This is a genomic window from Eisenbergiella sp. OF01-20 (assembly GCF_003478085.1).
Classification (GTDB): domain Bacteria; phylum Bacillota; class Clostridia; order Lachnospirales; family Lachnospiraceae; genus Eisenbergiella.
Window position 1 is genome coordinate 1 of sequence record NZ_QUES01000016.1, and the last position, 57,671, is coordinate 57,671.

48 protein-coding genes (1 of these 48 running past the window's edge) are annotated in these 57,671 nt (G+C 50.2%); 36 read left to right on the forward strand and 12 right to left on the reverse strand.

From position 1 onward, the window contains the following. Positions 1 to 214 precede the first annotated feature (214 nt). From DXA36_RS17935 to DXA36_RS17945, 3 genes are all read left to right on the forward strand, one after another. Positions 215 to 1,816: an MBL fold metallo-hydrolase RNA specificity domain-containing protein gene (locus tag DXA36_RS17935; protein WP_118680952.1), complete on the forward strand. Its 1,602-nt coding sequence runs from the start codon at positions 215 to 217 to the stop codon at positions 1,814 to 1,816. A 51-nt stretch (positions 1,817 to 1,867) separates the two neighbouring features. Next, positions 1,868 to 2,716 (forward strand): thymidylate synthase, encoded by an 849-nt coding sequence (gene thyA / locus DXA36_RS17940; protein WP_118680862.1) that lies wholly within the window; start codon positions 1,868 to 1,870, stop codon positions 2,714 to 2,716. 72 nt (positions 2,717 to 2,788) lie between these two features. Next, positions 2,789 to 3,286 (forward strand): dihydrofolate reductase, encoded by a 498-nt coding sequence (locus DXA36_RS17945; RefSeq protein ID WP_118680953.1) that lies wholly within the window; start codon positions 2,789 to 2,791, stop codon positions 3,284 to 3,286. 135 nt (positions 3,287 to 3,421) lie between these two features. Here DXA36_RS17945 and DXA36_RS17950 read toward each other — a convergent pair whose 3' ends face one another. Continuing rightward, the gene (locus tag DXA36_RS17950) at positions 3,422 to 3,694 is read right to left on the reverse strand and encodes a hypothetical protein (protein WP_118680863.1); all 273 of its coding nucleotides are present in this window, start codon (positions 3,692 to 3,694) and stop codon (positions 3,422 to 3,424) included. A gap of 404 nt (positions 3,695 to 4,098) precedes the next feature. Here DXA36_RS17950 and DXA36_RS17955 point away from each other — a divergent pair, with 404 nt between their 5' ends. From DXA36_RS17955 to htpG, 22 genes are all read left to right on the forward strand, one after another. Next, positions 4,099 to 5,289: a coenzyme F420-0:L-glutamate ligase gene (locus tag DXA36_RS17955; RefSeq protein ID WP_118680864.1), complete on the forward strand. Its 1,191-nt coding sequence runs from the start codon at positions 4,099 to 4,101 to the stop codon at positions 5,287 to 5,289. Positions 5,290 to 5,503: 214 nt separating this feature from the next. Continuing rightward, positions 5,504 to 6,502 carry a hypothetical protein gene (locus DXA36_RS17960; protein ID WP_147366614.1) on the forward strand — a complete coding sequence of 333 codons (999 nt, stop codon included), beginning with the start codon at positions 5,504 to 5,506 and terminating at the stop codon, positions 6,500 to 6,502. Between the two features lie 288 nt (positions 6,503 to 6,790). Further along, positions 6,791 to 9,250 carry a glycosyl hydrolase family 95 catalytic domain-containing protein gene (locus DXA36_RS17965; RefSeq protein WP_118680866.1) on the forward strand — a complete coding sequence of 820 codons (2,460 nt, stop codon included), beginning with the start codon at positions 6,791 to 6,793 and terminating at the stop codon, positions 9,248 to 9,250. 137 nt (positions 9,251 to 9,387) lie between these two features. Continuing rightward, positions 9,388 to 11,703: a helix-turn-helix transcriptional regulator gene (locus DXA36_RS17970; protein ID WP_118680867.1), complete on the forward strand. Its 2,316-nt coding sequence runs from the start codon at positions 9,388 to 9,390 to the stop codon at positions 11,701 to 11,703. 321 nt (positions 11,704 to 12,024) lie between these two features. Further along, positions 12,025 to 13,002, forward strand: coding sequence for an ABC transporter permease (locus tag DXA36_RS17975; RefSeq protein WP_118680868.1), 978 nt, complete (start codon positions 12,025 to 12,027; stop codon positions 13,000 to 13,002). A gap of 13 nt (positions 13,003 to 13,015) precedes the next feature. After that, a complete protein-coding gene (locus DXA36_RS17980) occupies positions 13,016 to 13,921 on the forward strand; it encodes a carbohydrate ABC transporter permease (RefSeq protein ID WP_118680869.1) in 906 nt (301 codons plus the stop codon). Between the two features lie 56 nt (positions 13,922 to 13,977). Then, positions 13,978 to 15,603: an extracellular solute-binding protein gene (locus DXA36_RS17985; RefSeq protein WP_118680870.1), complete on the forward strand. Its 1,626-nt coding sequence runs from the start codon at positions 13,978 to 13,980 to the stop codon at positions 15,601 to 15,603. A 169-nt stretch (positions 15,604 to 15,772) separates the two neighbouring features. Then, positions 15,773 to 18,244, forward strand: coding sequence for a rhamnogalacturonan lyase (locus DXA36_RS17990; RefSeq protein ID WP_118680871.1), 2,472 nt, complete (start codon positions 15,773 to 15,775; stop codon positions 18,242 to 18,244). After that, positions 18,241 to 19,512, forward strand: coding sequence for an FG-GAP-like repeat-containing protein (locus tag DXA36_RS17995; RefSeq protein WP_243114680.1), 1,272 nt, complete (start codon positions 18,241 to 18,243; stop codon positions 19,510 to 19,512). The genes DXA36_RS17990 and DXA36_RS17995 overlap by 4 nt, the downstream gene beginning before the upstream one ends. A 79-nt stretch (positions 19,513 to 19,591) precedes the next feature. Continuing rightward, the gene (locus DXA36_RS18000; RefSeq protein ID WP_118680872.1) at positions 19,592 to 20,806 is read left to right on the forward strand and encodes an oligogalacturonate lyase family protein; all 1,215 of its coding nucleotides are present in this window, start codon (positions 19,592 to 19,594) and stop codon (positions 20,804 to 20,806) included. A gap of 59 nt (positions 20,807 to 20,865) precedes the next feature. Next, entirely contained in the window at positions 20,866 to 21,639 is a 774-nt protein-coding gene (locus tag DXA36_RS18005; RefSeq protein ID WP_118680873.1) for an SDR family oxidoreductase, read from the forward strand. 150 nt (positions 21,640 to 21,789) lie between these two features. Beyond that, on the forward strand, positions 21,790 to 22,731 hold the full coding sequence (locus DXA36_RS18010; RefSeq protein ID WP_118680955.1) for a magnesium transporter CorA family protein: 942 nt from the start codon (positions 21,790 to 21,792) through the stop codon (positions 22,729 to 22,731). Between the two features lie 181 nt (positions 22,732 to 22,912). Then, positions 22,913 to 23,251, forward strand: a complete 339-nt coding sequence (locus DXA36_RS18015; protein ID WP_118680874.1) for a PadR family transcriptional regulator — start codon at positions 22,913 to 22,915, stop codon at positions 23,249 to 23,251. Beyond that, a complete protein-coding gene (locus tag DXA36_RS18020) occupies positions 23,251 to 24,603 on the forward strand; it encodes an FtsW/RodA/SpoVE family cell cycle protein (RefSeq protein WP_118680875.1) in 1,353 nt (450 codons plus the stop codon). Before DXA36_RS18015 ends, DXA36_RS18020 begins: the two co-directional genes overlap by 1 nt. A 71-nt stretch (positions 24,604 to 24,674) precedes the next feature. Next, positions 24,675 to 25,700, forward strand: coding sequence for a branched-chain amino acid aminotransferase (locus DXA36_RS18025; RefSeq protein WP_118680876.1), 1,026 nt, complete (start codon positions 24,675 to 24,677; stop codon positions 25,698 to 25,700). Between the two features lie 202 nt (positions 25,701 to 25,902). Beyond that, complete coding sequence (locus tag DXA36_RS18030; RefSeq protein ID WP_118680877.1) at positions 25,903 to 26,703, forward strand: PHP domain-containing protein; 801 nt, start codon at positions 25,903 to 25,905, stop codon at positions 26,701 to 26,703. Further along, positions 26,700 to 27,836, forward strand: coding sequence for an exonuclease SbcCD subunit D (locus DXA36_RS18035; protein ID WP_118680878.1), 1,137 nt, complete (start codon positions 26,700 to 26,702; stop codon positions 27,834 to 27,836). The genes DXA36_RS18030 and DXA36_RS18035 overlap by 4 nt, the downstream gene beginning before the upstream one ends. Next, complete coding sequence (locus tag DXA36_RS18040) at positions 27,833 to 30,433, forward strand: AAA family ATPase (protein WP_118680879.1); 2,601 nt, start codon at positions 27,833 to 27,835, stop codon at positions 30,431 to 30,433. The genes DXA36_RS18035 and DXA36_RS18040 overlap by 4 nt, the downstream gene beginning before the upstream one ends. A 111-nt stretch (positions 30,434 to 30,544) precedes the next feature. Then, positions 30,545 to 31,954 carry an NAD(P)/FAD-dependent oxidoreductase gene (locus DXA36_RS18045; protein ID WP_118680880.1) on the forward strand — a complete coding sequence of 470 codons (1,410 nt, stop codon included), beginning with the start codon at positions 30,545 to 30,547 and terminating at the stop codon, positions 31,952 to 31,954. Next, positions 31,951 to 33,045, forward strand: coding sequence for a peptidylprolyl isomerase (locus tag DXA36_RS18050; protein ID WP_118680881.1), 1,095 nt, complete (start codon positions 31,951 to 31,953; stop codon positions 33,043 to 33,045). The genes DXA36_RS18045 and DXA36_RS18050 overlap by 4 nt, the downstream gene beginning before the upstream one ends. Before the next feature lie 12 nt (positions 33,046 to 33,057). After that, complete coding sequence (locus tag DXA36_RS18055; protein ID WP_118680882.1) at positions 33,058 to 33,231, forward strand: chorismate--pyruvate lyase; 174 nt, start codon at positions 33,058 to 33,060, stop codon at positions 33,229 to 33,231. Between the two features lie 479 nt (positions 33,232 to 33,710). Beyond that, on the forward strand, positions 33,711 to 35,807 hold the full coding sequence (gene htpG, locus DXA36_RS18060) for a molecular chaperone HtpG (RefSeq protein ID WP_118680883.1): 2,097 nt from the start codon (positions 33,711 to 33,713) through the stop codon (positions 35,805 to 35,807). Positions 35,808 to 35,975: 168 nt separating this feature from the next. On the opposite strand, the gene DXA36_RS18065 is transcribed toward htpG, so the two are convergent. From DXA36_RS18065 to DXA36_RS18080, 4 genes are read right to left on the reverse strand one after another with little or no spacing between them, the layout of a single operon-like run. Beyond that, positions 35,976 to 36,389 (reverse strand): hypothetical protein, encoded by a 414-nt coding sequence (locus tag DXA36_RS18065; protein WP_118680884.1) that lies wholly within the window; start codon positions 36,387 to 36,389, stop codon positions 35,976 to 35,978. 12 nt (positions 36,390 to 36,401) lie between these two features. Beyond that, a complete protein-coding gene (locus DXA36_RS18070; protein ID WP_118680885.1) occupies positions 36,402 to 37,061 on the reverse strand; it encodes an ABC-2 transporter permease in 660 nt (219 codons plus the stop codon). 27 nt (positions 37,062 to 37,088) lie between these two features. After that, positions 37,089 to 38,006 (reverse strand): ABC transporter ATP-binding protein, encoded by a 918-nt coding sequence (locus tag DXA36_RS18075; RefSeq protein ID WP_118680886.1) that lies wholly within the window; start codon positions 38,004 to 38,006, stop codon positions 37,089 to 37,091. Continuing rightward, entirely contained in the window at positions 37,999 to 38,397 is a 399-nt protein-coding gene (locus tag DXA36_RS18080) for a GntR family transcriptional regulator (RefSeq protein WP_118680887.1), read from the reverse strand. The genes DXA36_RS18075 and DXA36_RS18080 overlap by 8 nt, the downstream gene beginning before the upstream one ends. 269 nt (positions 38,398 to 38,666) lie before the next feature. Between DXA36_RS18080 and DXA36_RS18085 the strand changes: the two genes are divergently transcribed. Then, on the forward strand, positions 38,667 to 39,971 hold the full coding sequence (locus DXA36_RS18085) for an O-acetylhomoserine aminocarboxypropyltransferase/cysteine synthase family protein (RefSeq protein ID WP_118680888.1): 1,305 nt from the start codon (positions 38,667 to 38,669) through the stop codon (positions 39,969 to 39,971). Positions 39,972 to 40,069: 98 nt separating this feature from the next. On the opposite strand, the gene DXA36_RS18090 is transcribed toward DXA36_RS18085, so the two are convergent. The 4 genes from DXA36_RS18090 to DXA36_RS18105 form a co-directional block, all read right to left on the reverse strand. Continuing rightward, positions 40,070 to 41,332, reverse strand: a complete 1,263-nt coding sequence (locus DXA36_RS18090) for a peptidoglycan-binding protein (protein ID WP_118680889.1) — start codon at positions 41,330 to 41,332, stop codon at positions 40,070 to 40,072. Positions 41,333 to 41,494: 162 nt separating this feature from the next. Then, positions 41,495 to 42,340 carry an ABC transporter permease gene (locus DXA36_RS18095; RefSeq protein WP_118680890.1) on the reverse strand — a complete coding sequence of 282 codons (846 nt, stop codon included), beginning with the start codon at positions 42,338 to 42,340 and terminating at the stop codon, positions 41,495 to 41,497. Then, positions 42,334 to 43,032, reverse strand: a complete 699-nt coding sequence (locus tag DXA36_RS18100; protein ID WP_118680891.1) for an ABC transporter ATP-binding protein — start codon at positions 43,030 to 43,032, stop codon at positions 42,334 to 42,336. The genes DXA36_RS18095 and DXA36_RS18100 overlap by 7 nt, the downstream gene beginning before the upstream one ends. Further along, positions 43,029 to 43,418, reverse strand: a complete 390-nt coding sequence (locus DXA36_RS18105) for a GntR family transcriptional regulator (protein ID WP_118680892.1) — start codon at positions 43,416 to 43,418, stop codon at positions 43,029 to 43,031. The genes DXA36_RS18100 and DXA36_RS18105 overlap by 4 nt, the downstream gene beginning before the upstream one ends. A 268-nt stretch (positions 43,419 to 43,686) precedes the next feature. Between DXA36_RS18105 and DXA36_RS18110 the strand changes: the two genes are divergently transcribed. From DXA36_RS18110 to DXA36_RS18115, 3 genes are all read left to right on the forward strand, one after another. Continuing rightward, positions 43,687 to 44,238, forward strand: a complete 552-nt coding sequence (locus tag DXA36_RS18110) for a GNAT family N-acetyltransferase (RefSeq protein WP_330425055.1) — start codon at positions 43,687 to 43,689, stop codon at positions 44,236 to 44,238. A 67-nt stretch (positions 44,239 to 44,305) separates the two neighbouring features. Then, positions 44,306 to 44,449: a hypothetical protein gene (locus DXA36_RS33015; RefSeq protein ID WP_182479143.1), complete on the forward strand. Its 144-nt coding sequence runs from the start codon at positions 44,306 to 44,308 to the stop codon at positions 44,447 to 44,449. Between the two features lie 25 nt (positions 44,450 to 44,474). Then, on the forward strand, positions 44,475 to 45,410 hold the full coding sequence (locus tag DXA36_RS18115; RefSeq protein WP_182479144.1) for a phosphotransferase enzyme family protein: 936 nt from the start codon (positions 44,475 to 44,477) through the stop codon (positions 45,408 to 45,410). A gap of 82 nt (positions 45,411 to 45,492) precedes the next feature. Here DXA36_RS18115 and DXA36_RS18120 read toward each other — a convergent pair whose 3' ends face one another. Continuing rightward, positions 45,493 to 46,650, reverse strand: coding sequence for a pyridoxal phosphate-dependent aminotransferase (locus tag DXA36_RS18120; protein WP_118680894.1), 1,158 nt, complete (start codon positions 46,648 to 46,650; stop codon positions 45,493 to 45,495). A 131-nt stretch (positions 46,651 to 46,781) separates the two neighbouring features. Here DXA36_RS18120 and DXA36_RS18125 point away from each other — a divergent pair, with 131 nt between their 5' ends. From DXA36_RS18125 to DXA36_RS18135, 3 genes are read left to right on the forward strand one after another with little or no spacing between them, the layout of a single operon-like run. Further along, positions 46,782 to 50,402 (forward strand): DUF5717 family protein, encoded by a 3,621-nt coding sequence (locus tag DXA36_RS18125; protein ID WP_118680895.1) that lies wholly within the window; start codon positions 46,782 to 46,784, stop codon positions 50,400 to 50,402. Positions 50,403 to 50,457: 55 nt separating this feature from the next. Continuing rightward, the gene (locus DXA36_RS18130; protein WP_118680896.1) at positions 50,458 to 51,801 is read left to right on the forward strand and encodes a DUF5716 family protein; all 1,344 of its coding nucleotides are present in this window, start codon (positions 50,458 to 50,460) and stop codon (positions 51,799 to 51,801) included. Beyond that, positions 51,798 to 52,631: a hypothetical protein gene (locus DXA36_RS18135; RefSeq protein WP_118680897.1), complete on the forward strand. Its 834-nt coding sequence runs from the start codon at positions 51,798 to 51,800 to the stop codon at positions 52,629 to 52,631. The genes DXA36_RS18130 and DXA36_RS18135 overlap by 4 nt, the downstream gene beginning before the upstream one ends. 225 nt (positions 52,632 to 52,856) lie before the next feature. Here DXA36_RS18135 and DXA36_RS34050 read toward each other — a convergent pair whose 3' ends face one another. After that, complete coding sequence (locus DXA36_RS34050; RefSeq protein WP_330425056.1) at positions 52,857 to 53,261, reverse strand: hypothetical protein; 405 nt, start codon at positions 53,259 to 53,261, stop codon at positions 52,857 to 52,859. A gap of 9 nt (positions 53,262 to 53,270) precedes the next feature. Beyond that, entirely contained in the window at positions 53,271 to 53,951 is a 681-nt protein-coding gene (locus DXA36_RS34055) for a hypothetical protein (RefSeq protein WP_330425057.1), read from the reverse strand. Between the two features lie 367 nt (positions 53,952 to 54,318). On the opposite strand from DXA36_RS34055, the gene DXA36_RS18145 reads away from it, so the two are divergent. From DXA36_RS18145 to purC, 4 genes are all read left to right on the forward strand, one after another. Then, entirely contained in the window at positions 54,319 to 55,236 is a 918-nt protein-coding gene (locus tag DXA36_RS18145) for an amino acid ABC transporter substrate-binding protein (protein WP_243114681.1), read from the forward strand. A gap of 176 nt (positions 55,237 to 55,412) precedes the next feature. Next, positions 55,413 to 56,066 (forward strand): amino acid ABC transporter permease, encoded by a 654-nt coding sequence (locus DXA36_RS18150; RefSeq protein WP_118680898.1) that lies wholly within the window; start codon positions 55,413 to 55,415, stop codon positions 56,064 to 56,066. A gap of 9 nt (positions 56,067 to 56,075) precedes the next feature. Beyond that, positions 56,076 to 56,840 (forward strand): amino acid ABC transporter ATP-binding protein, encoded by a 765-nt coding sequence (locus tag DXA36_RS18155; protein ID WP_118680899.1) that lies wholly within the window; start codon positions 56,076 to 56,078, stop codon positions 56,838 to 56,840. A 247-nt stretch (positions 56,841 to 57,087) separates the two neighbouring features. Continuing rightward, on the forward strand, positions 57,088 to 57,671 hold the 5' portion of the coding sequence (purC, locus tag DXA36_RS18160) for a phosphoribosylaminoimidazolesuccinocarboxamide synthase (protein WP_118680900.1). It continues 121 nt past the right edge of the window; only the first 584 of its 705 coding nucleotides appear in the window; its start codon is at positions 57,088 to 57,090; its stop codon lies beyond the right edge, outside the window.

Here is a 57,671-nt window from a genome sequence, read left to right on the forward strand (position 1 = left end):
AGGCCGCACAGGGAAGCAGGGGCAGGTGACGCCGGACTTTTTTATCTACACCCGTTTTTCTGAAATAAAATTGCCGGTGGCTGCATATCATGTTATACTAAAAGATAGCAGGCCGGGCACAAAAGGCCTGACGGGGACGTCTGTTCCTTGTCGGGCTTTTTTTACGCCTGGTTCCAAAAGGTTAATGTGCCGGGGGCACGGAACAGGAGTATGCATGAAATTAACTTTTATCGGAGCGGACCATGAAGTGACGGGCAGCTGCCATTATCTGGAAGCTGCGCAGAAGCACATTCTGGTGGACAGAGGTATGGAGCAGGGAATAAATCCCTTTGATAATGCAGAACTTCCGGTACAGGAGGCGATGCTTGATTATGTGTTTCTGACACATGCCCATGTGGATCATTCCGGCATGCTTCCCCAGCTGTATGCCAGGGGTTTCCGGGGAAAGATCTATGCCACACGGGCGACCGTACAGCTGTGTGATATTATGTTGCGTGACTGCGCGCATATCCAGCAGCAGGAGACGGAATGGAAGAACCGTAAGGCCAAAAGGCATTCCGGGACCCAAAAGCACGAGCCGCCTTATACGATGGAAGATGCCGAGGGGACAATTGGGCTGCTGGTACCTTGTGAGTACGGGGAAATGATAGAGGTTTGTGAGGGGATTCGGATCCGTTTTACGGATATCGGGCATTTGCTGGGATCTTCCAGTATAGAAATATGGGCGAAGGAGAAGGGGTTTCAGAGAAAATTATGCTTTTCCGGGGATATCGGAAACAAGAACCAGCCGTTAATACGGGATCCCCAGCCTACGGCACAGGCCGACTATGTTATTATGGAATCCACCTACGGAGACCGGCTGCACAGCACGGAGAGGCCGGATTATATTGCCGGCCTGGCTGGGGTGATCCAGGAAACCTTTGACAGGGGAGGCAATGTGGTGATTCCTTCCTTTGCCGTGGGAAGAACCCAGGAGATCCTGTATTTCCTGCGTAAGATCAAGGAAGAGGGCCTGGTGGTGAATCATGGCAGGTTCCCGGTTTATGTGGATAGCCCTCTTGCCGTGGAGGCCACGGAAATTTTTGAAAAAAATATTCATGACTGCTTTGACGAGGAGGCGATGGATCTGGTGCGCCGGGGAATCAATCCTATATCCTTCCCCGGGCTGCGTCTGTCCATTACCAGCGACGAATCGAAGGCAATTAATTTTGATGATACGCCGAAGGTAATTATTTCCGCTTCCGGCATGTGTGAGGCGGGGCGTATCAAGCATCATCTGAAGCACAACCTTTGGCGGGAGGAATGTACGATTCTTTTTGTGGGCTACCAGTCAGTGGGTACTCTTGGGCGGAGTATTCTGGAGGGCGCTGCGGAAGTGAAGCTTTTCGGGGAAACCGTGGATGTGCGCGCCCGGATCATGGCCTTCCAGGGACTGAGCGGCCATGCGGATAAGAACGGGCTGATTGAATGGCTGGAAAACTTTCAGGAAAAGCCCCGCAAGGTTTTTATTGTGCATGGAGAGGATACGGTCTGCACCTCTTTTGCGGAATGCCTGAAACAGGAGCATGGGTATGATACTTATGCGCCCTTCAGCGGCACCCGTTTTGACCTTATCAACAATGTCTTAGAATACGAAGCCGCACCCAGGGCGAAGGAAAAGAAAGCCAAAGCGGCTGTGGTGAACAGTGTATATGCCCGTCTGGAGGCAGCAGGACAGCGTCTGCTGGCGGTTATCCGCGGTGCAAAAGGGATGGCAAATAAGGATATGGGCAAGCTGGCGGATCAGATTAACGCGCTTTGCGATAAGTGGCAGTAAGGAACTTCTTGGTGCGGTTCCTGAGAATAAGAACAGGAGAGAAAAAGCAATATGAGTTTGGCTGATGTGACATTTATTCAGATGTGTAAGGATATACTGGAAAACGGAACGAGTACGGAAGGGGAAAAAGTGCGTCCCAAATGGCCGGACGGTACGCCGGCCTATACGATAAAGAAATTCGGCGTGGTGAACCGCTACGATCTTTCCCGGGAATTCCCGTTGCTGACTCTGCGCAGGACGGCACTGAAATCGGCTGCGGATGAGATTCTGTGGATATGGCAGCAAAAATCCAATAATATCCATGATCTGCACAGCCATATCTGGGATGAATGGGCGGACGGGGACGGATCCATCGGAAAGGCCTACGGCTATCAGCTGGGGGTAAAGCATCAGTATAAGGAAGGGATGATGGATCAGGTGGATCGGGTGATCTATGATTTAAAGAACAATCCTTTCAGCAGACGGATTATGACCAATATTTATGTGCATCAGGATCTGCATGAAATGAACCTGTATCCCTGTGCCTACAGCATGACCTTTAATGTGACCCAGAAAAAAGGGGAGGAGAAGCTGACTCTCAACGCCGTTCTCAACCAGCGTTCCCAGGATGTGCTGGCAGCCAATAACTGGAATGTGGTACAGTATTCGGTTCTGCTCCATATGCTGGCCCAGGTATGCGATATGCAGGTGGGGGAACTGGTGCATGTGATTGCGGATGCCCATATTTACGACAGGCATATTCCCATCATCCGGGAGCTGATTGCAAGGCAGCCCTATCCGGCTCCCAAATTCAGCCTGAACCCGGATGTGAAGGATTTTTACCAGTTTACCAGAAATGATGTTATGGTGCAGGATTATGTTACGGGAGAACAGATAAAGGATATTCCCATTGCCATCTGACGGAAAGGGGTGGTAACAGGCCGGACAGGTCTGCCCGGACAGTTGCATGCGGATATGGAGAGGAGCAAAATTATGAATATTATTGTTGCTGTGGATGAAAACTGGGCTATCGGATGCAGAGGGGATCTGCTTGTGCGGATACCTGCGGATCACAAAATGTTCCGGAACGAGACTTTGGGAAAAGTAGTGGTACTGGGCAGGAAAACTATGGATACCTTCCCGGGGGGACTGCCTCTCCAGGGCAGGACAAACATCGTCCTCACACGGAATCCGGATTACAGGGTGAAGGATGCGGTGGCGGTACATTCGGTGGAGGAGCTTCTTGAAGAAGTGAAAAAGTACGATTCCCGGGATGTGTATGTGATCGGAGGGGACAGCGTATACCGGCTGCTGCTTCCTTATTGTGATACGGCCCATGTGACCAGAATTGACAGGGCCTATGAGGCAGACGCATATTTCCCCAACCTGGAGGAAGACGGAGAGTGGGAAATAACGGCCGACAGCGAAGAGCAGACCTATTTCGATACTACCTATCACTTTGTAAAATATGAGAGAAAAAAGACAATGTGACAGAATAGAACAGATACGAAAAAAGAGGACTATATAACAGGTCTGCGCAGGAAATGCACAGACCGTAAGAAGGGATACGGGAACTTCACTTGCATAGGCTTTTTTGCCGGGCAAGGAGTTCCTGTATCCCTTTTTTCACTCATAAATCTCAATGATCACTTTCTCTGCCAGGAACTCCTTCCCGTCAAAGTATCCCTGCGCTTCCAGTCCGGTCCTTTCGCTTAATGTTCCATCCGTACCGCCTTCCTGGCCCGGCAGCGATGCGTCCTCTGCATTGGTTCCGTCTGACTGGCTCGTCGGTAAAGAAGCAGTGCTGCTGTTCTCCGCCGGCTGCTTACTGCCGCATCCTGCTGCCGCTGTCATCATAAGTGCCAGAACGGCTGCCGCCAACATGAATTTCTTATTCATTTCCAACTCCCTCTCTTTTCTGTCATAATCTGTATTCCCGCGGGCAATGAGCCGGATATATTCGCCTGCACGTAGATCCGGCGGCTGCCGTTTGGGTGCTGTGTACCGGAGCGAAAACCAAATACCCGCGGACTTTAGTCTGCTGCAGGTTATTTGGCTTTCCGCCGGGCTTTATCTGCATTATACGCAAGGAGCCTCTAAATCATCTCTAAGCGGCGCGGCGGCTGTTACCGGTGTTATGTTGTCAATTATAAAAAAGGAAAATTAACGCTTCCCTAACAGCCCTCTTTATATTATAATGTTTTTGTGCGCCGGCACAAAGAGAACGGGCCGGTGATGCGGTGAGGCAGTAAAGTGCCCGCCGGACAAGAGAAAAAAGTGGAAACAGCAAAAGAGGGATATGTATGGAAAGAAAAGTAGGAACCATATCAAGAGGAATCCGTTGTCCTATCATCCGCGAAGGGGATAATCTGGCTGACATCGTGGTAACCAGTGTGCTGGAGGCGGCGGAAAGTGAAGGATTTGAACTCAGAGACAGGGATGTGATTTCCGTAACGGAATCTATCGTCGCAAGGGCACAGGGAAATTATGCACCCGTTACAGCAATCGCAAAGGATGTGAAGGATAAGCTGGGCGGAGAAACGATAGGCGTCATTTTCCCTATTCTTTCCAGAAACCGTTTTGCCATCTGCCTGCGCGGCATTGCCATGGGGGCGAAGAAGGTGGTGCTGATGCTGAGCTATCCCAGCGATGAGGTGGGAAATGAACTGGTTTCCCTGGATCAGCTGGATGCGGCGGGAGTGAACCCTTACAGTGATGTGCTGACACTGGAAAAATACAGGGAGCTGTTCGGTGAGAATAAGCATCCTTTTACCGGTGTGGACTATGTGGCTTATTACAGCGGCTTAATCCGGGAATCCGGTGCGGAAGTGGAAGTGATTTTTGCGAATAACCCGAGAGAAATCTTGCATTATACAAGGAATGTGCTCACCTGTGATATCCACAGCAGGGCACGTACCAAGCGGATATTGAAGGAGAGCGGCGCACAGGCGGTATGCGGCCTGGACGATATCCTTAACGAATCCGTGGACGGAAGCGGCTGCAATGAGAAATACGGGCTGCTTGGTTCCAATAAATCCACAGAGGACACCATTAAGCTGTTCCCCAGGGATTGTACGGAGCTGGTGTTGGATATCCAGGCCCAGATTCTGGATAAGACCGGTAAACATGTGGAAGTTATGGTATACGGCGACGGCGCTTTCAAGGATCCGGTAGGAAAGATCTGGGAGCTGGCCGACCCCTGTGTTGCTGTGGCAAATACGGAAGGGCTGGAAGGAACCCCTAACGAAGTGAAGCTGAAATACCTGGCGGACAATGATTTCAAGGAGCTGTCCGGCGAGGCGTTAAAGGAAGCGATTTCCTCCAGAATCAAAGGAAAGAAGGATAATCTGGTGGGAGATATGGCGTCCCAGGGAACGACACCCAGAAGGCTTACGGATTTAATCGGATCGCTGTGCGATTTGACCAGCGGATCCGGTGATAAGGGGACTCCCGTTATTCTGGTGCAGGGATATTTTGATAACTTCACGGATTAATGAAATCTATAATGTGTATTTTCCTTCCTGAGGGATAGGATTCAGAAAGGCGTTGGCTTATTTTTAACAGGCCGGCGCCTTTTTCATGGAATAAAGTGATGGTAATTCTATATCTTACCAAATCCATTTTCTACTTATACATAGTAATAATTTGGAAAAGGGATTATAGTATAAGTAACGAAAAATTTAATGGGGGACAGCAATGCGGAAAAGTATGAATGTTTTAAAATGCGGATTATGTGTAGTTCTTGTTAATGCTATCTTACTTGCAGGATGCGGTGTGGATTCGGACAAAAAAGAGGGATCCATTGACGTGAGTGAACCGGAAGCGGTGGAAGAGAGCATACAACAGCCGTCAAATATGGAAACGGAAACGGGGACGGAAGAATCAGGCATTGCCGCCGCTGTTATGGAAACCGAAGAAAAAGAAGATACCCATAATTTGGAAATTCTTCAGAAAATGAAAGAATGCAATGAAAATGGTGAATATCTGGAAGCGGTGAAGGCTGTCCGGGATATGGATAAGGATGGTGAATTATCACCGAAAGTAATTGCCTTGAGAAATGAGATTATAAGGGGAAATGAGGAATATTTTGCGACCCAGGTTGACGCAGCCTTTGAGAACAGAGATTATTTTCTGATAGAAACTTTAATGAATTTTTTCGAAATAGATAAAGAACAAAGGTCGGAATATAATTTCGTAAAGAAAATGCAGGGAGAATATGTTCTTTTGGATAAACCAGACAGTGATATCTGCGTGGTTATCGATGGATATGAGATTCAGGAAAATGATGAGAAAACCATGTTTTCCTATAAAAAAGTAAAGCCTTTAGAAGGTGTTGACTATGTGGAAGGCAGATTATCCATGGATAATGGTGCCGAAGTTGAAGAAGTAAACGTGGGGGTAATTGCAATTACCCATGAGAATGGTACCGTTATGAAGTACGTATCGGCTTTAGGACTGGAAAATCTGGATAGAATAGAAGCCAGAGAACGTGAAGAAAAGGAAAGCGAAAGGCAAAAAGAAAGGGAGTATCTGGCCAATGAACCCAGCATTGGTATGACGAAAGATGAAGTGAAACGTTCAAATTGGGGAAGTCCGAAGGAAATTAACAAAACCACTTATGCATGGGGCATTACTGAACAGTGGGTTTATTCTGGCAATAGGTATATTTATTTTGAAGAGGGTGTTGTTACCGCCATCAGCGAATAGAATAGCGGACCATCCCTGCAGACAATATAAAAAGCACGAGGTCCTTTCTGCGTAATCGATCGGAAAGGATCCCGTGCTTTGTTTCGTTTTTCCATCCGTATACACCGGGCTGCTATTCACCTGGAGAAATATTTGTCATTCGAAAATAGCATAAATGGTAGAAATTGCAATGTTTCCAGGAAAATGCGCTTAGAATTTTGCAATAAAAAGCGGTACCATGACAGAAGAAGCAGGCAGGACAGGTGAGATCCGGGTAAGCCCGGGCGGGAGAAAGAAGGAGGAAACGCGATGGGATTGGACATCAAAATCACCAGGGATACCATATGGATGAAGAGGCCGTCATCCTGGTGGCATGATATGTACCGGGAAGGACTGGTGAGCGGGAACGGCATCAACGGCGCCAATTTTTACGGAGGAAGCGGAGAACAGACCGTGTTGCTCGGCAGGCACGATCTGTGGCATGGAGGGCGGAAGGATGAACTGCCGGATGTGCATGAGGCGCTTGCACAAACCCGCCGGGACATGGAGGAAGGCAGGTGGACGCAGGCCAGCTGGGTGCTGTCGGACCGGCTGAAGGAGAAGGGATACGAATCCCGGCTGGAGGCGCCGCTTCCCCTTGCGGATATCAGGGTGTCCATACGGCCTCTGGGGAGTTTTTCCGGCTACCGGAGAGCGGTGCAGATGGACAGCGCAGAGGTTTCCAGCCGGTGGACATCGAAAGAAACGGTTTTCCGGTGTGACGGGTTTGTGTCCAGGGCTGATGATGTCATCTGTCTCAGGTATCGGGCTTCCGGTCCTGTACTGGACGTAAAACTGGGTATGGATATGCATGTCCAGCCCGGAAAAGAGCTGCCGGAAAGCTGCCGCCATATTGTGGAAACCAGGGAGAGCAGGACAGACGGCAACCGGATTTTCTATTCGGCTGCGGATGAGGAAGGAAATTATTACGGAGCCGTATTAAGGGTAAGCAGGACAGAAAGAATGCAGGAGGGGAAGCTGGAAGAGTGGTACGGCTGTCTGCGGATAACGGGGGCGGAGGAAATCCAGGTTCTTGTAAAGACCTTTGCAAAGAAAAAAAGCAGGGAAGAGGGGCTGGCAGAGGCCCTTGCGCGGCTGGAGGAGACTGCGGGGGATTATGAGCAGCTTCTGGAACGGCATAAGGAACTGCACGCGAAGCTGTATCACAGTGCGGGCTTTTGTACGGATGGATACGTTGGGCGCTGCAGCGAGTCGCTTCTGGAGGAGGCCTTTGATGGGGAACAGCCGGCGGAACTGATGGAAAAGCTGTGGAAATACGGCAGGTATCTGTTCCTTTGCGGAGGACATCCGGAGAGCAATCCGTTCCCGCTATACGGCCTTTGGTGCGGGGATTATGAACCTATGTGGCCCCATAATATGGCAAATGAAAACCTGCAGATGATTTACTGGCATTGTTTTGCCGGCAATCTCCTGCCCATGCATCATTCCGTATTCCGTTATTATAATGAGAGGCTGGAAAGCTTCCGGCAGAATGCCGGACGGCTGTACGGCTGCCGGGGCATCTATATGACGGCAGGAACCACTCCCGGTGTGGCGTCCCCTACCCAGGTGGTGCCGGTCATTATGAACTGGGTGGGTGCCGCCGGCTGGCTGGCCGCCCATTATTATAAATATCTGGAATATGAAAAAGAGGATGTGCGGGCCTTTACGGAAGAAATCTATCCGTTCCTGGATGAAACCGCCCGATTTTATGAGGATTTCATCACTTTCTATCCGGACGGAAGAATCAAGCTTTATCCCAGCGTTTCTCCGGAAAATACGCCGCAGAATTTCATGCCGCCGCCGGACAGGATTGTGCCCCATCCCATGCCTACCACCATCAATTCCACCATTGATCTGGCTATTGTCAGAGAATTTTTTACCCATATGCTTTTGCTGGCGGAGCGCATGGAGAAAAAGGAGCTGCCGGATCAGGGGATCGGCGGGGAACGAAAGAAAACATGGAAACGGATACTGGACGCCATTCCCCCGTATGCCGTCAACGGGGAAGGCGCCGTGCGGGAATGGCAGGAGGCGTTGTTCGAGGATCGGTATGATCACAGGCACTTATCCCATATTTATCCTGTTTTTCCGGGGGAGGAAATCAATTCCGTACTGCAGCCGGAGCTGATGGGGGCTTTCCGGAAGGCGGTGGCGCTGCGGCGGATCGAAGCCCAGACCGGATGGTCCATGGCGCATATGGCCGCCATTTATGCCAGGTTTGACCAGGGAGAGGAAGCGGCGGCATGTCTGGACAACATGGCAAAAGCCTGTCTGCTTCCCAACTTTTTTACCCTGCATAACGATTACCGGGGCATGGGGATTACCATGGATATGGATCCGGCCCCCATACAGCTGGATGCGGCGGAGGGGTATGTGAATGCGGTACAGGAAATGCTTCTTTTTGCCTCCGGGGATCTGCTGAAGCTGCTGCCGGCCCTTCCCAGGCGGCTGGAGAAAGGGGAGATCCACAATTTCCGTTTCCCGGACGGTACTCTGTCGATGGCGTGGGATGCCGGAAAAGGAGCGCTGCGGGCAGAGCTTGCCATGTGCAGAAAAACAAGCCTGCTTCTGAGCATACCGGCCAGGTTTGAAGGGGTGCGGTCCTCCGGTACCGGGGCAGAGCTGCTTCCCGGAAAACCGCAGAATGATTTTCTGGTGTACCGTCTGGTTTCCGATGGGCCGGGAAGTCGGATCCGGTTGGAAACGGGAGCACATAGCGGGTCATAAAATTGCCATTTATCCCGGTACATGGTAAAATATATACCGGCAGGATCCGGGCGGATAAGAGAATTTAAGGTTCTCTGTCTGCGGAAAGAAACGGGAATGGGTACATCCACAGATAATGAGGGGAAGTAAGGTGGCATATGAAAATCTCTTTCAGGGAACGGCGCGGCGGAAAATATCAAAACCGTATATTCGTCCTTTTATTGCTGATGGCGTCGGTGCCATTGCTGATCGCGGGGGTTATCTCATATAAAATTTATATGGATGAGGTGACCAAGCAGACCGATTTGTCCATGGAAGCTATCGAGACGCAGATATACAACGATGTGGAGGTAGTCCTTTCCTCTATCCGGCAGTATTATCTGGAAAACTCCTCCTCGGAGGAAATGGAATGGCTGATGACGACGGACAGCATTCCCTACAGGGAATACAGCAATTTATACGATGCGCAGAAGATGCTGAAGGGTCCTACTTATATCGATGATTACGTGGGGAAATATGCGTTTATCAATCTCGATAAAGGGTGGATACTTACCAACAACGGTATGTACCGCCTGGATTCGGTTAAAAACGAAGGGCAGGTACAGGATTTTCTGGAGAAAACCGGTGAGAATTACTCCAGCCTGTTCTGGTGCAACAATATAGAGGAGCTTTCCCCCTACAACAACGGGGTAATCAAGAGCGACACGCTGGATGTGTCGGGCTTTTTGCTGGTGATGAAGCTGCCGGGAAGCATAAGGCGGATGGAGCAGGTGGTGATGGTGGGCCTGAATCTGACGAAGCTGGAACAGCAGCTCCATAAAAGCCTGGCCGGGTACGAGTTATGCGTGCTTGACTATGACGGGAATCCTCTGTTTGCTTCCGACGACGGCCTGGAAGCCTATTGTTCCGCCAATTTGGAGCAGCTGCAGAGCGGAAATGCTATCCGCAGTGTACCGCTTGCCAAAAATGTGGACTACCGCATCCGGGTGAGGGAGATATCCCCCAACGGCATGATATATGTCCTGGGTTATGACCTTGGCAATGTGAGGGAAGGGGCGGGGAGGATCCTGTCCGTATCCCTGATTATAACGGGGATCCTGGTAGTGCTGTTTCTGCTCAGCTGGATCCTTTCGGCTATTTTGTACCGGCCTGTCAGGAATCTGAAGGAATATGTGACCCAGGTGACCGGAAGCGGGGAACAGGAGCAGGATGAGTTCACTGCGATCCGGGAAAATGTGGTGCAGCTGGTGGATACCAAGGACAGCCTGCAGCTTATGGTGCAGCAGCAGGAAAAAATGCTGGTGGAGCAGTTTTTACTGCGGGCGATCCGGGGAGGGATGACGCCGGAAGCGATGAGCAGCTTCCAGGAGCAGTTCCGCCTCCCGAAGGCCAGATGGTACCGTCTGCTGGCCGTTATGTGTATGCTGGAGGGGGAAACCAACGAGGAAAGCGAGCTGGAAACCGAGGCCCTGAGCATAACGGCGGCCAAGAAAATACCGGAGGAAATAAATGCGCTGCTGACGGCACCTGTATTCAGCATGAACGGGCAGATACTTCTTGTGATCGGTGCGGACGGTGAGGAGGAGCTGCAGGAGCGGACGCGTGAGATACATAGCGGCCTGACGGCATTTTTTGAAAAGGAATTCGGCTGTGCCATAATATCCGGGGTAAGCCAGCCCTTCCCAAGGCTGAAATATCTGCGCACCGCTTATAATGAATGTATGGAAACGCTGCGGAATACCGGGAAGCAGCATACGGATCACAGCGATATCACTTTTTATGAGGATATTACCCGCAATGACGGTATTATCAGCGGGTACGATTTTGTGATCGAAAATTCCATGACGAAGGCGGTGAATGACGGAAACGGGGAGGAAGCGGCCCAGCTGGTGGACAAATTTGTAAACAGCCTGTATAACAGGGAGATCGCCAGCCATGACAGGAGCTTTTTCCTGCACAGGCTGGTGGTTTCCGTGCTGTCGGTGCTGTCGGATGCGGGACTGTCCTCCAACCAGGTATTCAAGGAACGGTCGGAGGATGTTTTTTCCAAAATAAATGATATCTGTGAAAGTGATAAGCTCAAATCCTATCTGAACCGGCGCATTATCCAGCCGGCGGTGGAAGCGCTCAGGCAGTACCGCTATCATGCATCCTCCGATATTCTGCGCAGCATAATGGAGATTGTGGAGGAGACGCGCGGGGATATCACCCTGACGGAGTGTGCGGACAGGCTGAATTACCATCCCAGCTATATCTGGAAGGTGCTGAAGGCGGAACGGAATATGACCTTTACGGATCTGGTGAATCTGGAAAAGCTGAATGCCGCAAAAGAGCTGCTGCTGCATTCGGACTGTTCCATTTCGGAAATCGCGGAGCAGCTTAACTATGCCAACACCCAGAATTTTATCCGCTTTTTCAGCAAATATGAAAATACCACGCCCGGCCGTTTCCGAAAGGAGCATCGGCAGGAGTAGAGGCGGGAGAAGTTGCGTACCGGCATAAAAACTTGGGCCGCCGGGAATAATCATTTTCTTAAAATCTGCAAAAAGATTTGGATTATCCTGGAAAAAGCGGCGGAAACATATTGATTATTGACGAGGGGAAAGGGCATGGAATGCCCCGGGATACGGGGATTCCGGCTCTTTTTTTTGCGTCTTGGGATTGGAAAGATATTCCTCATTGAAAATCGTGTTTTTGTATCTTATTATGACCACAACGGGCAGCGGTGAGCTTATATGCATACGGAGAGATCCCCTTGCAGCGCTGCCGGAATAGTAAAATAAGGAGGGCTTTTCGTGAGCGGACTAAAAAGCAAAGCAGCCGTTCCTGCCGCCGGGAGAAAGAAGGAATCCTTCTGGCATTTTGTGGCGGCGCATAAGTGGCTGTACATTTTGTTACTACCGGGCGTGCTTTATATGCTGGTATTTAATTACCTGCCTATGTTTGGTATTGTGATTGCATTCCAGGATTTCAGACCCTTCAGTGCGGACACGGCCATCGGCGCCTATCTGACCAGCGAATGGGTGGGACTGGCAAATTTCAGAAAGTTTTTTACCGGGTATGATTTTTTCATGCTTCTTAAAAATACGCTTTCTATTTCCATACTGAGTCTGGTTTTCTTTTTCCCGGCACCTATCCTGCTGGCGCTTTTGTTAAATGAAATCAGGAGCCAGGGATACAAGCGGGTGACGCAGACGCTGGTTTACATTCCCCATTTTATTTCCCTTGTTATTGTGGCTACGCTGACCCAGCAGCTGTTCAGTACTACGGACGGCATTGTATACAAGATCATGGAGAATATTTTGGGACGGGGAAACGCGCCGGATATCCTGGCGACTCCCAAGTATTTTTACAGTCTTATCGTGGGACAGAATATATGGAAGGAAACAGGATACGGAACCATTATTTTCCTGGCGGCTCTTGCGGGTGTGGATATGGAGCTGTATGAGGCGGCCCGGATCGACGGGGCAGGACGCTGGAGGCTGATGTGGCATATTACCCTGCCGGCTATCCGGGGAACCATTGTTATCATGCTGATCCTGAAGGTGGGTTCCATATTGAACACCGGCTATGAACAGATTTTCCTGATGCAGAATGACCTGAACTATACGGCGTCAGAGGTGTTTGATACGTATATTTACAACAAGGGCATTAAGCTGGCCCAGTATTCCATGGCAACGGCAGCCGGCGTGTTTAAGTCCGTGGTAAGCCTAATCATGGTGCTGGCAGCCAATAAGATAGCCAAGCTGTGCGGCGAATCCGGTTTTTATTAATAGGAGGGATAAAATGTCAAGAGTGCGTGAAGGCTCTACGATCAAGAGAAGTCCGGGCGACCAGGCCGTGCAGGTTCTCATTTACCTGTTTGTAGGCGTGTGTGCGGTGGTTACGGTCCTGCCTTTCCTTTATGTGCTGGCAGGCTCCTTCGCTACGGAAAGGGAACTGACAGAACGGGCGTTTTTCATTATTCCCACGGAATTTTCATTAAACGCCTATAAATACATAATCCGGACCGGCGATGTTTTTAAAGGTCTGAAAAATTCCGTCGTGGTAACGGTGATCGGAACGGCGATAAACATGCTGTTTACCACCACGCTGGCTTATCCCCTTTCCCGGGCCTACCTGAGGGGGCGGAGCTTTTTTATCAATATGGTAATCATTACAATGCTGTTTTCCGGCGGTATGGTTCCCAGCTATCTGGTGGTGAGCGGGCTGGGGCTGACCAATACCTACTGGTCCCTGTGGCTGCCGGGCGCCATAAGTGCGTTCAATATGATCATTATCAAGAACTATTTCCAGGGGATTCCCAAGGAACTGGAGGAGGCGGCCCGGGTGGACGGCTGTTCGGATCTGGGAATATTCCTGAAGATCATCCTTCCGCTGTCCAAGCCCACGATCGCTTCCGTATCCCTGTTTTACGCGGTAGGCCACTGGAATTCCTATTTCAGCGCCATGCTGTATATCAGTGACAGAAGCAAGGAAGTGGTGCAGATCGCTTTAAGGAGGATCATATTCCTTGCCGGCGGCATCAATACCGACGGAACCCCCATTGATTGGGGCGCGATGGGCCAGCCGCCGGAAAAAGCGGTGAAAATGGCCACGACGGTGGTGGCTACGGTTCCGATATTGATTATCTATCCGTTTGTCCAGAAGTATTTTACCAAAGGTGTTATGGTCGGCGCCGTAAAGGGCTGATTAGACATAAACAGAAACAGCCAAACAAATGTATGGTATTTAAGGGAGGAAAAAAGATGAAGTGTAAGAAAGTAATGGCTTTATTGCTGACGACAGCTCTGGCAGCCGGTTTGCTTGCCGGCTGCGGAAACAAGCCCGCGTCGGGAACAAACGGGGACACAAGTGCGGCGGCAGCCGAGAGTCAGACGGCAGGCACGCAAGCGCCTGCAGCCGATGCCGGAAATGGGGAAAACCCCACCATAAGCATCATGTGTATCGATATCTACGGCACCGCACTGGGGAATGAGGGATCGGAGGATGTGCTGAAGGCTGCGGAGGAATATACGGGCATAAATGTGGATTTCAACTGGGTTGCCAATGACTCCTATGGAGATATCCTGGGGGTAACCCTGATGGATAAGGCGAATATGCCCATGGTGATCACCTATGGCAGCGACCTGCAGGCAAACCTTGTACAGGCGGCCAAGGACGGGGCTTTCTGGGATCTGAATGATTTTGTATGGGATAAGGAAAAATACCCGAATCTGTCCCAGATGAATGAAAATGTCGCCAAAGGATTCACGGTGGACGGACAGCTGGTAGGTATCTACCGTTCCAGGCCCATCGGGCGTAACGGACTCGGCTACCGCGCCGACTGGGCGGAGAAGCTGGGACTGGAGGAGCCTGAGACGATTGAGGATATCTACAACATGATGTATCAGTTCACCTACGGGGATCCGGACGGAAACGGTGTGGACGATACCTACGGGCTGTGCCTGTGCAAATATACGGGGCCGCTTGATATTATCCAGGCCTGGTTCGGAGCCGGAAACCAGTGGAGGGAAGTGGACGGCAAGCTGGTCCCGATCCATCAGACCGAAGAATATATGGAAGCCCTGAAATGGATGAAGAAAATGTATGACGACGGCCTTGTATACAGGGATTGGGCGACCCGTGAGACCAATACCTGGACGGACGGCGTGAAGAACGGGGAATGCGGTATGTTCCTGGACGTGTTGGACAATTCCAGGAGAATCTGGGACTATTTTGAGACAGAAGGGATCCCTTCCGTAACTGGAGAAGGTAACGCGAGCATGAAGCTCATCGGCGGCATTGCGGCGGAAGAAGGGGGAGAACCCCGTACGCTGGCGACCTCCGGGGCAGGAGGCTGTCTGCTCATTACCAAGGCAGGGGCAAAGACGGAGCAGGATGTGGAAAACTGTCTGACCTATCTGGATAAAATGTGTGACGACCAGATGAGGGTGCTTGCGGATTACGGCCTGGAAGGCAGAGATCACGAAATTGACGGGGATGGATACCTTGTGGATCTTCTCACAGATAAGGAAATCCAGGAGAAGCCCCAGATCGGCCTGAACCAGTCGGTACCCTATGTGCCGGAAATCCTTCCGAATGCCACCACCCTGAAAAAGAGTGACCGCCAGATCGAAGAGGAAGCCATCAAAGAAGCAAATATCGATATCGCCGTGTTCAACCCGGCCATCGGTTATCTGGTAAGTTCCAAGATTAACGCAGAGGTGGGAACGGATCTGAAGGATATCCTGGACAGGGCAAGGACACAGTATATCTGCGGACAGATCGATGAAAAGGGGCTGCAGGAGCAGTTTAAGGTATGGGAACAGAGAGGCGGCGCGGATCTGATTGCGGAAGTGAATGAATTATACCAGGCGGATACGTCCAAATAATAGGGAAAAATAACGTAACCGGGAATGCACGGTAAATAGTTCAGCCAAATCTGCGCATTTACTGCGCAGACCGTGAGAAAGCGTAGTGGAAACAGGCATGCAGAGTAAGAGGCTGCGGAGGCACGGATAGCCTCCGCAGCCTTTCTAATCAGGCGGAAGGAGCACAAAAATGCGCATTACATTGGAACAGGTAACGGACAGCAGCGTATGCATAACCTGGGAACCGGCCGGGGAAGCCGACCTCTACCGGGTATATTGGGCGGACAGCGCGGGCAGCACGGTAAAATATCGTATCATGGGGGAAACAAAGGACTGCCGCTTTCAGCTGGAGCGGGCCACACATATTCCCCATTTCCTATGGGTGGCTGCCGTAAAGGACGGAAAAGAAACGGAACGTACCGCCGTTGTGCGGACGCCGGTAAAAAAAGTGTTCCGGGAACAGCTGGAGCGGCTGGACAGAGGGCTTGCGGCCGTAAAAACCGAAAACGGGGTATTTGTAAGCTGGCGGCTTTTTCTGGAGGAGGTAAGCGGATATTGCAGCACCGGCATGACAGGAACGGATTTTGCCGTATACCGTAACGGAAAACGGCTGGCAGAGGTGACGGACAGCACCAATTACCTGGACCCGCAGGGGACGCAGAAAGACAGGTACGCAGTGGCCCCCATCCAAAACGGAAAGGAAGGGGAACCCTGCAGGGAGGCGGCTGTCTGGGAAAAAGAATATCTGGATATCCCCCTGCACAAGCCGGAAGGAGGCGTAACCCCGGCGGGAGAGCGTTATGAGTACCATGCCAACGATATGAGCATCGGCGATGTGGACGGAGACGGGGAATATGAATACATCGTAAAATGGGATCCGTCCAACTCCCATGATGTTTCCATAAAGGGGTATACGGGAAAATGCTATCTGGATTGCATAAAGCTGGACGGAAGGCTGCTCTGGCGTCTGGACATGGGGGTGAATATCCGTGCGGGCGCCCACTATACCCAGTTCATGGTATATGATTTCAATGGGGACGGAAAAGCCGAAATGGCGGTCAAGACCGCACCGGGCACCAAAATGATCCGGTATAAGGCAGATGGAACGGTGGAGGCGGAAAGCTATATCACAATGCTTCCGGAGGATATTGACGCAGGTGCGGGGCAGGAGGATACTTATGTTTGCTCGGCGCAGGATTACCGGCAGCATCTGGCGGAGGTTTTCATGCATTGGCAGGAGCACCCGCAGGTAATACAGGGGCAGTGGCCGGGGACGCTGGAGGAATGCTGGACAGGGAAGAATACGGCGCCGGAAAAAAGATACGATTATCCGCTGAACCGGACGGATGCCCTGGAACTGGCCGATTATTTTATCCATGTATACGCGCCGTCCCGAAGCGAAAAAAATGAACTGGATAAATTCGAAGGTTTTATTTACAGCGGGCCGGAATATCTGACCATGTTCGCCGGGGACGGCAGGGAGCTTGAGACTATCCGTTTCCCGGTGGAAAGAGAGGACGACGGGCTTGTCTGGGGCGATTATGCCCTGCCGCGTATCGAACCGTGCAACCGTGTGGATCGTTTCCTTTCCGGGGTGGCTTATCTGGATGGGGAACGCCCTTTTCTGATTATTGCCAGGGGCTATTATACACGGTCCGCTGTAATCGCTTATGATTTTTTTGAAAACCGGTTCCGGGAAAACTTCCGTGCGGACAGTGGTCATGTCCTTATGGATAATCCCTTCCGGGGGGAGGGGATACATGAGCTTGAAGGGACGGATCCCATCTATGCAAGCCTGGCCGGGCAGGGAAACCACAGTCTTTCCGCGGCGGATGTGGACGGTGACGGCTGCATGGAAATCATATACGGCGCCGCGGTGATCGACCATGACGGTTCCCTTTTATACAGCAGCTATGACCGGAGACCGGACGGTGTGCGCGCCAAGCTGGGACACGGGGATGCCATGCATGTGGCGAAGATCGATCCGGATCGAACGGGCTACCAGATATTTAATGTGTTTGAAGGCGGCGCGGCGGTACCCTACGGCTTTGCCCTGCGCGATGCACAGACCGGGGAGGCAATATTTGGGGAATATGCCACGGAGGATTTGGGCCGCTGTATGATCGGTAAAATCGATCCCGGCACAAGAGGGCTTCAGGTATGGGTGAACGAGGTGTTTGACTGTACGGGCAGACGGCTGGAGGTACCGGTTTTGGGAACCAATATGAACATCCGCTGGGCAGGGGATCTGAGTACGCAGATCATTGACCGTGCCCAGTATATCGGCACGGTGCAGCCGGGGGTGATTAACGACAATACCCATGGAGTCCTGCTGGAACCGGAGGATACCATGACGAATAACGGGACAAAGGGGAATCCCTGTCTGGTGGCGGATATTTTCGGGGATTTCCGGGAGGAAATTCTGCTGCGCAGGAACGATGACAGCGCCATCCGTATCTATATGAATACGGAAATCACGGGGCACAAGCTGTTTACGCTGATGCACGATACCATGTACCGCTGCGGGGTGGCCTGGCAGAACAACTGTTACAACCAGCCCTGCTATACAAAATTTTATTATGGCAATGACTGTGATTTCAGAGATGTCCTGCCCTGGCTGGCGGAAGAGGAAGAGGGCTGCGGGCAGGAAAACAGTAAATGAAAAAGGGGGAGCAGGTAATTATGGAAGCAAAACAGATCCATTCTTTTGATATTAAGGCGGCGGGAGGAGGAAAAGGACTCCTGGGGGATATTGACGGGGACGGGCGTATGGAGGTAGTATTTGTACAGGCGGACAGCGGGATTGATGACCGTTTTGTCCCCCACCAGGTCACCTGTGTGACCGCATACCGGCTGACCGGTGAGCTGCTGTGGCAGAAAGGGGACAGCTCGGGCAGGCCGGGGAATTTCGGATCGGATTTCCCGGCACAGATTTATGATATCGACGGGGACGGCTGCCTGGAAATCCTGTGTGTGATGGATAACAGGTTCCTCATCCTGGAAGGAGCAACCGGGGCGGTAAAGGAATCCCATCCCCTCCCTTCGCGGTATGCCCATGACTGTATTATGATTGCCAATCTCAGCGGGAAGGAGAGGCCGGAGGACATCATACTCAAGGATCGGTACCGGCATATGTGGGCCATGAACAGGCGGTTTGAGCTGTTATGGACACATGAGGGGAACCTGGGGCATTTTCCCTGGTGCAGTGATGTGAACGGGGATGGTTATGAGGAAGTGATGGCGGGCTATGACCTGCTGGACCATAACGGAAAGCTGCTTTGGTCCTGCCGGGATTTGGAGGATCATGCGGACTGTCTCTGGGTGGGGGATGTGAATGGGGACGGAAAGCCGGAAATTGCCGTGGGGGGCAGCGTAACCTGTCTCTACAGTGCGCAGGGAGAAGAGCTGTGGCGGTATGAGGGTTCCGTGGAATCCCAGCATATCGCTCTGGGAAAATTCCTGCCCGGACTGCCGGGCCTGCAGGTGGCCGGACTGGACCGGATCCGCAGGGGAGACGGCTATAAGGGGCAGTGGGACGGAAAAGATGGTATGTTTTTACTGGATGGTAACGGACGGGAGCTTTGGAAAGAGGATCGGAAAACCAAGGGCTGGCTGACCATTGTGGATTCCCTTTCCAATTGGAACGGCGAAGGAAGGGACTATATTCTGGCTTACCGGCGGGGAGGCGGGGTGATGCCTGCCCTGTATGACGGCATGGGAAATACGGCGGTATCCTTCCCGGCGGACGGCTATGTCCTTCACGGGGATCTGTTCGGAAGGAATAAAGAGGATGTGATCGTTTACTCCAAAGAAACGGCCCGGATATTCAGCGGGACGCAGACAGACCTGGGGGAAGCGCCTTCCGGGCGTCCCCTGCCCCAGGGGAAAAGGCTTTTTATGTCCACGCTGTATCCCGGGGGAGAACGCTGAAGCAGGCGTGCAACTAAACTTATAAAAGGAAAGGAAGAGGTAACTATGAAGGGAATGAATAGTTACGGGAGAGAGGAATATGGCAGCAGGAAGAATCATCAAAAACAAGTTTCATGAATTTACGGACGAATGGACGGGGACGAGGGTTACACGCCTTACGGAACCGGATCATGTGAGCCACCATATGTATTTTTATAACCGCTGTACCACCGCCGACGGCTCCCGGCTTTTATACTGTGCGCAGACGGAGGGGGAACGCCAGCTGTATCTCATGGATCTGCATACGGGAGATGCGGTGCAGCTTACGGAGGGCGACGGGCTGGACGACTACGGCGGCCTGATTTCCGCGGAGGATACCCATATTTTTTACCAGCAAAAGGGCGGTATCTGGAAGCTGTGCCTGGAAACACTGGAAAAGGAATGTGTGTATTCGATTCCGGAAGGATGGAACGGCGGAAATTGGGGGATGAGCCAGGATAACCGCTATCTGGCCATAGTGGAAACGCTGCGCTCTTCCCTGCCGGAACAGAAAAAAGGGGGAAACTGGGATTTCTTCGCCCTGACCTGCAAGGCAAAACCTCATTGCCGGATTGTGTATGTGGATTTGCAGACCGGCAGCAGCCATACGGTGCTGGAGGACGACTGTTGGTTCGGGCATGCCCAGATCCGCCCCGGCGATCCCGATACCATCCTGTTCTGCCATGAAGGACCCTTTGACCTGATTGATGCCAGACTGTGGCTGGTACAGAGCGACGGAAGCAATTACCGCTGCTGCCGGGAACAGCCGTCGGATCTGATCCTGACCCATGAATTCTGGCTTCCCGATGGTTCAAAGCTGGCATTTGTCTACCGGGAGACGACCGGCAGAAAGGTGGAAAATATCCGTATGATCAATCCGGATACCATGGAGGAGGAAATCTTCATGGCCTGTTCCCCCTATGCCCATTTTATCTGTGACAAGCAGAACCGTTACATGGTGGGAGATGCCCAGGGGAGCGACGTCCCCATCCATATGCTCAAAGATACGGACGAAACGCAGGGCGGGGAAACAACGGATGCCAGTCCATCCTCATGTGAAGTCAAAAATGATTTCATTTACCTTGTGGATGTGGAAAAGAGAGAAGAGCGCAGGCTGTGTTACCATGGAACCTCCTGGCGGGCGATCCACGGAAATCCCCAGGATTCCCATCCTCATCCCTGCTTTACGGAGGACAACAGGCATGTTATATTTGTATCAGACAGGGAAGGTAAGCCCTGTATTTACAGAGTGGATTTGGAACAGTTCAAAGCGTAGAAAGCCGTGCGGGTAAAGGCTGGGGCATCGCCCGGAAACCGCCGGAGAAAGAGGTCAGGATGAAGAATTGTGTGGTTACCGGCGGGGCCAGGGGAATCGGAAAAGAAATCGTAACAATGTTTGCGGCGGCGGGCTGCAGAGTGGTTTTTATCGACAGGGACAGGGAGGCCGCGCTGCGGACGCAGGAGGAGCTGCAGGCGGAAAACCGGAATGTACAGGCCTTTGTGGGTGATATCGGAAACGAAGCGGATGTAAAAGAATTTGCAGATTATGTTATAGAAAAATGCGGAAAGGTGAATGCTTTGATCAATAACGCCTGTATCAGTGCGGGAGGCCTGCTTTCCGGCTGTACCGGAGAAGCGTTTACCTATGTGCTCCGGGTGGGGGTGACGGCTCCCTATCTGCTCACCCTGTATCTGAAGGAGCACTTTGCCCCGCACGCATCCATTGTGAATATTTCTTCCACCAGGGCTTTTATGTCCCAGAAGGATACGGAAAGTTATACTGCCGCAAAAGGGGGGATTACGGCGCTGACCCATGCCCTGGCGGTAAGCCTGTCGGGTAAGGTGAGAGTGAATGCCATTGCCCCCGGATGGATTGATACATGGGAGTCCCATGACCTGCCGGAACCGGAATATGCATGGCAGGATATGGCGCAGCATCCCTCCGGCAGGGTGGGCACGCCGGCGGATATAGCCCGGGCGGTTCTGTTTTTATGTGACGATAAAAATGATTTTATCAATGGGGAAACCATTCGTATAGACGGCGGAATGAGCCGCCTGATGGTCTACCATGATGACTGCGGCTGGAAATACGAAGGCGGTTTGGGATAGGTGAAAACAAAATAAAGTTTATTGGAAAATAAATTCTCTTGTGATATGATGAATCTGCGGCGCCATTTTCCCATGAATTGTCCCTGCGGCTTCACAGGCACGGGCGATGCAGGTACAGATGGGAGTAAAACAAGAAGCGGAGAGTGGATTATGGTAAGAAGATATATTACGGAGAATAATATCCTTCGCGAGATTGATGATTTCAGGCCGGGAAGCTGGGTGAATCTGGTGAACCCCACCCTGGAGGAAGGAACCCTGGTTGCCGAGGAATATCAGGTGGATATCGCTGACATCAGGGCGGCCCTGGATGATGAGGAAAGTTCCCGTGTGGATGTGAGCAATGATTACACCCTGATTCTGTTCGACATCCCTTCCATAGAATTCCGTCATAAAAGAGAAGCCTATACGACAATCCCCCTGGGGCTTATTTTTGTTGCGGATACCCTGATTTCCGTGTGCGGGGAGGAAACCCCCGTCCTGAAGTATTTTACGGATAATGCGGTTAAGGAGTTCAGCACCAAAAAACAAATCCGTTTTATTTATCAGATTATCCTGCGCACCTGTATGCTGTACCAGTCCTATCTGCGTATCGTGGACCGCAGGCGCAAGGAGATTGAGGAGCATATCGGCGGGGATACGGAGGATGTGGATCTCATCGACCTTCACGAGCTGGAATCCAACCTCGTATATTTCGACACCTCCCTGCGGGCTAATAAAATGGTTCTGGAGCGGCTGGTCCGCTACAGCAAAATAAAGAAATACCCGGAGGATCAGGAGCTTTTGGAGGATGTGGTGGTAGAGAACCAGCAGGCTATCGAGATGACCCAGATATACCGGGATATCATCAAGGGTACGAGAGAGCTGCTCTCCTCTGTCATTGACAACCGGCTCAATACGGCGATGAAATACCTGGCATCCATCACGATTGTTATGGCTATTCCCACGATAATTTCCGGAATCTACGGGATGAATGTGGATGAAAAATGGATGCCGCTGGCAGATACACCCTTTGGTTTCGGGATTATCTGCCTGCTTACCCTGCTATTGTGCATCCTGGTAATACGGATCCTGCGGAAACGGAAAATGCTTTAGTGAAAGGAATGAAAATATTAACTGCCGGGCGGAGAAGATACCCTTCGTCCCGGCCGTTTTTTATATCCGGGCCGGGGGACGCCAAACTTTTTTATCTACACCCAATGGCTATTTTAGGATTGACATATATAGATTCCCGATATATATTATATATAGATGATCGATATAAGGAGGGATTAAAATGTCAGTGGATAAAACACTGTTATCAGGCAGTACATCAATGCTTTTGTTAAAACTGCTGGAAGAGAAAGATTTATATGGGTATGAAATGATAGAAGCTCTTCGTGCACGTTCCAATAATGTTTTCGAATTAAAGGCAGGAACCTTGTATCCTCTGCTGCATGCCCTGGAAGAAAAGAGCTTTTTGACAAGCTACGAAAAAGAAATCGGCGGCAAAACACGAAAATATTATTCCATTACGGATGCCGGGAAAAAGCATTTAAACCAAAAAAAGAAGGAATGGAATGAGTATTCCCAGGCTGTTGCGGGAATTCTCACTCTTTCGGCGGAGGGCGTGTGATGGATAAAAGGCAGTTTCTTGAAACAGTTACGGAGCAGATTCGATACGGAAAAGTGAGGGAAATGATTTCTGATGAATTAGAAAATCATATTGAAGATCAAAAAGAAGCATTTATGTCTGATGGAATAAGTGAAGCACAATCCTATCAAAAAGCAATGGAAGACATGGGGGACCCCGTTGAAGTCGGCATTTCTTTGGATCGTATACATAGACCGAAAATGGAATGGAAAATGATTTTGCTGGTATTGGGTTTAAGCGTTTTGGGGTTGTTTTTCCAATATGTAATGATAAAGGATATGGGGGCTGAAACATATCCATATAATATCAACTCCCAATGTGTGAATATGGTAATTGGGCTGGCAGTCATGATGTTTTTCTGCTTTTTTGATTATACAAGAATAGGCTTATGGGGAAAGGCAGGAGCCGCAGCATTGCTGCTGATTCTATTATACAGTTATTTTGGCGGCGTGACAATAAATGGACAGCGGGGCTATCTGCGTGTAGGGGGCATATCCGTCAGTCTGCGTCAATTAATATATCTGTATATTCCTTTTTATGGAGGAATTTTATTTTCCTGCAAAAATCAGGGAAGGAAGGGATTTATCAAAAGTATTGTGTGGGGTTTGCTTCCTGCCATGCTCATTCTGAAACTGCCCGACTTATCCACAGCAGGTTCATTGATGATAATTTTGATGATTCAAATTTGTTTCGTTACCAAAAAGGGATGGTTTGGCGAATGGAAGAAAAAAATGATAATTGTTGTTTCATCCGTGATTGGGCTGCCGGCCTTATATTATTTTTTGTTTGGCACAGAATATCAGAAAGCCCGTTTGTTTTCTGTTTTTAATGCAGCAGGAGAAGGTAATTATCAGATGAATACGGCAAGAAACCTGATAAGCGGCAGCAAATGGATCGGTGAAGGAGCTGTAAATCCCAATGGTATCCTTCCGACAATAACAAGTAATTATATTGTGACATTTGTCATGTATTATTATGGAATATTGGCTGTAATTATGCTGTTGGCAGTATTGGGATTTTTTATTTTCAAAATCTTTAAGATCAGTGTTCATCAAAAAAACCAGCTTGGAACGGTGATCGGAGTCGGATGCAGTCTGGTATTTGCGGTACAGATTGTTATTTATGTAATGGTAAATCTCACTATTTTTCCTACGACTGCGGTATTCCTTCCGCTGTTTACATATGGTGGAACCGGTACTATCGTTTCTTATGCTTTAATCGGAATTTTACTCAGCATCTACCGATACCAGAATGTGCTGCCGCAGGGCTTAAAGGGCCATTTGACGCCAGCGAAGTTGAGCAGGATTCTTATAAACAAAAAAATCTTTGACTGATAAGGATTTAGTGATATAATAAATTTCAATGGATTAAATCAGTAAAGTTTATAACGAAGGAGTGAGCTGCGATGGAAAAGAAAAATATTGATTGGGCCAATCTCGGGTTCGGTTATCGCGTGACTGACGTACGTTACGTTTCCAATTACAGAAATGATGCATGGGATGAAGGGGTATTGACGGAGGACGCCACGATCCAGCTGAATGAATGTGCGGGAATCCTGCAGTACTGCCAGGAAATCTTTGAAGGATTGAAGGCGTATACCACAGAAGACGGCCGTATTGTCACTTTCCGCCCAGACCTGAATGCCGAACGTATGGCAGACAGTGCAAGACGTCTGGAAATGCCCCCTTTCCCCAAGGAAAGATTTCTGGATGCCATCGATAAGGTCGTAACAGCCAACGCAGCATGGGTTCCCCCTTATGGAAGCGGAGCCACTCTTTATATCCGTCCTTATATGTTCGCAAGCTCACCGGTTATCGGGGTTAAGCCTGCGGAGGAATATCAGTTCCGCGTATTTGTTACACCGGTAGGCCCTTATTTTAAGGGAGGCGCAAAGCCTTTAACTCTGTGTGTAAGTGATTTTGACAGAGCCGCGCCCCATGGTACCGGCCATATCAAGGCAGGCCTGAATTATGCCATGAGTTTACATGCAGGAGTAACCGCTCATGCCAACGGATTTGATGAAAATCTGTTCCTGGATCCTGCTACAAGAACCTATGTAGAGGAAACGGGCGGAGCCAACTTTCTGTTTGTAGACAAGAACGGGACGATCATCACTCCCAAATCCGACAGTATTCTTCCTTCCATAACAAGACGTTCCCTTGTAACGGTGGCAAGAGATATCTTAGGGTTAGAGGTACAGGAACGACCTGTGAAGCTGGAAGAACTGAAAGACTTTGCAGAATGCGGTCTCTGCGGTACGGCAGCTGTTATCAGCCCTGTAGGAAAAGTTGTGGATCACGGCAGGGATATCTGTTTTGCCAGCGGTATGGAAGAGATGGGGCCGGTTATCAAGAAGCTGTATGATACCCTCACAGGAATTCAGATGGGAAGAGTTGATGGACCGGAAGGCTGGGTAAGAACTATTCTGTAACATAATTCGATTCCTTGCTGCACTGGATGCAGCCGCGTTTGACGTGTAGTCTGCGGAAATATATGATACGCGCCTTCCAACTCCGGAGGCGCGTATTTTATATGTAAGCTGTTTCGATTTTTATTCGGAATATGCCCCCGGATATGTTATACTGACTTAGAGCGTGTTTGAAAAACAATGCTGAAAAAGGAGAAATACAGGAATGGCAAAATGGACTGTTGCAGCAATAAAGGAAGCCTATCCTTATTTATATGAAACACATCTTCATACCTCCCAGGGCAGTCTCTGCGGCAGGGCGGAGGGACGACAGATGGCGGATGCCTGCAAAAAGGCGGGTTATACGGGTATCTTTGTGACAGATCACAATTGGGGAGGAAATACGGCGGCGGATCGGTCGCTTCCCTGGGAAACATGGGTGTCGGAATTTGCAAAAGGATACCTGGATGCAAAGGCGGAAGGGGACCGGATTGGCCTGGATGTTTTCTTTGGCTGGGAGGCCGGCTTTCAGGGGACGGAGTTCCTTATTTTTGGCCTGTCCCCGGAATGGCTGGCTGCCCATCCGGAAATCCGGGAAGCGCAAGTTGAGGAGCAGTACCGTCTTGTAAAAGCAGACGGCGGTATGGTAATCCATGCCCACCCCTTCCGTGAGGAAGCGTACATTCCCGAAATCAGGCTTTTCCCCGCATTCGTGGATGGGGTTGAGGGAATGAATGCGACACATACGAGTCCTCTGAGCGTATCCCACAAGAGTACGGTTTATGACGGGCAGGCCCGGGTTTATGCAAAGGAACATAAGCTGGTGATGACGGCGGGATCAGATGTACACAGTACCGCTGTTTTCGGGGGCGGTACCGCTTTTGCGGGGAAGCTGTCGGACAGCAGGGATTTTATACGGGCAATTCAGGGCGGTGAAGAGTATGTGCTGACGGACGGAGTGAGCTGGTACTCCAGAGACGGGGAGCTGCTGTGCACTGCTGCGCAGGAGGGAGAAGAAGAGGAATGAAGCTGATACACACAGGGGATCTCCATATTGGAAAAACGATGAATGATTTTTCCCTGATACCGGATCAGCGTTTTATTCTGGATCAACTGCTGACGACGGCGAGGGAAGAAAAAGCGGACGCCTTTGTCATTGCGGGCGATGTGTATGATCGGGCGGTGCCTCCGGGAGAGGCGGTGCAGCTTCTTGACGGTTTCCTGACTTCCCTGCTGGAGGAAGGGATTCCCGTGCTTTTAATCAGCGGCAATCATGATTCCCCGGAACGGCTTGGTTTCGGGGAAGAAATCCTGCAGAAGCAGGGGCTGTATATCGCGGGAACCTACCGCAGCCCGTTAAAAAAAGTGACGCTGCAGGATGCCTTCGGGCCGGTACATTTTTTTCTGTTTCCTTTTGTCCGCCCTGCCGTGGCAGGAGCCAGGACGGCGGATGAAGCGGTGGGAGCGGTATTGGAAGCGGAAAAGAAAGCTGGCAGAATTGATCCCGGGGAACGGAACGTGCTGATCAGCCACTTTTTTGTGACCTGTCAGGATAAGGAGCCGGAGCTTTCCGATGCGGAAACTACGATTCATGTGGGGGGGATCGATAACGTGGACGCCGGGCGTTTTGCTCCTTTTGACTACGTCGCTTTGGGACATATACATAAACCCCAGAAGATAGGGCCGGAAAATGTATGGTATGCAGGAGCACCTCTGGCTTTCAGCTTTTCTGAATGTACCCATGTGAAAAGCATAAATGTTGTGGAGCTGGGAGCAAAGGGAGAAGTAACCGTGAACCGGCGCCCGGTGGTTTCGCTGCATGCCCTCCGGAAAGTGGAGGGAACGCTGGAAGAACTGCTTGAAAAAGGCGTTGGGGAAGGCAGCCGGGCGGAGGATTATATCCAGGCGATCCTGACAAATGAAGAGGAGCTGGTGGACCCAATCGGCACACTGCGCAGCGTCTACCCGAATATCTGCCAGATCGTACTCGCTAAAAAGGAAAAAGAAGCGAGGCAGACGGTGAAGGGGCGGCACGCCATACGCCGGAAAAGTACGGCGGAACTGTTTGCGGATTTTTACGGTCTGGTGCGGGGAACCGAAATGGATGAAGCCCGGAAAAAGGTGACGGAAGAAACGGTGAAAAAGGTGGAACGGGAATGAAACCAATAACGTTGACATTATGCGGCTGGGGGCCCTTCCGGGACAAGCAGACCGTTGATTTTACGGAAGTGTCGGAAAAAGGAATCTTTCTGATAACCGGCCGGACAGGTGCAGGGAAAACCACAATTTTTGATGGGCTGACCTATGCCCTGTACGGCAGCATGAGCGGGGAGATCCGGGAGAAAAACAGCGTGCGGAGCGATTTTGCGGATGCGGATACCCCCACCTATGCAGAGCTTACTATGGTACATAACGGCCTTATGTATCAGATATACCGGAATCCGGAATACCTGCGTCCCAAGAGACGTAAAAAAGGGGGGCAGGCCATGACGAAGGAGCGGGAAAAAGCGGTTCTGACACTTCCGGACGGCTCCGTTATGGAAGGCAGCGGAGAAGTAACGCGGAAAATCCAGGAAATACTGCGTCTGGATTACCGGCAGTTCAAGCAGATTTCCATGATAGCCCAGGGGGAATTCGCACGGCTTCTTACCGCATCGCCGGGAGAAAAAACCAGGATTTTCCGGGAAATTTTCGATACCGCCCTCTATGACCGGTTTGCTGCGGTGCTCCGGGAGGAGGCCGGCACCTTATATAAAGAGGTTATGGAATACAGACATCGTATGGATGAGGATGTCCGTCAGTTCCATACGGAGGACGAAATATGGAAGGAGCTTACCTCCGGGGAAGCTTATCCCTATGAACAGCTTATGGACAGGCTGCAAGTGCTGGAAAAAGACTGCCGCAGGGAAGAAAAAGACGCGTCCCGGCGGATAGAAAAGCTGGATCAGGAAATTGTGGAGCTTGAAAAAAGAATCCAGCAGGCCGAAGCGGATCGGAAAGCATTCCAAAAGCTGAGGGAAACGAAGGAAAAGCTTGCGGCTCTTAAAGGCCAGGCCGGGGATATGGCATTAAAGGAAGAGCGGCTGAAACGGGGGGAGCATGCAGCCGAAATCCGGGCGGAATACCAACAGGTAAATGGAGTGGAAAAACAGCTTCGTGCGTTGGAAAAACAGGAAAAAGAAGAAGAAGGGGCGATTGGAAAGGAAGCTGCTCTTGTTCAGGAATGCAGCGGCATCTATGAAAAAAGGGATCTTCTGTTTGCCTTTTATGATATCAGCCAGTCTCTTGGGGAATTGGAAAAAAGAAAGGCAGCAGGGCTGGGCAGACAGAAACAGCTGGAAAAAAAGCTTCTTCTGCATCAACAGTATTATCTGGAACAGGAGAAATGGACTGCAGACAGACAGCATGAGCTGACGGAAGCCCAAAACCGTTACCGCCGTGCTGTTATCGGACTTGCGGCCCGGCTGGTGGAAGAAGGAAAGCCCTGCCCGGTCTGCGGTTCGCGGGAGCATCCTCACGTGGCAGGCGCCGGTGAGGATGTGCCGGATGAAGAACAGCTGAAACGGCTTCAGGAGGCTTATGATCAGAGTGCGGCCAGACTTACCGTCCTTCACGGGCAGGCGGCGGCAGCCAGGGCGGAAGCGGAGGGACAGGCGGAACAGAACCGCCAGCTGGCCGATGAGGAAAATGCCCTGCTGGCCAGGAAGGGAGAATTTTCGGAAGAACTCGTTTCTTTTGCTTCTCTTCATACCAGAGAGGAAATCCGGGAACAGGCGGAACGCTATACCGGTCTGATCAAAGGCCTTGAGGTGCGCAGACAGAACAAAGAACGCCTGTCCGCGGATAAAGCCAGGCTGGAGAAAGAGCTTGCAGCGGCCAGGGAAAGCTGGGAAAAAGCTTTGAAAAAAGGCGGTTTTACAGGGCCGGAAGCCTATCGGGAGGCCGTCCTGGAGGAAGCGGACAGAAAAGTCCTTTCGGATGCAATAGCCCGATACAGGCTGGAACTTGGTTCCACGGCTGAATTATGCTCACACATGGAAGCGGAACTGGAGGGAAAAGAAGAAACGGATACCGCCCCTTTCCTGGAAAAAAGAAACCGCCTTCTGGAGGAAAAGAAAGGGGAAGAAAGCATGCGCACGCGATGGAGTATCGGCGCGTCCGATGCGGCCCGCACCTATGGCCTTCTCCGGGAAAAGAAAAAAATTAGGGAAAAGAAAGAAAAAGACTATGGAATCATCCGGGATCTGGACAATATGGCTTCCGGCAACAATGCAAAGAAACTGGTATTTGAGCAGTATGTACTTTCCGGTTATTTTGAGGATATCCTGGAAGCCGCAAACCTGCGGCTCCGCCGTATGACCGGCGGCAGATATGAGCTTTCCAGAGTGGAAGAGGCCGGGGACGGCCGCAGCAAGGACAGCCTGGAAATCCGTGTCATGGACTACTATACCGGAAAATATCGTTCCGTAAAGACCCTTTCCGGAGGGGAAAGCTTCAAAGCTTCCCTGGCCCTGGCCCTGGGGATGAGCGATGTGATTCAGGCCGAAAGCGGAGGGATCCGTGTGGAAGCCCTGTTCATCGATGAGGGCTTCGGCGCCCTGGATGCGGAATCCTTGGATCAGGCATGTTCAGCCCTGATGGGCCTTGTGGAGAGCGACCGTATGATAGGAATTATCTCCCATGTGCCGGAGCTTCAGGAGCGGATAAGCAGCCAGATTTATGTGGAAAAAAAGAATACCGGAAGCCATATACGGTAACGACCCGCGGTTTTTGGCGTGAATTGACTTTATCCTCAAAAATAGGTATAATGAACCCGGCAAATGCAGTGCTCCGGCTAAGAGGGAACCGGGGCGGAACAGGGGGTTTTTATGGAATTAAAATACGACGTGATTATAATCGGTGCAGGGCCGGGAGGCATTTTCTGCGCATACGAGCTGATGGAAAAGAAGAAGGATCTGAAGGTGCTTATGGTGGAAAAAGGCCGCCCCATTGAGAAGCGGACCTGCCCCAAAAGAAAAACAAAGGTATGTGTGGGCTGCAAGCCCTGTTCCATTACGACCGGATTTGCAGGAGCGGGGGCTTTTTCCGACGGGAAGCTTTCCCTTTCCCCGGACGTGGGCGGAAACCTGCCTGAAATCCTCGGCTATGAACAGACAAAAGAACTGATTCAGGAATCGGATGCTATCTATTTGAAATACGGAGCGGATACCCAGGTATACGGTATGGATAAAGAAAAGGAAATCCGTGAGATCCGCCGGGAAGCTATTAATGCCAACCTGAAGCTGGTGGAATGCCCTATAAGGCATCTGGGAACAGAGGAAGGCTATAAGATTTATTCCCGTCTGCAGGATGCGCTGGCGGAAAAAGGTGTGGAAATGCTCTTTAACACCATGGTGGAAGAGATCCTGGTGGAGGACGGCCGTGCCGCAGGGATTGTCACGGACAAGGGAGACACCTATCTGGCGGATGAAATCGTATCCGCGGTGGGCCGGGAAGGGGCGGACTGGTTCAAGGACAAATGCGCCCAGATCGGCATTGACACCACGCCCGGTACGGTGGATATAGGCGTCCGTGTGGAAGTGCGGGATGAAGTGATGCAGTTTCTGAATGAAAACCTGTACGAAGCGAAGCTGATTTTCTATACCCCCACATTTGACGACAAGGTGCGTACCTTCTGTACCAATCCTTCCGGAGAGGTAGCTGCGGAATATTACGAGGGCGGCCTGGCTGTGGTAAACGGCCATGCATACAAGTCCCAGGATTATAAAACAAGCAATACGAATTTCGCTTTATTGGTATCCAAGAATTTTACAAAGCCCTTCAGCACCCCTATCGAATACGGACGCAAAATTGCGGAGCTTTCCAATATGCTCTGCGGCGGCAGAATTCTGGTACAGACCTTCGGTGATTTCAAAAGGGGAAGAAGGACCACGGAGGAAAGGCTCTGCAGGAACAATCTGATCCCTACGCTCAAAGATGCGGTTCCGGGTGATCTGTCCCTGGTGTTCCCGCACCGGATTATGGTGGATATTGCGGAAATGATAGAGGCGCTGGATAAGGTAACCCCCGGTATCGCCAGCGATGAAACCCTGCTTTACGGGGTGGAGGTAAAGTTTTATTCCAATAAAGTGGTGGTGGATAAGGATTTTGAAACCAGCATCAGAGGGCTTCGCGCTATCGGCGACGGCGCAGGCGTAACCAGAGGCCTGCAGCAGGCTTCGGCCAACGGCATCAGCGTGGCAAGAAGTATTTTACGGAGTATGGGAAGTAAAGGATGAAGAGTGGGAAAATAACGGATGCCGTGTTTCGGAAGGCATCCTTATGGGCAAAACTGGCAGGCTGCCTGCTTGCCTTCGGTCTGCTGCTGTCCTTAAGCGGCTGCAGCGCAGAAGAACCGGTGAAGCTGGTGCTTACCACCGGCTTCTATCATAATGAAATATTCCGTCTGGAGGATGCTTCCTGTACCCTTCCGGAGCTTATGGTGTACCTGACCACGGAGCAGAATACCTATGAAGCCGTGTACGGCGCACAGATCTGGGAGGTCAGGGAGGGGGAGGAGACCCTGTCCGATAAGCTCAAGAGCAAGGTGCTTGCGGAAATTTCCCAAATCAAGGCGATGACTCTTCTGGCGGATCGGAGGGGAATCCAGCTGACCCCCCAGGAGGAGGAAACGGTGGCTGAGGCGGCGGCGGATTATTTTTCTTCCCTGAATGACCGGGAAATAGAGGCGATGGGAGTGAACCGGCAGCTGATCGGGGCGATGTACCGGGATTATGCCCTGGCGGATAAGGTGTACCGCCAGATAATCAGCGACATCAATCCGGAAATCAGCGATGACGAGGCCAGAACCATAACTGTCCAGCATATCCTGATAAAGACGGTAACGGAAAATGCGGACGGAACGGTTTCTCCGTATTCGGAGGAGGAAAAGGCCAGATGCTACCGGAGAGCCCAGGAGGTGTTGCGCGCTGCCAGAGAAGGGGAGGCATTTGAAGCCCTGATTGAGAAGTACAGCGATGATTCCCAGGGGACCCTGTCCTTTGGCAAGGGCGAGCAGGAACAGGCTTTTGCGGGCGCTGCGTTCGAGCTTGGCAATGATGAAATCAGCGGCATAATAGAAACCTCCAGAGGCTATGAAATCATCAAATGTATCAGCACCTTTAACCGGGAAGAAACCGACCGGAATAAGCTGAAAATAGTGGAGAAGCGTAAGGATGAGGTGTTCGGGCAGGAATATGACAGTTTTGTGAATTCCCTGGCGAAGAACCTGAACGAGCCTTTGTGGGACTCCGTGGAGCTGATCCATGATGAAGAGGTAACCACAAACCGGTTTTTTGCTGTTTATAAAGAATATTTCGGACAGCAGTAAAGGAGGATATCTATGAAAACCTTTGAATATATCGTGGAAAGCCTGGATGGGGATTATGCGAATTTAAGGCGGACGGATGAGGAAAGCGGGGAATGTAAGCTGGTAGCAAGGGCGCTTCTTCCGTCGGAAACAGGGGAAGGCACCCGGCTGAAATACGAACTTCTCCAGTACCGGATTATGGAGTGAACCAAATATTTGTGGAATAGTGATTTTATAACTCAAACTTCGCAGTTGCTGAATGGCCTTCCGCCGGCTGTCTGCATGGCGTTGCCGGGACTGAAAAGGATTTTCGCAGGTCCGTCAGCCTAAACATTCCGATGAGCCCAGGGGCGTCAAGTGTGTCAGATGAGGCTGACACACTTGACTGGTCTCATCTCCATAGACTGAAACGTACCTTCGAAAATTCCTTTTCAGTCCCGGCAACGCCATGCAGACAGCCGGCGGAAGGCCATTCAGCAACTGCGAAGTTTGAATTTATAAAAAATTTAGAAATGGGAAATGCCCGGTTATTCAGGGGTTTCCCATTGTTGTTAGCACTCAATTATATTGAGTGCTAATTTTCTATTGACTTTTCAGAAAGTTGGAAGTACACTTATTCCTAGAATGAAAAACGGACAAACAAAAGAAAAGGGTCCGTGGAAAAAAAGAAAGGAATGTGATGAATTATGGCAGAGAAACATGGCAGCTTGTCTATTAACAGCGAAAATATTTTCCCTATTATTAAGAAATGGCTGTATTCTGACCACGATATTTTTTACAGGGAACTGATTTCCAACGGCTGCGACGCAATTACCAAATTAAAGAAGCTGGATGTGATGGGAGAATATTCCCTTCCGGAAGGCTATAAGCCGGAAATCCGGGTTATCGTGAATCCCGAAGAGAAAACCCTCAAATTTATTGATAACGGTATCGGTATGACCGCGGATGAGGTGGAGGAATACATCAATCAGATCGCGTTCTCCGGCGCTACTGATTTTATTGAAAAATATAAGGATAAATCCGATGATAACCAGATTATCGGTCATTTCGGACTTGGTTTTTATTCCGCATTCATGGTGGCCGATGAGGTGCATATTGATACGTTATCCTTTAAGGACGGCGCGGTACCGGTACATTGGGAATGTGACGGCGGTACGGAATTTGAAATGGAAGACGGCACCTGGGATCAGGTTGGTACCCAGATCACATTGTTCCTCAATGAGGACTGCCTGCAGTTCTGTAATGAGTACAAGGCTTCCGAAGTGATTCAGAAATACTGCTCCTTCATGCCTGTGGAAATTTTCCTGTCCAGGGAAAACACACCGGAAACCCAGACCATAGATGAAGCGGAGAAGCTGGATACGGATGAGGTTTTGGAAACCATCCAGCCGGAAAAGAAGGAGGACGATAAGGAGGAGGACGGAGAAAAGCCCGTACGCCTGAAAATCAAAAAGCGTCCTTCCATGATGAATGATATCCATCCCCTTTGGAGCAAGAGCCCCAGCGAGTGTACCAAAGAGGATTATATAGAGTTTTACCGCAAGGTTTTCCAGGATTACAAGGAGCCTCTGTTCTGGATCCACCTGAATATGGATTATCCTTTTAACCTGAAGGGTATCCTGTATTTCCCCAAAATCAACATGGAATATGAGTCCATTGAGGGAACCATAAAGCTGTATAACAACCAGGTATTTATTGCCGACAATATTAAAGAAGTTATTCCGGAATTCCTGATGCTCCTTAAGGGTGTTATCGATTGTCCGGACCTGCCGCTGAATGTTTCCAGAAGTGCGCTGCAGAATGACGGTTTTGTAAAGAAAATATCCGATTATATCACCAAGAAGGTAGCGGATAAGCTGGCCGGCATGTGCAAGACCGACAGGGAAGAATATGAGAAATACTGGGATGATATCAGTCCCTTCGTAAAATTCGGCTGCCTGAAGGATGATAAGTTCTGCGAAAAGATGACGGATTATATCCTGTTCAAGAACCTGGACGGAAAGTATATGACCCTGCCCGACTGCCTGGAAGTAAACAAGGTGGATCCGGATGAAACCGAAAACAGCGCTGTGGATGAAAACGGCGAAAAGGTGGAAGCCGAGGTGGTGGAAGAGCCGTCTTCTGCTGAAAACAGCGAAGAAAATGGGGAAGAAGAGAAGAAAGAAAAGACCATCTACTACGCAACCGATTTAAAGGTGCAGAGCCAGTATGTAAATATGTTCAAACAGGCGAAGATGGACGCTGTTGTGCTTCCGGATCAGATTGACCAGCCGTTTATCAATCAGCTGGAAATGAAGAACGAGGGCATCAAGTTCCAGAGGATCGACGCCGATCTGACGGATACCTTCAAGGCAAAAACCTCCAAAAAAGCCCAGGAGGAGCTGGAAGCCCAGTCGGAAGAAATTCAGAAGCTGGTACGCAAGGCTTTGAAGAACGACAAGCTTACGGTCAAAATCGAAAAGCTGAAAAACAAAAAAGTGTCTTCTGTGCTCACCATCTCCGAGCAGAGCAGGAGAATGCAGGATATGATGAAGATGTATGCCATGAACGGCATGGATATGGGCATGCTCGGCGGAGAAGGGGAGACCCTGGTGCTGAATGCAAGCCATCCGCTGGTACAGTATGTTCTGGATCATAAGGATGATGCGGACAATAAGAACGAAAACCTTATCTGCGAACAGCTGTATGATTTGGCGAAACTGCAGCAGGGGCCTCTGGATGCGGAAGCGATGACAAAATTCGTGACCCGTTCCAATGACATTATGGTGGCGCTGACTCAGTAAAATTCATGCCCGGTACAAGGGCAGCATAAAAGAATCCCGGCGGCAGACTGTCTCTTTCAGGCAGCTGCCGCCGGGATTCTTTTTGCGTATAAGGATGGCGTGCGCCGTACATCCGTCATTGGAACATATGGGTGGCTTGCTGTCCGAAGCATACTGATTCCGTCCGGGTTACAGGAGAAAGCCGGCAAGGAACAGCAGCAGGGAAAGGAGCGTCAGCAGCAGGAGTTTTGCGCAGGAAGGCCTGGGCAGAAGCGTATCCGGAAAAAGGCGGGCGTACCATACGGGAATCCGGCTTCCCACCTCTTTTCCGGCAGGTACAGGAATTTCTGTTTTGGAAAAATAATTCCTGCCGTCAACGCGGTAGGTGACGAAGGCCATATCCCCTTTCTTTTTTGCGGAATGTGCGGCGGAAGATGCCTTTGTATGCAGATCGTCGGGGGACAGGGGGCGTATTCGGGTAATCGTAGCTATTGTTTTCCGGGAACGGGGCAGTATGGCAAGGAGACGGATTAGCTCTGCCAGGGCGAGAAAAAATAGCAGGATTCCGCCCAGGTAGCAGAGTTGGTTAACTGGATATCGCATCGTATACCCCTTTCACATCAATTCTTTTCTTTGAAATATCCGTATAGTTATCTCTGCGGAGACAAACAGCAGGAATGCACATACAGCCAGCAGGAGCAGGAAAACAAGCAGGACAGGAAGATGGTTCAGCCAACGCAGCTCCAGCAGATCGGTTTTCAGCAGGAGAGGAAGGAGGAAGCAGGAGGGCATAATCACCAACACCGGCACAAACTTGGAATTCTCGAAGCCGAACAGATGCTGGAGGGGTGTGAGAAGGCTGAACAGCAGTACATTCAGGAAAAAGGCGGCCGCGTATTCCATGAAAGACAGGCGGAAGGAGGGGGGAAGGAACAGGGCAGGTATTGTATAAACGAAGGCGGTTGCTGCGAATACCAGACAAAAAAGCAGATACCGGCTGACAATAATATCCCTTCTGCGGTAGGGGGCGGCGCAGAGCAGGGACAAGGCTCTGGGATATTCCGCATCTTTCAGGAATATCTGTTCATAAGCAAGGAATTCGCTGTATACGGAGGAAACAATGAGCACGATAAGTCCGGTCCCTTTTTGTGTGGCATACTCGGGAATCAGCCAGGAATAAAGGAAAGGGAGCGCCAGCGTAAAGGCCGGAATGAAATACAGGTAATTTCCCATAAGGAAGAGATCTTTTTTCATAAGGCAGGCAAGCTGTTTCATAAGGGATATGTTCTCCTTTCAGTATGACTATTGGGCGGCGGGGACAGACGGGACATGTCCTTCGCACAGGGCGATCATGATGTCGTCAATGGAGGCGCGTTCCAGAAGGGCCTCCGGGAACAGCTTTTTTGCTTTTTCCGGCTCATCGGTTAGGGCGGTGAAGCCGTAGTCTGTTGTTTTCAGGCAGCTCAGGAATTCTTTTTTTTCTTCTGTGAGGGAAGATAAAGCTCCTTTTACCAGCCGCCATTTATCCAGCAGGATATCTTTGTCCTCTTCCAGAAGGATCCTCCCTTTGTGGAGGAATACAATGTTATCCGCACATTTATCCAGATCGGAGGTAATGTGGGTGGAAAACAGAACGCCTTTTCCGCCTTTTTCCATAAACTCCCGGATGAGGATCAGGAATTTGTCCCTTATGAGAGGATCCAGCCCGCCCGTGGGTTCGTCCATTATCAGCAGCTCCGCCTTGTGGGACAGGGCGAAAGCCAGGGCCAGCTTCATTTTGGTGCCGGAGGAAAGGGTTTTGATCTTATGGGATGGGTTCAGACCGAAACGGGAGGCCAGTTCCCGGAATTCCTTTTCCTGCCACTGGGAGTATGCGCCGGCCACCACTTGTTTCATCCGGGAAATGGTGAGGTTTTCATAAAAGGCGCCGGAGCCGAGCACCACGCCGATGCGGTCCGCTAGGCTGCTGCGTATGGAATCCGGCAGGGCCTTATGAGAGGAAGGTGCGCCGGAGGGGAAGAGGGGTTCCCCGAACAGACGTATTTCCCCGCCGTCCGGCTGGAGCAGTCCGAGAATAGCCCTGAGCGTCGTGGTTTTGCCTGCGCCGTTTGCCCCAACAAAGCCGGTAATACAGCCTTCCGGTACCGAGAAACCGGCCTGGGAGAGAGTGAATTCCGGATAATGTTTGGTCAGCCCGCGGACTTCAATGATATTACCCATTTGATTTGCCTCCTTTATAGATATCGTCATATAGAATGTCCAGCATGTCATGCAGTTCTTTTAAAGGGATATCCAGTGCGGAAGCCGCCTGGAGAGCATCCTGAATCTTCAGCTCTACCAGATGACGTTTGGCGTCCCGGAGCAGTTCCGTGTTTGCCGCACTGACAAAAGTGCCGACGCCAACCTGCTGATTCAGATAGCCTTCCTGTTCCAGTTCGTCATAGACGCGCCGGATGGTCAGGACGCTGACCCCCAGATCATTGGCAAAACGCCGTATGGAGGGCATGCTGTCCCCGTCCTTCAGATCTGCCCGCAGGATGGCGTCCTTCAACTGTTCCTTAATCTGCAGATAGAGCGGCTGGTCGGAACTGTTGGAAATCAGTATTTTCATGAACGTACCTTTCCGGCAATCCGTTTGCCAAGTGTGTATGTATATAATACACACTATACACTTAATACTCTCTGCTGTCAACCGAAAGTTATGGCCGGCTGCCTGAAAGACCGTCAGAAAGATACGTAAAGAGCAATTTTGAATACAAAAATTTCCAAAAAGTATTTGACAAATGGTTCTGTCCTCATTATAATCAATTAAAACATACTAATCCAATAGGAATTATAAACAATGCACCAGGAGCTGCGCAGGCAGGAAGGAGAGACACGATGAGCACAAAGTCAGAAAGAACATTCAGGTTTGAAACATTACAGCTTCATGTGGGACAGGAGCAGGCGGATCCGGCGACGGATGCCAGGGCGGTTCCTATTTATCAGACATCTTCATATGTATTCCATGATTGTCAGGATGCGGCCGGCAGATTTGCCCTTTCGGCCGGCGGTAATATTTACGGAAGGCTGACCAATCCCACAGAGGACGTATTTGAGCGCAGAATGGCGGCGCTGGAGGGAGGCAGCGCGGCGCTTGCCGTTGCATCGGGGGCGGCGGCCATCGCCTATACCTTCCAGAATCTGGCGAAGCAGGGTGAGCATATTGTGGCTGCCAAAAACATATATGGAGGGACTTATAATTTCCTGGCCCATACTTTTCCGGATTTCGGCGTGTCCACTACCTTCGTGGATCCCTTTGATGAAAAACAGCTGGAAGGGGCCATACAGGATAATACGAAGGCGGTTTTCCTGGAAACACTGGGAAATCCCAATTCTGATGTGGTGGATATCGAAGGTATAGCGCGCATTGCTCATGCCCACAAAATTCCCCTGGTAGTGGATAATACCTTTGCCACTCCCTATCTGGTACGCCCCATAGAATATGGTGCAGATATTGTTGTCCACTCGGCCACTAAGTTTATCGGCGGACACGGAACGGCAATAGGAGGCGTTATCGTAGAAGGAGGGGCTTTTGACTGGGAAGCATCAGGCAGGTTTCCTTCCCTTACGGAGCCGAATGAGAGCTATCACGGCGTTTCCTTTACGAAAGCGGCCGGGGCGGCGGCTTTTGTCACCAAGATAAGGGCAACGCTTCTGCGGGATACCGGCGCCACGCTTTCCCCGTTCCATGCCTTCCTTTTTCTTCAGGGATTGGAAACACTTTCCCTTAGGGTGGAGCGGCATGTGTCCAATGCGCTGAAGGTGGCCTCTTTCCTGGCCTCCCACCCGCAGGTGGAAAAGGTCAATCATCCTTCCGTTACGGAGGACCCTTCCCAGAAAGCATTGTATGCCAAATACTTTCCGAATGGGGGCGGTTCTATATTTACTTTTGAAATCAGGGGAGACGATAAGACGGCAATGCGCTTCATTGATCATCTCCGGCTTTTCTCCCTGCTTGCCAATGTGGCAGATGTGAAATCTCTGGTGATCCATCCGGCATCCACTACCCATGGGCAGTTGAACGGCGAAGAACTCAGCCAGCAGGGAATACGGCCGAATACGATCCGGCTCTCTGTGGGAACGGAGCATATCGATGATATTATTGAGGATTTAGAGGAAGCCTTCCTCGCGGTAAAAGAATAACAAAGGGGCGGCACGCTGCGATTGATAATCGGGCGTGCCGCCTTTATACATAAAGGAGGAGGCATGTAGTTGGCTGAAGGAAAAGGAGGACACAGGGGTCAGTCCGGTTCCGCAATCCGGGAAACCCCCACATAAATCCGGGAAATTTCATACCAGGTGGGATAATCCACGACCCCGCTCTGCGGAAGGCCGAAGACACGCTGGAATATTTTTACCGCATCGGCTGTCTGCTGTCCGTAGATTCCGTCTGCTGCTATATAAGGAATGGCAGGATAATTCTGCCGTATCCGGTTAAGCTGTTCCTGCATCTGCTGCACCTTCGCCCCGGAGGAACCGATGGTCAGGGTATAACCGGGCCAGGAGGAAGGAACCCCGCTGATGGCATCTGCCGTATTGATATACATATCGCTTCCATAATAATAATGGATGATTTCTATAGCGCTGTAGCCCTCATCCCCCAGGTATTTGGAACCCCATTGGCTTAAGCCGGTACAGCTGACCCTCCGCCCGTCACAATAGCTGGTCAGGATGGGCTGGCGGACACCCGGGCGGGAGAGATAATTGGCAAAAATCGTATCCACCAGGTAGCTGATATTCTCAAATACATTTCTGCCGTATATCCATTTCTGGTCAAAAGCGGTAGAGGAGGTAATGGTAAAATTGTAGCCCTGATTGCGGTACCACTCCGTATAGACACGGTTCAGGGTAAAGGACATAATAGCAAGTATGTTTGCGTAAATGGCGGATTCCGGCCAGGTGGCGTATATTTCCGAGGAAGCCACATTCTTAATGTAATCGGTATAGCGGACATAGTAGTTTGGCGCGGTGGGATCCGATGGGACACCGTCATGTACGATGACAAATTCGGGGATAACTACGCGGCTCAGTACGATTTCCCCTGTTTCATCCATAGGTTTGATTTCTGCTTCCGGTATTTTGGGAGGATAATCTCCATACAGGGTATGATCCGGAATGACGATATCTTCTTCCCTGCCGGGCATCTCCAGAGGTATCAGGGAAATGGGCTGCAGGGAGAGTACATCCGGCAGGATTTCAGAGCCGGCAACCACAAGCGGTTCATAGCCTGGTGCGTTTACGGTAAAGTTGTACTCGGAATAGGGCTGTTGATCCTGGGGTGTCAGACTGTATTCCAAAGGGGGAGCCGGCAGTTCTATCACATCGGTCTGGCCGGATTCGTCCGTGGTCAGAGTGTCTATGACCACATCCGGGGAACCGGTGACGGATATGGATATGGTCGCGCCTTCTATGGGAATCTGCCCCAGAGCGGATGTAACACTGATTCTCAGCCCGCCTGCATAGGGACTGTCGGTGGTCTGTGCGGCATGCAGTTTTTTTGCCATATGTGCGGTAACCTCACGATTGTTACTTACGATTACTATATGCAGAAATTTCCCGCAGGTTCATAGGAATGGGGAGAAAAAGAAATCAGCATAAAAAAGCGGTGGATACACAAAAAATCAGGCGGTTTCTCCCGCCTGTTTTTTTGTTTCCACCACTGTGGGTCAGTCCAGATTCAATTGTTTTTTCATGAGATATTCGGAAAGCACATAGCAGCCAATCCCTGTGAGGATACATGCCACAAAAGTAATAATATAGGTATTGCGCATAAAAACGCCCATAAAATCCGGAATGCCGGGGCCCTGAGGGGAGCCGACCTGGGTTATAATCATTTTGGTGAGATAGGGTGTCATAGCCAGGGAGGTCACGGTCTGGATCAGGATGGTGACACCGATATAGCACAGGATAGAAGCCATCACCTTATGCTTGGAAAACAGCTGTCCCAGAGAAACCGCACCATATACAATCAGGACATTGCTCACTGCGGATACCAGGAAGTAAAAGAAATTAAAAATGGAAAAAGCAGGAAGGGACATCCCGAACAGGGCATGGGAGTATTCCTTTGCATAGCTTATCACAACGGACAGTGACATGTCGAAGTCGCCTATTACCATAACCGGTACGCCGAAAATCAATATAATCAGAATCGCCCATAAACTGAGAACCGTGACGAGAAAATACCATATACCCCCCACAATGAGTTTGGACAGTATCAGCTGTCTGGCCGTTACGGGAAGGGTATGCATCAGATAGCCCTCATCGGTATACAGATTCCTGTAAAAACGTATCGCCACATAAATGCTGACAATTACGCTGACACAGCTTATGGTAAGGACATAAAACATCATCAGAACAAAGGCGCCTGCATTCAGTTCATTTGCATTAGCGGGAGGATCCATACGGACAAAACAGATGACAGATACAAGGGTCAGTATAATCATAATGGCACAGGACAGCGCAGGGATGCGCCAGGTTTCCTTCCATTCATGTTTCAGCAGTTTTTTCAGCATGCAAACACCTCCCTGAAATAGCTGTCTACGGATTTTCCGTAGGTTTCACGAATATTTTCCACAGAGGAGCAGAGCATAATCTGGCCGTCCCGGATAAAAATGCAGTCGTCCAGCACCGCTTCAATATCGGATATTAAGTGGGTGGAAAGAAGTACGGATGCCTTTTCATTATAATTGCCGATAATAGTCTTGAGAATGAAATCCCTGGCGGCCGGATCCACGCCGGCAATCGGTTCATCCAGAATATAAAGGTCGGCTTCCCGGCTCATGACCAGCACCAGCTGTACTTTTTCCTTAGTACCTTTGGAAAGGGTCTTCATACGGGCATGGAGATCGATGTGAAGACTGTCCAGCATGGCCAATGCTTTATCCTTGTTAAAATTAGCGTAAAAATCTACAAAATACTCCACCAGATCTTCGACTCTGCGGCTGCTGGAAAGGTAAGTCCGTTCCGGCAGATAGGAAATAATGGCTTTGGTTTCCACGCCCGGTTTGCAGCCGTTAATTAATATCTGCCCGGATGAGGGAGTCAGCAGGCCGTTAAGCAGCTTGATTAAGGTGGTTTTGCCGCTGCCGTTGGGACCAAGCAGCCCGATAATACGTCCTCGCGGAATCGTCAGGCTCATATTATTCAGCGCTGTGAAATGCCCATAGGTCTTGCACAGGCCGGTAATAGTTACCAGTTCGTTCATGCGCGCTCCCTCCTTTGTTCCGCCGGTTCCTCGGCAGTTGATGAGAGCAGTGTAAGAATATCTTTTTTATCAAAGCCCAGCTCTTTCATTTTAGCAATAAATGCATTGATTTCTTCTTTTGCCAGCTGAGTCCGAATTTGTGTGATCATGTTTTTGTCCTCCGTTACGAATCTGCCGCTGGTTCGTTTGGTTTCAATCAGCCCGCTGCGCTCCAGCTCGGCAAAGGCTTTCTGCATCGTGTTCGGGTTAACGCTGGCCTCGGCAGCCAAATCCCTCACACTGGGGAGCTTGTCGCCAGGTCCATATATGCCGGACACGATCTGAAGCTGGATACGCTCCAGAAGCTGTGCATAGATGGGGCGATCGGAATCCAGGTTCCATGCCATATCATCATTCCTTTCTGTAGTGCTTTATTTTAAATCTGTATTACTATAATAATACAATAATGCAAAAAAGAGAAAATGTCAATAGAAAGTTATTCTTTGGGTGACGCCAAACTTTTTTATCTGTACTCTTATTCTATTGGGTATGGCGGAGCGGTGGACAGACAGCCGGGGAAGTGGTAACATATAGCAAAATAAGGAACCGGAGAGTATTTGCGAAAAATTCAGGGTGGAACGGGACATATTCACCGGTGGGAAAGGATTTCCGGAAATGTCCGGGAAAATGGTGGCCGAAATGGAACTGCGGATAGAAAAGGCGGGAGCAGCGGATATGGATGAAGTGGGAAAGCTTTATGACGGGCTGAATGAATATCTGGAGGAGCATGTGAATTATCCGGGGTGGAGGAAGGGGATTTATCCGGTGAGGGAAACGGCTGAAAAGGGGATTGGCGAGGGGTGTCTTTATGTTGCCAGATATGGGAAGGAAATCGTGGGCAGCATTATATTGAGCCATGAGCCGGAAGCGGCGTACGAAGAAGCGGACTGGCAGGCGGATTTGGAATATAAGGATATTTTTGTGATTCATACGTTTGCAGTACATCCGCTTTGGCTGGGGAAAGGCGTGGGAAAGCGGCTGATGGAGTTCACGCTGGAGCGGGGAAAGGAGGAGAAGATGCAGGCTGTCAGGCTGGATGTATATGAAAAGAACGAACCGGCCATTGCGCTTTACCGGCGATATGGGTTTTGTTATATAGATACGGTTGATTTGGGATACAGCGTGTATGGGCTGGATCGGTTTGCACTCTTTCAGAAAATATTGTAAGACAGGGTTCGAATGTAACAGGGCTTTATGGAAGAACACATGTTTTTTGCGGAAAGGAGGACTTTTTATGCAGGACAAGCCATTTTGGGAAGAGAGCTATTCGGATTTTGAAGTGTCCGCTTTTTCAAAGGGGCCTACGGTGGATGTGGAGGAACAGTATAATGAGTGCAGATCAGAGCTTAGTGTTGGAAAAAGCAAAATTGCTTTATAATGTTAAACTGGTTCGGGAAATTATAATGGGGAATTCAGGCAATCGCATTTTTGAGGTGGAAAGAGGGGAGACTGCATATATACTGCGATCATCCGCGTATAGTATTGACAGAAAAGAGCATACCGGATTTGAATTAAAATGGATGGACTATTTATCGGATACAATGACAGGTATCGTCCGTCCGCAAAAAAGTATAAAAAATAATCTGTATGAGGTAATAGAAGCCGAAGGTAAAGAGTATATTCTTTGTCTTTTTGAGAAAGCCCCGGGAAAAATAGTTGAAACGGATAATCCAAATGAATTTAATGAAAAGCTGTTCTATAATCTTGGTGCGCTGATGGGAGAGATGCATCGCCTCACCAGGGACTATGAGGACAATGTCAGAAAGCCTGCATTTGAATGGACAGGCGCCGTAAATGCATGGCGCTGCGAACATGTTATTTTGGATGAAAGGGTAAGGCACCGTTTAAAAAAATATTATAAGGAACTGCATTCGCTTCCTATAAATAAGGATAACTATGGCATTATCCATTATGATATCCATACCGATAACTTTTTTGTAGACAATGGCAATATCAAATTGTTCGATTTTGAGGCCTGCCAGTTTAACTGGTATGCAGCTGATATGGCCAGCGCTATATTTTTTATGGTGCTGAAAGGGGCCGGGCCGCTGCAGCATAAAGGGGAAAAGGAAAGGACGGAGTTTGCGGAGACGTATTTGGTATCTTACTTAAAAGGGTATTTGGAAACAAATACAGTGGATGCATATTGGATCAAAAAGATAGACCTGTTTATGAAATATCAGATGGGTGATGAATATCTGTATGCCCAAAGTTATTGGCCTGATGAGCTTGCATATTTACGGGATTGGTATCTGGACTGGCATAAAGAACGAATACATAATGGTTTGCCGTATGTTGTTATCGATTATGATAAAATCGTGAAAAGCATACCAATATAAAGTGCTTTTCTACCGGTTCTAATTCCCGCGTGCAGCAGACAGAGGCAGGCTTTGCTCTGGCTGCTGCTGCGCGGCATATGTGCTACTGCAGGGAATCTGTCCGGCGGCAGGTTACTTCTTTAATGCATGTCAACAGTCGTTCATTTTCCTCATGTCCCATAAAACAGAAACGGAAAAAGCTTTCATCAAGGCTGTGAAAACTGGAGCAGTCCCGGATCATCATTTTCTTCCGGATGGCGGCTTCAAAGATGTCCTGTGCGGTAATTCCCTGTTCCAGTATCCGTACGAGGACGAAGTTGGCAAATGAGGGGAAAACCTTCAGTCCGGGAAGGGCGGATAAAAAGGAACAGCAGTGCCCGCGTTCCGCCCGGATCAGGTTTTGGGTACGGCTGATATAGCCGGTATCTGTGAACATGACCTGTCCTGCGGCATCCGCAAGGGAACTGACGGTCCAGGGATTTTTGGAGGCGTTTATTTCATCCAGCATACTTTTGTTCCCGGTGACCGCATAACCCAGGCGCAGGCCGGGAGCGGCCCAGAACTTGGACACGCCGCGCAGCACGAGAAGATTGTCGTAGCTTTCTGTCAGGGGAATGGCGGTTATATCGGAGAGCGTGGGCGCAAATTCCGCATACGTTTCATCCACCATAACCAAAATACCGTTCCGTTTGCAGAGTGAGAGCAGGCGTTTCATTTGAGATACCGTTAAAGCGCTGGAAGTAGGATTATTGGGATTGCACAAAACCAGCAGCTGCGGCAGGCAGGGGACACTTTTTCCGGAGCCGGTGTCTGTTTCGTGAGAAAAAATCCCCTCTGTCATAAATCGTTCCAAATCCTCCTCATCCAGGAGGAAATCCTCCGATGCCTTTAGATCGTAATAATGCGTCCGGCTTCCTGTCAGGGAAAGCTCCCGTTCATATTCCGAATAAGCAGGGCCAAGGATCACCGCGTCCCTGGGGCGTATGGCCCGGATTCCTGCGGATATCAGTTCCGTGGAACCGTTTCCCACAAGGATATGTTCTGCAGGGGCTCCGGTATAAGCGGATATGGCAGCCCGCAGCGCGGTATAATTCCTGTCAGGATATGCACATAAAACATCCAGGTGCTTTGCCAGATAATCCTTCAGCAGGGGGGACAGCCCCAGCGGATTTACATTGGCTCCGAACCCGGTGATTTCTTCTTTTCTGATGCCGTAAACTTGTTCTATTTTTTCCAGATCACTTCCATGAAATGTATGCATAATACGCTCCTTTTCCGGTATCTTCCCCTGCCCGGTTATGGGCGGTGCCCCTTTTTCTGTTTTGAAATGTTGCAGGATTCCTGCCGGTAATGTTATACTGATAGTAATTCTTTTTAGATGGAAATACAAGGATGGATTTTACGGGGGTGAGAACTTTGAAGGAGCTTTACGCGAAAATTTCAACAGAGGACTGGCAGGAAAGCGGCGGGCCCCTGGAGCTCTCATGCCGGGAAGTAGGCCTGGCTCTGAAAAAGGAGGAAGTGAAGGAAGGCTTTTTTACGGTAACCGGGGAACAGGGACAGTTGACGGAAGGTTATGTCTCCTGTGATGAAGAGCGTATGGAATGCCTCACTTCTTTTTTCTCCGGAGCATCGGAAACGATAGAGTACCGTTTTGATTCCCGGGGAATGCGGGAAGGGGAGGAACGAAAGGGACGGTTCCTGATTATCTCCAACCGGGGGGAGTATGAAATACCTTTCCAGGCGGTTGTGCTGCACAAGGAAGTGACCTGCTCGGAAGGGGAATTGACGAATCTGTTCCAGTTCACTAATCTGGCGAGGAACGCTTGGGAAGAAGCGGTGAAGCTGTTTTATTCCCCGGAATTTATCCGGGTGTTCAGCGGTCAGGATAAAAAATACCGGAATCTGTACAAAGGGTTCTCCCAGGTACCCGGGAATATGCAGAATGTCGAGGAATTTCTGATATCCATCCATAAGAAACAGCCCGTGGAATATGTACTGCCCCGGACGGAAATCGTGATAACCAGCCTTCATGCCCAGTTGTGTGAAACGCTGCAGATCATTAAAAACGGCTGGGGTTACAGCCCGCTCCGGGTAGAGGCGGAGGGGGATTTCCTTTCTACGGAAAAGAAACTTCTGCGGGAGGAGGACTTTCTGGGAAACCAATGCGGTCTGCCTGTTTCTGTCAGGCAGGAAGAACTCCATGAAGGAAAAAATTTCGGACGTATTATATTAAAGCATGCGTACGGAAGTATACAGGCCCTTATCACCGTTGTAAAAAGAGGAGAACACCGTGTGGTGCGGACCGGCCGCCGGCTGGAGCTGAAACGGCTGACGGTGGAGCTGGTACGTCTGTATCAAAGCGTAAAGATGAAAAAAATGAGTACGGATCTGTGGCGGAGCCAGACCAGGGAAGTGGTGGACCGTATGAAGCGGATAGAGGATAAAAATCCGGCGGTACGTCTGTATCAGGCCCATCTTCTGATTACGGAGGAACGTTTTGACGAGGCGGGATGGATTCTGGATCATCTGGATATTACGCCGGATGAGAATATGCCGGAGCTGTACTGTTATTATCTGTATTTAAGCAGTCTGTATCAAAGGAGCGAGACTGTGACAGCGGAGGTAACCATCCAGATGGAGGATCTGCACAGGGTATACCGGGATAACTGGAGGATTGCCTGGCTTTTGCTGTTTTTATCCCCCACACTGGGGAGAAGCGTTTCCCAGAAATGGCTGTTTCTGGAGGATCAGTTCCGCCACAGCGGTTCCAGCCCCGTCCTATATCTGGAGGCGCTCCATCTGGCAAATTTCAGTCCCACGCTGTTAATGAAGCTGGACACCTATGAACTGCAGCTGCTGCATTTCGGCGCCAGAAATGGGATTTTGTCGGAGGATCTCATCGGGCACCTGGTGTATCTGGCAGGAAAAGAAAAGTATTACAGGGAAAGCCTATTCCGGATTCTGAAGAACTGTTATGAACGTAAAAGCGATCCCCAGCTGCTCACCGCCATATGCTCCCTCTTAATCAAGGGGAATAAAAGCGGGCCGGAATATTATCCGTGGTACCGCAGGGGCGTGGAACAGGAACTCAGGGTAACCAGGCTGTATGAGTATTATATGATGTCTGTGGATACGGAAAGGCAAGTGGAGATTCCCCGTATCGTGCTCATGTATTTTGCTTACCAGAGTAATCTGGATTATGATAAATGCGCTTATCTATATGCGTACATACAAAAACACCGGGAGGAGTTTCCTGAGCTGTATCTGGCTTATAAAAGCCAGATGGACCGGTTTGTCCTCCAGCAGCTGTATAAAGGACGCATCAACAGAGATCTGGCCTTTCTGTACCAGACCGTGCTGGATGAAAAAATGCTGACCAGGGACAACTGCCAGGTTCTGGCTCCCCTTCTTTTTATGCAGCAGCTGGACTGTGAGGGGAAGGATATCCGGAAAGCTGTTGTTATCCATACCAGGCTGCGGGGAGAGCAGGTTTACCCGGTGGAAAACGGCAGGGCCTATGTGGCTGTTTATGACAAGGACGTGGAAATACTTCTGGAAGATGAGGAGCTAAACCGGTACAGTGCGGGACGCCATTTTGTGCTGGATCGGCTGATGTATCCGGCCAGATGTGTGAATGTCCTGGAGTCTTTTGTGGAAAACAGCCTGGGCTTTAACCTTTTCTGCTGTGAGAGCAGCAAGGGGAAAATCCGTATCACGGAAAAAAATGCATCGCGGTTTCGCAGGCTGGCGGAGGATACCCGTGTCATTCCGGCCTTTGCCCGGGCTATACGTATGGAACTTCTGAAATATTATTACGGACAGGAAGAGCTGGAGGAACTGGATTTATTGCTGGAAGCCTTAAACAGGGAGGATTTGGATGGATCCGATGTGTATGAGGCGGCTGGTTATCTGGTTCTGCGTTCCTTCTATGAAAAGGCCTTTGCCTGGCTGGCCGGGCAGGATCCGGGTCGGACGGATGCCAAGATCCTTCTCCGCTTATGCAGCAGGATGCTGGAGACAGGGCTTTGTATGGAGGAGGAGGCGATGACGAGGCTGGCCTACAGCGCATTCTGCCGTGAAAAATATGACAGCCATATCCTGCAGCATCTGGTAAAGAGGTATGAGGGAAGTACAAAGGAACTGACGGATATCCAGAGGGCGGCGGATAATTTTGCAGTGAATACTTATGAGCTGACGGAAAGGCTGCTGGTACAGCTTCTTTACATCGGAGATGACGTGATGGGCCGGACCGGGCTGCTGCGGCAGATTATTATCGAAGGCGGCAAGAGTGAGCTGGAAGCGGCGTTTCTCCACAGATGCAGCGGTCTGTATCTGATGAATGCAGAAACGATGGATCGCTATATTATTACCGATATCGGAAGGGTTGCCGGGAGGGGGGAAAAGCTCAGTGACATGTGCCGTCTGGCTTTTCTGGAGTATTTTGCCCGTCACAGGGACGAGCGCAGTGAGCGGACAGATGCTCTTATCAAGCTTTTCGGCGATCAGCTTATTGCACAGCATATGATGTTTCCTCTTTTCCAGGAATATGCGGACATCCTGGAAGGGGCGGAAACTATGATGGATAAAACGATGGTGGTTTACCGGGGAAGCAGGGAGCATCCTCTGACCATAAATTACCGGATTATTCCCACACCGGCGGAGGGAGGGGAACTGACATCCATACAGGAAACGTACCGTTCCTTCGATCTGCAGCACATGTATGCGGGAATCTATACAGCCAGCTTTGTGCTGTTTGCCGGGGAGAGCCTGCAGTATTTTATTACGGATAATTCCGGGAGCGGGGAGATTCTTGACAGCGGGGAACTGAAAATGGGGGAATGCAGTGTTTTTGTAAAAGAAAGCAGATATGGGATGATAAATGATATCGCTTCCGCCCGTCTCATGAGGGAAGAGGGAGAGGCCCAGGAGCTGCTGGAGCAGTATCTCCTTACGGAATGGATGACAGAGGGCCTGTTTAACGTGACAGGCGGGGACTCTCCGCCGATGTAGGCGGCATCCTCGAAAGCAGGGGCGGAAAGAAAAAAGGAAAGGCAGGTGAAAGAAGATGTTTCTGGGAAATCCGGATAGAAAGAGCGGTGCAGGGGCCTTTATCGGCTATGATATCAGTGACAGGTTTGCCCAGATCAGCTTTTGGCTGCCGGGAGCGGATAAGCCGGAAACCCTTTCCCAGGTGATGGGGGAGGAGGAATATATGATCCCAGCAGTGCTGTGCCGCCGCAGGGATCGGGATGTGTGGACCTATGGCCGGGAGGCTTTGAAAAACGCGGAGGCCGGGCAGGGCATCCTTGTGGAAAATATGCTGTCAAAAGCCCTGGCGGGAGAAAGTGTGGAGGTGGAAGGGGAGTGCTTTGATGCGGCGGTGCTTTTGTCGCTATTTATTAAAAGGAGCCTTTCCCTTCTCGCCGGGGCCATGCAGCCGGAAAAGGCCGCCATGTTTTTGTTTACGGTGGATGAAGTGGATAAAAAGACAGTGGAGGTGCTTTCCCGGGTAGCGGCCCTTATTTCTCTCCCGCCGGACCGGGTGTCCTGCCAAAGCAGGGGGGAGAGCTTCTTCTATTATAATATCAATCAGCCGGAAGAGCTTTGGCGCCATCAGGTAATGATATGTGATTTTTCCGGAACGGCAATGAAGCTTCTTATGTTTGAAATGAACCATCATACCAGGCCGGTGACAGTGATGGTGCATGAAGAGATCCACCCGGAAATCGGAAGGCGTCTGCCGCCGGAGGAGGGGCCGGGTGATGGTGATAAACAGATAATGGACGAGCGGTTTGCCTCCGTACTGGAGAAGGTGTGTGCCGGAAAGATTATCGATACTATTTATCTGATTGGGGACGGGTTTAACGGAGAATGGTATGTCCGTTCCCTGCCGGTGCTCTGCCGGGGAAGGCGGGTGTTCCAGGGAAATAATCTGTACAGCAAAGGGGCCTGCTACGGGGCCAGGGCGAAAAAGCAGCCCGGGGAAGACGGGCGGAGTTATGTTTATCTGGGAAAGGATATGCTGAAGGCAAATATCGGCCTGGAAGCGTCCTTCCGGGGGCAGGATTCCTATTTTGCCCTGTTGGATGCGGGGATCAACTGGTATGATGCGGTCAGGGAATGTGATTTCCTGCTGAATGAGGATCATGCGTTTTCCCTGCGGATTACCCCCCTTAACGGGAGGGAGGTAAAGGAAGTGGCGGTCACACTGGATGGGGTGCCGGAGCGTCCGCCCAGGACGACCAGAATCCATCTAACGGTTTCCTTAAGCGATGCGGATACGGTGAGACTTAAGATGGAAGATAGGGGATTCGGGGAAATGTTTCCCGCTTCCCATAAAATCTGGGAGGAAACGTTCCGTTTGAAGGAGGAAAAAGGCCGGGGGCGGAAAGAAGGGGAAGCGACATGAGCAGAGTCCATTTATGTCTGGGCAGTCCGGCGGTAAATCCATACTGCTTTGATCAAGCCAGGGTCCGTATTTATTCCGTGGAGGAGCTGTGTTATTTTCTCAGGGAAAATGCGTATCTGCTGGACGAAACGATTTTTACCAGGGGACTGTCCGACTGGCTTTATAAAGAATGCGGCCTCCCGGAGCTGGGGCAGAAGCTGAATATGCTCCAGAAAAACAAGGAAAAGCCGGAGAGCTTCGTAACGGCAATTTTTGAATACACCGGTTATTTTAAACCGGAGGAAATCCGGGAAACGCAGCGGCTGGTAAGAGTGAGCGCTAATGTAACGCTGACGGAAAAGCAAAAGGCCAGAGCAGATTATTTCCTGGAGAGCAGACGCTATGTACTCGCCATGCAGGAATACCGGAACCTGCTGCAGGACGGAGATGCCCTGGCGCCGGATTTTGCTGGAAGTATCTATCATAACCTGGGGACTTCACAGGCAAAGCTGTTCCTGTTTGAAAAGGCGGCCGCTTCTTTTGAACAGGCCTACCGGCTTACCGGAAATCCGGAGAGCCTGCTGCAGTATTTGGCGGCCATGCGGCTGCATCTGAAGGAACCGGAATATTTGAATTTCCTTACAGACCACGCAGAGTATTATGACGCCTCCCTTGAACTGGAAAAGCGGGTGGTAGCCCGTAAGGAAGCATGGACCAATTCCCGGAACCAGTCGGTGGTGTCGGAAATAAAAGGGGCCTTTTTCTCCGGAGAGGAGGAAAAATGCCGGGAGCTGATGGGACAGGAAGTGGAAAAGCTGGAGGAGGAGTATCGGGATTATGTGGTGCAGTAGGGTGTGTTTGTAATTCATTCCCCGGCATTTCTCTTTTCCTGTTTCTTTCTCCGGATGCTGCTGTAGTGCAGGCGTATGTGCAGAGTCTTGCATGAACGTAAAAAGGACCGATGGTATTGACGGATTGCCGCCGCAACCATCGGTTTTCTTCGGCCAAATTTCAGCATCCCCTTTTAAGCAGATATAAATGCTGCCGGTGGGGCATGAGGCAGGAAGAAGGAACCGCTACACGGAGTTCCCCATAATATCTGCCAGCTCTGCCTGTTCCGCAAATTCCCGGACAGTTCCAGCCTTTGCCGCCTGCTTATGCCATTTTCGCAGAAGCGCCAAATCGGTTTCCGATAGGATCCGTTCGTGAAGCCCAGCCGGAATTTTTCCTAAATCTTCCAGTAGTTCAATCACATCTTCCGCTATTCCTTCTGCTTTTCCTTCTGCCTTTCCTTCTATTTTTCCGGCTTCTTTACCCACACTGAATTCATCGGCACGTATTTTTTTCATTTCTTCTTCTTCGTTATACTCAAATATCGACATCGCAATCACCTCCGCCCTCTGTGCGGACAAAAAGTCTGCCAGTATATCATTCCGGATACATTCCGTCACTGCCCGATCCACGGCTTCCGCAATTTCCATCTCCGCTGCTTATTTCCGGACACATTCCACAAACAGGCAGTATTCCCTCAGGGTCCTGCATTTCTGCATCAGATCCCGGTTATTCCCGATGTTGATGTTAAGCATTGTAACCTTTACTTCCAACTCGGGGGAGAGAACCTTCTTTTCAAACGCATCAGACAGCTTTAACAGTCTGCGTTCCGGCTGCTCCTGCGTCCCATTGTAAAATACAACGAAGCGGGGAACGGGAATTATAATCTGTTTACTGGAATACAGGGTCTTTCCCGCCACATACTTCTCCAGCTGCCTGGCCATGTACAAAAGATCCCGCAGGGGCATATTCGGGTTGAAAGTAGATTGATGCTCATATAAATTCATTTCCGAATCAAACAGGAATGAGACATCATTTTTAACGCCCATATAGATTGCGTTTTCCAGTGTATAGATTTCCATAGCATCAGTGTCCGCATAAGCGGTTTCGTTCAATGCGTTGTATAATTCCAGCAGTTTTTCCTTGTCCTTATACAGCATACGGAACACCGTATCCTTGTAGTTTCTCACCACATGCCGTTTTTTCCCTTTCCCGGAAGTTCCTTTTTCTACGGGATTCTTTCTTTCTGTGGAATGCTCTGCTTCCGTGGAATGCTCTGCTTCCGTGGAAAGCTCTGCTTCCGTGGAAAGCTCTGCTTCCATAGAATGTTTTTCTTTCATAGAAAGCTCCTTTCTGCAATTGTGAGCAGGAAGCTGTCTGAAAGAATGTGCTATAAACCGCTTCTGTCCAGCAACTCCTGCCTGTTTCATTTGGATGGTAAGCATAGAGTTTCTGAATAGAGAATAGAAATGAGACGGCTTACGCCAGGATTCATAGAAAATTATGCTTATCATTATTTTATCATGCTGTTACCAACCTTGCAATAATTAATTTACCTTAAAATGTATACTGTACAAGAAAAATCCGATTGGCTATTGACACATGAAATCCCCTCGTGATAGGATAATGCCATCGGCAATTTAGTATGATAAATTGCTAACTTACTAAAGAAGCAGTGCGTTACATTGTTTCAGGGAGGAATTAATTATGAAAAAGACAGCAGTGGTTTTGCTGGCAGGTGTGCTGGCATTGGGGCTTATGGGCTGCGGCAGTTCACAGACTTCGGGAGCGGCCGACAGTGAGCCGGCTTTGGAGAGCAGTGCGGCGGCGGAGAGCACGGTGGCTGAAAGTGCGGCGGATGCGCAGGAAGCGGCAAGTACGGCGGCAGCGGATACCGGGGAAGGACGTAAGTTTGTAGTGGGCTTTGATGCGGAATTCCCGCCTTACGGGTATAAGGATGAAAGCGGAGAATATGTGGGCTTTGACCTGGATCTGGCGGCAGAGGTATGTAAGCGCCAAGGCTGGGAGCTGGTTAAGCAGCCTGTTGACTGGGATTCCAAGGATATGGAGCTGGATTCCGGCGCGATTGATTGTATTTGGAACGGGTTTACCATGAACGGCAGGGAAGATCAGTATACCTGGAGCGTTCCTTATGTGGATAACAGCCAGGTTTTTGTTGTGGCTGAGGATTCCGGGATCGCCGCTAAAGCGGATCTGGCAGGTAAAGCAGTGGGGGTTCAGAAGGATTCCTCCGCACTTGCGGCATTAGAGGGGGATGAGAAGGAATTGGCGGATACCTTCGCTGTGCTGAACCAGTATGCGGATTATAATACCGCTTTTATGGATCTGGAAGCAGGGGCCATAGATGCGTTGGCTATTGATATCGGAGTTGCCAATTACCAGATCTCTTCCAGGGACGGCGGTTATGTGATTCTGGAAGGAACGGATCACACGGAGTATTTATCTACGGAGCAGTACGGAATTGGCTTTAAAAAAGGCAATGAAGAGCTGAAAGATATCGTGGAAGCCACTTTGCTGGAAATGGTGGATGACGGAACGTTCATGACGATTGCGGAAAAGTATGCGGAATATGGCCTTTTGGACAGCATTTGCCTCGGAAAGTAAACGGTTCACCGGGCGGCGGACAAAGCAGGGCAGTCCGGTACCGGCCTGCCGCTTACAGGAATAACAGATACAGGGAGAAAGCCGCGGCAGCGGCTTTTTTCCGGTTGAAATGTTGAAAACCAGAGTAACTGTTAAAGTACGCAACAGTTACGGAACAGGAAAAAAGGGAGGAAACCATGGAAGTGGGAAAAATGCTGCAGCAGCTCGCAGGGGGCATGCTGATTACAACGGAGATTTTTGTGCTTACCCTGTTGTTCTCTCTGCCTCTGGGACTGCTATTGTCATTTGGCAGGATGTCCAAAGTCAGGGTGATTCGTTTTTTGACAAAGGTATACATATCGGTGATGAGGGGGACGCCTCTTATGCTGCAGCTGATTGTGGTTTATTTCGCTCCCTATTATGTATTCGGTTTAAAAATATCCCAGGGCTACCGGATGGTGGCGGTAATTCTGGCCTTTGTGCTGAATTATGCCGCTTATTTTGCGGAAATTTACCGCTCCGGTATAGAATCCATGCCGGTGGGCCAGTATGAGGCGGCTAAAATTCTGGGATACAGCAGGGCACAGACCTTTCTGAAAATTATCCTGCCGCAGGTAATCAAGCGGGTGCTCCCGTCGGTTACGAATGAAATGATCACGCTGGTAAAGGATACCTCCCTGGCATTTGTTCTGACGGTTACGGAAATGTTTACCATTGCCAAACAGATTGCAGCGGCACAGGCCTCGGTCATGCCTTTGATGGCTGCCGGTGTATTTTATTACATTTTCAACCTGATTGTTGCCATGGTCATGGAGCATGTGGAGAAGCGGCTGAACTATTACAGAGGGTAAGGTGGAGAAATGAACGGGAATTTTCTGGAAATTAAAAAAATGAAAAAGACCTTTGGGGAACTGGAGGTTATCAGGGATATTTCCCTTTCGGTGAAGGAAGGGGAGGTGGTTTCCGTTATCGGTCCTTCCGGATCCGGGAAGTCCACCTTGCTGCGGTGTGCGACCATGCTGGAAAAAATGGACGGCGGAGAGCTTTCCTATCTGGGCGAGAGGGCGGCTTACGAGGAAAACGGAAGATGTGTGTATGCCTCCAGGGCTGACCGGAAGCGGATCCACAAATATTTTGGGCTTGTATTCCAGAATTTTAATCTGTTTCCCCATTATACGGTGTTAAAAAATATTATTGATGCGCCTGTGACCGTGGACGGAATATCCAGGAAGGAAGCGGAGGAACGGGCGGAGAAGCTTTTGGCCCAGCTGGGGCTTTCCGAAAAGAGGGACGCCTATCCTTATCAGCTTTCCGGCGGGCAGCAGCAGCGGGTTTCCATTGCCAGAGCGCTTGCCCTGCAGCCGAAGATCCTGTTTTTTGATGAACCCACCTCCGCGCTGGATCCGGAGCTTACCGGGGAAGTGCTGAAGGTGATCCGTCAGCTGGCCCGGGAACATATGACAATGATCATTGTGACCCATGAAATGCAGTTTGCCCGGGAATTGTCGGACCGGATTATCTTTATGGAGCAGGGTGTCATCTGTCAGGAAGGTACACCGGAGGAGCTTTTTAACTCTCCCAATGCACGGGTTCGTGAGTTTATCGGCCGTGTTATGAACGTATGATTTGTAGGGTTGTGCTTTTTCAGGGGGCTGCCGGCTTATTTTTTTGGCATTATGTAGAAAATAGGGGGACACCGGACATGTATTCTTGATTTCTGAAAAGTGGTGCGCTATACTTGTTACAGCAGCGCCGCTTTTTCTCTGCGGTATTTGGCCCAAGGGACAAGCGGCGTGGAAAATTACGCAGGATGGCTTTCAACAGCCATCTTTCAAATTTACGGCGCTTTTATAAGCGCAGATGGAGGATAAAATGGAGAAACTGGACCAGCTTTACGAAGGAAAGGCAAAGAAAGTTTTTAAAACAGATGATCCCGATGTGTTAATTGTGGATTATAAAGATGATGCCACCGCTTTCAACGGGGAGAAGAAGGGCACCATTGTAGGAAAAGGCGTCATCAATAATAAGATGAGCAACCGTGTGCACCAGCTTCTGGAGGAAAAAGGGGTTCCTACTCATTATATCCAGGAATTGAGCGACAGAGAAACCGCCGTAAAGAAAGTGGAAATCGTACCTCTTGAAGTGATTATCCGGAATGTGGCAGCAGGAAGCTTCTCCAAGAGACTCGGTGTGCCGGAGGGAACCCCCTTTGAACAGCCCACCGTGGAATTCAGCTACAAGAATGACGAGCTGGGCGATCCTCTGATTAATGATTATTTTGCAGTTGCCCTGAAGCTGGCGACCTGGGAGGAAATTAAAACCATCCAGGATTATGCGTTTAAGGTAAATGATGTTCTGAAGGAGTATTTCCTCCAGGCGGGCATCAAGCTGATTGACTTTAAGATTGAATTTGGCCGTTACCACGGACAGATTATCCTTGCAGATGAAATCAGCCC

Excerpts from the sequence above, each read along its gene's own strand:
- DXA36_RS17935 (WP_118680952.1), top strand. The coding sequence starts at position 215 with ATGAAATTAACTTTTATCGGAGCGGACCATGAAGTGACGGGCAGCTGC.
- thyA (WP_118680862.1), top strand. The coding sequence starts at position 1,868 with ATGAGTTTGGCTGATGTGACATTTATTCAGATGTGTAAGGATATACTG.
- DXA36_RS17945 (WP_118680953.1), top strand. The coding sequence starts at position 2,789 with ATGAATATTATTGTTGCTGTGGATGAAAACTGGGCTATCGGATGCAGA.
- DXA36_RS17950 (WP_118680863.1), bottom strand. The coding sequence starts at position 3,694 with ATGAATAAGAAATTCATGTTGGCGGCAGCCGTTCTGGCACTTATGATG.
- DXA36_RS17955 (WP_118680864.1), top strand. The coding sequence starts at position 4,099 with ATGGAAAGAAAAGTAGGAACCATATCAAGAGGAATCCGTTGTCCTATC.
- DXA36_RS17960 (WP_147366614.1), top strand. The coding sequence starts at position 5,504 with ATGAATGTTTTAAAATGCGGATTATGTGTAGTTCTTGTTAATGCTATC.
- DXA36_RS17965 (WP_118680866.1), top strand. The coding sequence starts at position 6,791 with ATGGGATTGGACATCAAAATCACCAGGGATACCATATGGATGAAGAGG.
- DXA36_RS17970 (WP_118680867.1), top strand. The coding sequence starts at position 9,388 with ATGAAAATCTCTTTCAGGGAACGGCGCGGCGGAAAATATCAAAACCGT.
- DXA36_RS17980 (WP_118680869.1), top strand. The coding sequence starts at position 13,016 with ATGTCAAGAGTGCGTGAAGGCTCTACGATCAAGAGAAGTCCGGGCGAC.
- DXA36_RS17985 (WP_118680870.1), top strand. The coding sequence starts at position 13,978 with ATGAAGTGTAAGAAAGTAATGGCTTTATTGCTGACGACAGCTCTGGCA.
- DXA36_RS17990 (WP_118680871.1), top strand. The coding sequence starts at position 15,773 with ATGCGCATTACATTGGAACAGGTAACGGACAGCAGCGTATGCATAACC.
- DXA36_RS17995 (WP_243114680.1), top strand. The coding sequence starts at position 18,241 with ATGAAAAAGGGGGAGCAGGTAATTATGGAAGCAAAACAGATCCATTCT.
- DXA36_RS18000 (WP_118680872.1), top strand. The coding sequence starts at position 19,592 with ATGGCAGCAGGAAGAATCATCAAAAACAAGTTTCATGAATTTACGGAC.
- DXA36_RS18005 (WP_118680873.1), top strand. The coding sequence starts at position 20,866 with ATGAAGAATTGTGTGGTTACCGGCGGGGCCAGGGGAATCGGAAAAGAA.
- DXA36_RS18010 (WP_118680955.1), top strand. The coding sequence starts at position 21,790 with ATGGTAAGAAGATATATTACGGAGAATAATATCCTTCGCGAGATTGAT.
- DXA36_RS18015 (WP_118680874.1), top strand. The coding sequence starts at position 22,913 with ATGTCAGTGGATAAAACACTGTTATCAGGCAGTACATCAATGCTTTTG.
- DXA36_RS18020 (WP_118680875.1), top strand. The coding sequence starts at position 23,251 with ATGGATAAAAGGCAGTTTCTTGAAACAGTTACGGAGCAGATTCGATAC.
- DXA36_RS18025 (WP_118680876.1), top strand. The coding sequence starts at position 24,675 with ATGGAAAAGAAAAATATTGATTGGGCCAATCTCGGGTTCGGTTATCGC.
- DXA36_RS18030 (WP_118680877.1), top strand. The coding sequence starts at position 25,903 with ATGGCAAAATGGACTGTTGCAGCAATAAAGGAAGCCTATCCTTATTTA.
- DXA36_RS18035 (WP_118680878.1), top strand. The coding sequence starts at position 26,700 with ATGAAGCTGATACACACAGGGGATCTCCATATTGGAAAAACGATGAAT.
- DXA36_RS18040 (WP_118680879.1), top strand. The coding sequence starts at position 27,833 with ATGAAACCAATAACGTTGACATTATGCGGCTGGGGGCCCTTCCGGGAC.
- DXA36_RS18045 (WP_118680880.1), top strand. The coding sequence starts at position 30,545 with ATGGAATTAAAATACGACGTGATTATAATCGGTGCAGGGCCGGGAGGC.
- DXA36_RS18050 (WP_118680881.1), top strand. The coding sequence starts at position 31,951 with ATGAAGAGTGGGAAAATAACGGATGCCGTGTTTCGGAAGGCATCCTTA.
- DXA36_RS18055 (WP_118680882.1), top strand. The coding sequence starts at position 33,058 with ATGAAAACCTTTGAATATATCGTGGAAAGCCTGGATGGGGATTATGCG.
- htpG (WP_118680883.1), top strand. The coding sequence starts at position 33,711 with ATGGCAGAGAAACATGGCAGCTTGTCTATTAACAGCGAAAATATTTTC.
- DXA36_RS18065 (WP_118680884.1), bottom strand. The coding sequence starts at position 36,389 with ATGCGATATCCAGTTAACCAACTCTGCTACCTGGGCGGAATCCTGCTA.
- DXA36_RS18070 (WP_118680885.1), bottom strand. The coding sequence starts at position 37,061 with ATGAAACAGCTTGCCTGCCTTATGAAAAAAGATCTCTTCCTTATGGGA.
- DXA36_RS18075 (WP_118680886.1), bottom strand. The coding sequence starts at position 38,006 with ATGGGTAATATCATTGAAGTCCGCGGGCTGACCAAACATTATCCGGAA.
- DXA36_RS18080 (WP_118680887.1), bottom strand. The coding sequence starts at position 38,397 with ATGAAAATACTGATTTCCAACAGTTCCGACCAGCCGCTCTATCTGCAG.
- DXA36_RS18085 (WP_118680888.1), top strand. The coding sequence starts at position 38,667 with ATGAGCACAAAGTCAGAAAGAACATTCAGGTTTGAAACATTACAGCTT.
- DXA36_RS18090 (WP_118680889.1), bottom strand. The coding sequence starts at position 41,332 with ATGGCAAAAAAACTGCATGCCGCACAGACCACCGACAGTCCCTATGCA.
- DXA36_RS18095 (WP_118680890.1), bottom strand. The coding sequence starts at position 42,340 with ATGCTGAAAAAACTGCTGAAACATGAATGGAAGGAAACCTGGCGCATC.
- DXA36_RS18100 (WP_118680891.1), bottom strand. The coding sequence starts at position 43,032 with ATGAACGAACTGGTAACTATTACCGGCCTGTGCAAGACCTATGGGCAT.
- DXA36_RS18105 (WP_118680892.1), bottom strand. The coding sequence starts at position 43,418 with ATGGCATGGAACCTGGATTCCGATCGCCCCATCTATGCACAGCTTCTG.
- DXA36_RS18110 (WP_330425055.1), top strand. The coding sequence starts at position 43,687 with ATGTCCGGGAAAATGGTGGCCGAAATGGAACTGCGGATAGAAAAGGCG.
- DXA36_RS33015 (WP_182479143.1), top strand. The coding sequence starts at position 44,306 with ATGCAGGACAAGCCATTTTGGGAAGAGAGCTATTCGGATTTTGAAGTG.
- DXA36_RS18115 (WP_182479144.1), top strand. The coding sequence starts at position 44,475 with ATGGGGAATTCAGGCAATCGCATTTTTGAGGTGGAAAGAGGGGAGACT.
- DXA36_RS18120 (WP_118680894.1), bottom strand. The coding sequence starts at position 46,650 with ATGCATACATTTCATGGAAGTGATCTGGAAAAAATAGAACAAGTTTAC.
- DXA36_RS18125 (WP_118680895.1), top strand. The coding sequence starts at position 46,782 with ATGGATTTTACGGGGGTGAGAACTTTGAAGGAGCTTTACGCGAAAATT.
- DXA36_RS18130 (WP_118680896.1), top strand. The coding sequence starts at position 50,458 with ATGTTTCTGGGAAATCCGGATAGAAAGAGCGGTGCAGGGGCCTTTATC.
- DXA36_RS18135 (WP_118680897.1), top strand. The coding sequence starts at position 51,798 with ATGAGCAGAGTCCATTTATGTCTGGGCAGTCCGGCGGTAAATCCATAC.
- DXA36_RS34050 (WP_330425056.1), bottom strand. The coding sequence starts at position 53,261 with ATGGAAATTGCGGAAGCCGTGGATCGGGCAGTGACGGAATGTATCCGG.
- DXA36_RS34055 (WP_330425057.1), bottom strand. The coding sequence starts at position 53,951 with ATGAAAGAAAAACATTCTATGGAAGCAGAGCTTTCCACGGAAGCAGAG.
- DXA36_RS18145 (WP_243114681.1), top strand. The coding sequence starts at position 54,319 with ATGAAAAAGACAGCAGTGGTTTTGCTGGCAGGTGTGCTGGCATTGGGG.
- DXA36_RS18150 (WP_118680898.1), top strand. The coding sequence starts at position 55,413 with ATGGAAGTGGGAAAAATGCTGCAGCAGCTCGCAGGGGGCATGCTGATT.
- DXA36_RS18155 (WP_118680899.1), top strand. The coding sequence starts at position 56,076 with ATGAACGGGAATTTTCTGGAAATTAAAAAAATGAAAAAGACCTTTGGG.